Origin of the sequence: Agrobacterium sp. SOY23 (assembly GCF_027212525.1) — a bacterium.
Classification (GTDB): domain Bacteria; phylum Pseudomonadota; class Alphaproteobacteria; order Rhizobiales; family Rhizobiaceae; genus Agrobacterium; species Agrobacterium tumefaciens_I.
The window spans coordinates 57,672-113,839 of the sequence record NZ_JAPWDT010000011.1; the positions used below are offsets into that span (position 1 = coordinate 57,672).

The following is a 56,168-nucleotide window of genomic DNA, read 5'->3' on the forward strand; positions in this document are numbered from 1 at the left end:
ATCAAGATCATAAAGTCGCGACAGCAGGAAACGTTCGATGATCGCGCCGAACAGCGCGACGACGAGCGGCGTGACGATGAGCGCCACCCAGAAATTGATGCCGAAATATTGCAGGCCGAGGAAAGCGACAAAAGCGCCGAGCATATATTGCGCGCCATGGGCAAAATTGATGACGCGCAGCAGGCCGAAAATGACGGCGAGACCGAGCGACAGCAGCGCATAGAAGGAGCCGTTGATAAGGCCGACCAGCAATTGCCCGAGGAGCGCCTGAATGGGAACGCCGAAGATCATCGTCATGGTTAAACCCCCAGCACCTTGTTGAGTTCACCCATGCGGGCGGAAAGCTCGCCGACCGGAAAATCGCCAACCATCTGGCCGTGATCCATAAGGTAGAAACGGTCTGCAATGCGGCTTGCAAAACGGAAATTCTGCTCGACCAGAACCACGGTCATGCCACGGCTCTTCAGTTTCTGCAGCACCTCGCCGATGCGCTGCACGATGACGGGGGCAAGCCCCTCGGTCGGTTCGTCAAGCAACAGCACCTTCACGCCGGTACGCAGGATGCGCGCCATGGCCAACATCTGCTGCTCGCCGCCGGAAAGCTTGGTGCCGGGGCTGGTGCGGCGTTCGTAAAGATTGGGAAACAGCTCGTATATCTCATCGAGCGTCATGCCGCCGGAAGCGACCACGGGCGGCAATTTCAGATTTTCCTCAACACTCAGCGTCGCGAAGATGCCGCGCTCTTCCGGCACGAAACCGAGACCGTATTTCGCCGTGCGGTGTAGCGGCACCGGCATCAGATCCTTGCCGCCGAGCTTGATGACACCCTTGCGGTTGCGGATGATGCCCATGATGGTGCGCAGCGTCGTGGTCTTGCCCACGCCGTTACGGCCGAGAATGGTGATGGTTTCGCCTTCGCCGACGGTGAGATCGACGCCGTGCAGGGCCTGGCTTTCGCCATACCAGGATTTCAGGTTGGAGACTTCGAGCATTGCCGCCATATCAAGCCTCCTCCGTGCCCATATAGGCCGTGCGCACGCGTGGATCGGCGGAAACCTCAGCATAATCGCCTTCCGCCAGAATTTCACCACGTTGCAGAACCGTGACGTGGTGGCAGATATCCGCCACAACTTTCAGATTATGTTCGACCATCAGCACCGCGCGGGTTTTGGCCACCTCGCGGATGAGTTCGGCGACATGGGAGACATCTTCCCCGCCCATGCCGGCCATCGGCTCATCCAGCAGCAGCACCTTCGGATCGAGCGCCAGCGTGGTGGCGATTTCGAGAACCCGCTTGCGGCCGTAAGAAAGATCGGCCGCAAGTGCATGTTTTTCCCGCGTCAGGCCGACCATGGCGATCAGCTCCTCGGCACGGGCGTTCAGCCTGTCGAGCGAAGAGAGCGGCAGCCAGAACTGCGTTGCAAGGCCACTCTGCCGCTGCAACGCCACCCGCACGTTTTCCAGAACCGTCAGATGCGGAAACACCGCCGATATCTGGAAAGAGCGCACGAGGCCGAGACGCGCCACCTTGTCCGGCGGCGTCCTTGTTATATCCGTTCCCATGAAGGTGATCGCCCCGCCCGTCGGCTGGAGAAACTTGGTCAACAGATTAAAGACCGTAGTCTTGCCGGCGCCGTTCGGACCGATCAGCGCATGCACGCGGGCATGATGCACGTCGAGATCGACGTTTTTCACGGCCGCGAATGCGCCGAAAGTTTTGCTGAGACCACGCGCCGAAAGAACGACGCGATGTTCGGCCTGCCCGGCGGGGGCGGGAGCGATCGTCATGAAACTTTCCCCTTTATTACGTCAGTCTTTTATTGCGTCACCAGCGGGCAACCGCTTTTTGCGGGGTCCATGAAGGCTTCCTTGCCGGGGATGGTGGCAAGCACCTTGTAATAATCCCACGGCTGCTTGCTCTCATCCGGCTTCTTCACTTCCATGAGATACATGTCGTGGATCATGCGGCCGTTCGCTGCCACATGGCCGTCCTTGGAGAAGACATCGTTAACGGGCATTTCCTTCATGGCCTTGGCGACGGCATCGGCATCGTCGGTGCCTGCCTTTTCGATGGCTTTCAGGTAATGCAGCACGGCGGAATAGGTGCCGGCATGCACCATGTTCGGCATGGCGCCGGTGCGTTCCTTGAAACGCTCGCCGAATTTGCGCGATTCATCGTCGCGGTCCCAATAGAATCCTTCCGTCAGCGTCAACCCTTGAGCCGCCTCAAGACCAAGCCCGTGCACTTCGGCAAGCGTGAAGAGAAGGGCGGCAAGCCGCTGGCCGCCCGCCACGATGCCGAATTCGGACGCCTGCTTGATGGCGTTGGAGGTATCGAGGCCGGCATTGGCAAGACCGATGACCTTCGCGCCGGAGGACTGCGCCTGCAGCAGGAAGGAGGAATAATCCGTCGTCGCGAGCGGATGGCGCACCGAGCCCAGCACCTTGCCGCCGTTGGCCTTGACGAAATTGGAGGTGTTTTCTTCCAGCGAATAACCGAAGGCGTAGTCCGCGGTCAGGAAGAACCAGCTGTCGCCACCCTGCTTGACGAGTGCGCCGCCGGTGCCGACCGCCAGCGAATAGGTGTCATAGGCCCAGTGGAAACCATAGGGGCTGCACTGCTTGCCGGTCAGCTCGGTGGTTGCAGCACCTGTATTGACGGTGATCTTCTTCTTGTCCTTGGAAAGCGCCTGCACGGCAAGACCCACCGACGACGAGGTCAGTTCCATGATCGAATCGACCTGTTCGGTGTCGTACCATTGCCGGGCAATGTTGGATGCCACATCCGCCTTGTTCTGGTGGTCGGCGGTCACCACCTCAACCGGAGCATTGAGCACCTTGCCGCCGAAATCCTCGACCGCCATCTTTGCGGCTTCGTAAGAGTATTTGCCGCCGAAGTTGGCGTAGACGCCCGACTGGTCGTTCAGGATGCCGATCTTGACCTTACCGTCCGAAATCTCGGCGGCATAAGCGGCGGTGCCGGCGGCCAGTGCCATGGCCGTGGATAAAACGATACTCTTGCGCATGACTTCTCCTCCCAGAGATGATTGCGAGCCTCAGATTGTCTGTGCAGCGGTGAACGAAACCGTTGCACCCGAATGGCCGCACCGCCCTCCTCAAAGCGATGCATCCTGAGCCTAGACTTCTCGAATTCGGCCGTTGACACAAGAGCGGGGCATCATCAAATTGCGAACAGGAACTGTTCATTTTTGAACAGAACTTTTGACGGGAGACAAATATGGCTACCCCTTTCACCTGGGACGACCTGCAATATTTCCTGGCCGTGGCCCGCACCGGACAGCTCTCATCGGCCGCCCGCAGCCTGCGCACCAGCCACGCCACGGTCTCCCGCCACATCGACAGGCTGGAATTCTCGCTTAAAACCAAGCTGTTCGAGCGAAACCCGCGCGGTTATGAGCTGACGACGGTCGGGCGGCGGCTGGTGGATACCGTCGAGCGCATCGAGGCGGAGGCTGAACGGCTGCAATCGGATATATCCGAAAGCGGCAGCCTGCTGCGCGGCGTGGTGCGCTTGAGCGCCCCTGAAGGTTTTTCCAATTTTTTCTTCGTGGAAAGGCTGAAGGACTTCGCCGTGACCCACCCCCACATCATGGTGGAAATGGTGACGATCCAGCAGATCATGGCGCTTTCCCGAAAGGAAGCGGATGTGGCGGTGACGCTCGATCCGCCAAAGGCCGGTCCCTATATCAACGAACAGATCATCGATTACACGCTGCATATCTATGCCTCGCGTTCCTATCTCGCCGGGCGGCCGAAAATCCTGAAGCGTGAAGACCTGCTCGATCACTTCTTCATCGGTTACGTGCAGGATCTTATCTTCTCGCCGGGCCTTGATTATATGCGCGACGTGCTGCCGGGCCTCAGACCCAACTTCCAGTCATCGAGCATTTTCGCGCAGCTGACAGCGACGCTCAGCGGCCGTGGCCTCTGCATCTTGCCGAATTTCATCGCCGCGCGCTTTCCGGATTTGCAGATGGTGCTTGCCGGCGATGTCGAGCTGCGGCGCGGTTACTGGCTGACCAGCCATCAGGATTTTGCCAACGTGCCGCGTGTGCGCTCGCTGATGGATTTCATTCTTACCACCGCGCGCGCGCATGAAAATCTCTTCATCCTCGATCGCAAGACGATCGCCTGAAACGGCCATCGTTCACATTTCGGCGACACCGTGTCTATGGATGACCGGTTGGAGGAAACGCGCCCCTGCCTATATGACTGACAACAACGAAGCCGGTTTGTGAAAACCGGCATCCTCCGACATCTGGAAGGTCATCATGAAAAAGATCGGATTCCTATCCTTCGGCCACTGGACGCCCTCGCCGCAGTCGCAGACACGCTCCGCGGCCGACACGCTGCTGCAATCGATCGACCTCGCCGTGGCTGCGGAAGAGCTGGGTGCCGATGGCGCCTATTTCCGCGTGCACCATTTCGCCCGTCAACTCGCCTCGCCCTTTCCGCTTCTGGCCGCCGTCGGCGCCCGCACGAAAAATATCGAGATCGGCACCGGCGTCATCGACATGCGCTATGAAAACCCATTTTACATGGTGGAAGATGCCGGCTCGGCAGACCTCATCGCCGGTGGGCGCCTGCAGCTCGGCATCAGCCGCGGCTCGCCCGAGCAGGTGATCGATGGCTGGCGTTATTTCGGTTATCGCCCGGCCGAAGGCCAGAGCGAAGAGGACATGGCGCGGCAGCATACCGAGGTTTTCCTCGAGCTTCTGAAGGGCGAAGGTTTCGCCGAGCCGAACCCGCGGCCGATGTTCCCGAACCCGCCCGGCCTTTTGCGTCTGGAACCGCATTCCGAAGGACTGCGGGAGCGCATCTGGTGGGGCTCGAGCTCCAATGCAACGGCGGTATGGGCGGCAAAGCTCGGCATGAACCTGCAAAGCTCCACCCTGAAAACGGATGAAACGGGTGAGCCTTTCCATGTTCAGCAGGCGCAGCAGATCCGCACCTTCCGGGAAGCCTGGAAGGAGGCCGGTCATACGCGTGAGCCTCGTGTCTCAGTCAGCCGCAGCATCTTCGCGCTCGTTAATGATCGCGACCGGTCCTATTTCGGTTACGGCAACGAAGGCGACGACAAGATCGGTTATATTGATGACAAGACCCGCGCGATCTTCGGACGCAGCTATGCCGCCGAGCCTGAAAAGCTGATCGAACAGCTGAAGGCCGACGAAGCCATCGCCGAAGCCGACACGCTGCTCCTGACCGTGCCGAACCAGCTGGGCGTCGATTACAACGCCCATGTGATCGAGACGATCCTGAAGCAGGTGGCGCCGGCTCTCGGCTGGCGATAACGGCTGTTCCCGAAAATGAGCAAGGCGGCGCATTCCCTGCGCCGCCTTTTTTATTTCACCGCCTTGCCATAACGGGAGAAGCTTTCAGCCAGCGGCGTGGTGCTCGCACCCGGCTGCTCGGGCCGTTTGTAAACACCATCACGCACATGGATCGGCTCCTCGAAATGGTCCTTGATCCACGGAATATATTCGAGAATGGTCGATGCCGGATGCCAGTAGCTCAGATGCACATGCACCTGGCTCATTTCACCGGCATGCGGCACCACCGGCAGGTGGTGCGCAAGCGCCAGATCGGCGACCTGGATATATTCGGTGATGCCGCCAAGCCGCGTCACATCCGGCTGGACATAGGCAACCGCGCCGGCATCGATGAAGGAATGGAACGCATCCACCGTATAAAGCTGTTCACCCAGCGCAATCGGAATGGAGGTGTTGCGCGCCAGCCGCGCATGGCTCGTCACATCGTCATACCAGAGTGGCTCCTCGAACCAGTAGATATCCAGATCTTTCGCCCCTGCACAGAAACGCTGGCATGTCGGCAGGTCCCACTTGCCGTTGCCGTCAATGGCAATGCGGATCGTGGAACCGACACGTTTGCGGACGGCGGCAAGGCGGGCAATATCAATATTCGGATCGTCATGCCCGACCTTGACCTTCAGGCGCGTGAAACCGTCTTCCTCCACCGCCCTGGCGCTGCCCGCCAGCAAGTCTTCCAGCGTGAAGGACAGCCAGCCGATATCGGTATTATAAGCCTCCACCGCCGCCGTGCGAGCGCCACCGAGAAGATGCCAGAGCGGCACGCCTGCCTTTTTCGCCTTGATGTCCCAGAGCGCCACATCCACTGCGGCGAGCGCCAGATGGGTGATGCCCGCGCGGCCGACCCATTGCAGTGCCGGATAACGGGCAAGTTTCGTCCAGAGCCTTGAATGGTCGGATGCATCCTCACCCAGAAGCAAGGGGGCGTAACAATCGCTGATGCAGGATGTGATCAGCCTGTCGGAGGGCAGATGTGCGTGGGTGCCGGTGAAACCATAACCCTCGATCCCGTCGCTCGTCGTGATTTTCGCACCGACAACGCCCCAATGGGTGATGCTGTGAGTGGAATCGGAAATCGATTCCGAGGTCAGCGGCAGATGCAGGATGAAAGGTTCGACAGCGGTTATTTTCATGATCGGTCATTCCTCATTGCTTGAACGGCTTGCGAGGAGGAACGGACCAGCCTTCCGCGATCCATGGGCACGGTGACGGTTTTCTGGGGAGCGACCTCCCGCCCTCCTCCGGCGGTTGGTTTCCAATGGGGGATAGAGCTAACCGAAAAACAGCCTTTGTAAATAAAAAATTTTTTATTTTTAATATTCAGCCATTGCCTGCCCTGCGAAGCTGGGTGATGATGCCGGCATGAACACGCTGGTCAAAGTCACACTCGCCGATCAGGCGCATCGGGAACTTCGCGCCCGCATCGTCAGCGGCAAATTGCGCGGCGGCGAACGGCTGCTGCCCAATGAGCTTGCGGCCGATCTCGGCATCAGCCCCACGCCCGTCAAGGAAGCCTGCCTGAAGCTCGAGGCTGACGGGCTGGTGGTCAATTCCTCACGGCGCGGCATGGTGGTGCGCGATTTTACCGTCGAGGATGTGGAAGAACTCTACGCCGCCCGAATGCTGCTCGAAAAAGGCGCGGTGGAAGTGGCTTTTGATGCCGGGCAGTTGAATGAGGCGCTGCATGCGCGGCTGCTGCAAAACCTGGCGCAACACCGCGCATTCGCCAAAGGTTCAACGCTGGACGAATTGTCGAAGGCGCTTTTTCATGACCGCAGCTTCCACACGGCCCTGGTTGCGGCGGCACACATTCCCGTCATTTCCGGCTCACATGAACGTATTCTCGACCAGACGCACACGGTGTTCGTCTCGATCCTCGGCGATTACGCCCGCTCGGTCGAGGAGCACCAGAATATCGCCGACGCCATCGCCGCCGGCAGCAAGGCGCAGATCGTCGATGCCCTGTGGCGGCATCTCGAACGCAGCCGGCAAAATACACTGCGCCAGGTCCGGCTGCTCAAAGAGGCCCGGGGCTAATCTATCGAAATATGACCGGTTCAGGAACAGGGGGAGAAACTGACATGATGCGCGAAAACCAGAATACCGCGATGGACGCGGCACGAACTATGGATTTATCCTTCGAGACAGGGATTTCGTATCGATGACAGACCGGCTTTCCGCTGCCACCCTTACCCGCCTACCGCAATCCGTCGCACCGCCCGCCTATGATCGCCAGACCGTCACGCCGGGCATCGTGCATCTCGGCGTCGGGGCCTTTCACCGGGCGCATCAGGCGGTTTTCATCGATGATTGCCTCAATCGCGGCGAAACCCGATGGGGTATCGTTGCCGCGTCGCTGCGCAGCCCGGATACCCGCGACGCCATCGAACCGCAGGACAATCTCTACACATTCTGCCTGCGAGACGGCCAGAGCGAGCGGCTGCGGATCATCGGCTCCATTCTGGAAACCATCGTCGCACCAGAAGCCCCCGAACGGCTGGTGGAGCGGCTGTCCGATCCGGGTGTCCTCATCGTCACGCTGACGGTGACGGAAAAGGGCTACCTGACCAATCTCGCCTCTCGCAGCCTGTTGCGCGATCATCCCGATATCGTCCATGACCTTGAAAACCCCGACCGACCACGCTCCATCTTCGGTTTCATCCTTGCAGCCACGCGGCGCAGGCGCGATGAAGGCTCGCTGCCGCTGACGCTTCTTTCCTGCGACAACCTGCCTGCCAACGGCCATGTGCTGCGAAAGCTGCTGCTGGAATTTGCGGAACTGGCCGATCCGGAGCTGGCCTCGTTCATAGAAGCCAATATTGCCTGCCCCTGCTCGATGGTGGACCGCATCGTACCCGCCACCACCGATGCGGACCGGGATGTGATCTCGGCGGCGCTTGGCCTGCGCGATGTCTGGCCCGTGGTGGCCGAGCCCTACTTCCGTTTTGTCATCGAGGACCGCTTTCCGCATGGAAGGCCGGCGCTCGAAAGATCGGGCGTGGAATTTGTCGGCGATGTCGAGCCATACGAACATATGAAGCTCAGAATGCTGAACGGCGCCCACAGCGCCATCGCCGCCATCGGCCAGATCGCCGGCCTTGCGACGGTGGCCGACGCATGGGCCGAAAAAACCGTGCGCGATTTCATCGATGCCTATTGGCGCGAAGTCGACCGAACGCTGGACCCCGCCGTCGACGGTGCGGAATTCGTGGCAGGCCTGCGGCAGCGTTTCGCCAATCCATCGCTGCAGCACAGGACCATGCAGATCGCCTCCGACGCCTCGCAGAAGGTGCCCTTGCGCATTCTTGCTCCGCTGCGCGAATTGCTGGCGGAAAAGGCCGAAAGCAGGGCCATCATTTTTGCCATCGCCCTGTGGATCAGATCCTGTGCGGTCAGGAATGAAAAGGGGCAGCCGATCACCATTCTCGATCCCGCTTTCAAGGAGTGGGATGCGCCGGACCAGCTGGCAATGGCGCCGGATGATGTGGTCGACCGTTTTCTTACTTTCGAACGCACCTTTGGCAAGGACCTGCCGAAAAACGAGACCCTCGTCTCCAGCCTGAAAGCCGCCTATCGCGATATTCGGGAGCAAGGTGCACTGGCAGCCATCGAGCGTTTTTTGAAGTCCTGAAACGAGCTGGCGGGAAACGCGCCATCGTCATGCTCGGGCCTGTGAGAGAAGGTTATCGGCAGCCTGGCGAGGCTTAGGCTGCCGATACTAATCTCACCGCTCAAGCCGTCACGGCCAGCCGCGCCGCCTTGCGGCGTTCCACGCGGGCGCGGATGGCATCGACATCCGTGATCGGTGTCGCAGCAAAAAGCTGGCGCGTATAGGGGTGTTTCGGGTCGGCGAAGAGTTCCTCGCGCGTGCCCTGCTCGACTGCCTCACCCTTGGAAATGACCAGCACGTCATCGGCGATGTAGCGCACCACGGAAAGATCGTGGCTGACGAAAACATAGGTCAGCTCGAATTCTTCCTGCAGATCGCGCAGCAGGTTCAAGACCTGCGCCTGCACCGAAAGATCGAGTGCCGAGACCGGCTCGTCCAGCACCAGCAGCGCCGGGTTCAGCATCAATGCGCGCGCAATGGCGATACGCTGGCGCTGGCCACCGGAGAACATGTGCGGATAGCGGTTGAAGTGCTCGGGGCCGAGGCCGACCTTCACCAGCATGGCTTCGGCCCGCTCGCGACGCTCCGAAGCCGGTATTTTGGTGTTGATGACGAGCGGTTCCATCAGCACGTCCCCCACCTTCTGGCGCGGGTTGAGACTGCCATAGGGGTTCTGGAACACCATCTGCACCTTGGAGCGCATCTGTGTGTCCGGGCGACGCTTGGCGATATCGACCGGCTTGCCTTCGATCTTGAGCTCACCGCCAGATGCCGGGTCGATAAGCGCGATGATGCGGGCAAGCGTCGACTTGCCTGAACCGGATTCGCCCACGATGGCGAGTGTCTTGCCGCGCTCGACGGCAAAATCGATACCCTTCAGGGCCTGAACGGTCTTCGCGCCGCCGAACAGGCCGCCGGGAACGTGATAATGGCGGGTAATGCCCTTGCCTTCGACAACAATGCTCATTGAACGCCCTCCTTGCCGAAGAAATCGGAGACCGTGGGCAGACGGTCGCCGGTGGCATTTTCCGGCAGGGCCGAAAGCAATGCCTTGGTATAGGGATGTTGCGGAGCCTCGAACAGGCTCAGCACATCCGCCTCCTCCATCTTGCGGCCCTTATATTGCACAACGACGCGGTCGGCGGTTTCCGCCACCACGCCCATGTCATGGGTGATGAGGATCAGCGCCATGCCATACTCTTCCTGCAGCTTCATCAGCAGGTCGAGGATCTGCTTCTGGATCGTCACGTCGAGCGCGGTCGTCGGCTCATCGGCGATCAGGAGGCGCGGTTTGGAGGCAATCGCGATGGCGATCATCACACGCTGGCACTGGCCGCCCGACATCTGGTGCGGGTATGCCTTGAGCTTGGTTTCGGGATCGGGAATGCCGACAGCGTGGAACAGTTCCAGAGCGCGGGCACGGGCGGCAGCGCCGCTCATGCCGAGATTGAGGCGCAGGACCTCCTCGATCTGGAAACCGACCGTGAAGGACGGGTTGAGCGAGGCGACGGGTTCCTGGAAGATCATGGTGATCTCCCGGCCGATCACCCTGCGGCGCTCCTGCGACGACATGCTCAAAAGGTTCTTGCCGTCGAAGGTCATCTCATCGGCGGTGATCATCGCCGTATCGGGCAAAAGCCCCATGACGGCGAGCATCGATACCGACTTGCCGGAACCGGACTCACCAACGATCGCCAGCACCTCATGCTTGTCGACGGAGACATCGATGCCGTTGACGGCCGTGAAGGCGCCGGTGGCGGTGGCGAATTTGACCGTGAGGTTCTTGATTTTCAGCAGGCTCATCGCTCAGCTCCGCTTCAGTTTGGGATCGAGCGCATCGCGCAGGCCGTCGCCCATCAGGTTGATGGCGAGCACCGAGATCAGGATCGTCAGGCCGGGAAGGGTCACGACCCACCAGGCACGCAGGATGAACTCGCGCGCTTCCGCCAGCATCGTGCCCCATTCGGAGGCAGGCGGCTGCGCGCCCATACCGAGGAAGCCGAGAGCGGCGGCATCGAGAACCGCGGACGAGAAGGACAAGGTCGCCTGAACGATCAGCGGTGCAAGGCAGTTCGGCAGGATGGTCTTGAACATCAGCCGGAGATTGCCGGCCCCCGCCACACGGGCAGCGGTGACATATTCACGGCGCAACTCGCTCATCACGGCCGCACGTGTCAGACGCGCGAAGTGCGGCTGATAAACGATGGCGATAGCGATCATGGCATTGGTGAGGCCCGGCCCGAGCACGGCGACCAGCACCAGCGCCAGCAGCAAAGACGGAAACGCCAGAATGACGTCCATCACGCGCATGATGACGGTATCGACCCAGCCGCCGAAGAAGCCGGCAACGAGACCGATGACGATGCCGCCGACAAGCGCGATGGAAACGACGACGACACCGATGAACAGCGAATATTGCGCGCCATAGATCAGGCGGGACAGCATGTCGCGGCCCACCGCATCGGTGCCGAAGAAGAAGCCGGCACGGCCGCCTTCCTGCCAGACCGGCGGGACGAGCAGGGCGTCGCGATATTGCTGGGTCGGATCATGCGGTGCAAGGATGGGCGCGAAGATCGCCACCAGCACAAGCAGGATGAAGACGGCAAGGCCGATGACGGCGCCGCGGTTCTGGCGGAAATAGAACCAGAAATCGGCAAGCATCCGGCGGCGGATGGCGGCGTCCGAAAGGCGGACGCCGGGAGTGGTGGTCACATCGGTCATTTGTGACGGATCCTCGGATTGATGAGGCCATAGGTCAGATCGACGAGCAGGTTGACGATCATCACCAGACCCGCGATCAGAAGCAGGCCGCTCTGCACGACCGGATAGTCGCGGCGCGAGATGGAATCGATCATCCACTTGCCGATGCCCGGCCAGGAAAAGATGGTTTCGGTCAGGATGGCGCCAGCCATCAGCACGCCGATCTGCAGGCCGATGGTGGTGATGACCGGGATCATGGCATTGCGCAGCGCATGAATGCCGACGACGCGGGCGGACGACATGCCCTTGGCACGCGCGGTCCGCACATAGTCCTCACCCATGACTTCCAGCATGGCCGAACGCGTCTGGCGGGCAATCACGGCCAGCGGAATGGTGGCAAGCACGACCGACGGCAGGATGAGATGCGAAAAGGCCGACACGAAGGCACCCTTCTGCCCCGAAATCAGGCTGTCGATCAGCATGAAACCGGTGACGGAGGGGAAGAAATACATCAGCGAGATGCGCCCCGATACCGGTGTCCATTGCAGGATGCCGGAGAACATGATGATCAGCAGCAGGCCCCACCAGAAGATCGGCATGGAGAAACCGACAAGCGCGGTCGTCATGGAAATCTGGTCGAACCAGGAACCACGGCGAATGGCGGCGATGACGCCGACCGGCACGCCGATCAGGGTTGCGATGATGATGGCGACAAGGCCAAGCTCGACCGTCGCGGGGAAAAGCGACAGGAACTCGGTGAGAACGGGTTTCTTGGTGACCAGCGAATTGCCGAGATCGCCCTGAAGCAGCCGTCCGAGGAAATGCAGATATTGCTGCCAGATGGGCTGGGCGAAGCCGAGCTGTTCGGCAAGCAGCGCATGCCGCTCTGGCGAAATGCCACGCTCGCCCGCCATCAACAGCACGGGATCGCCCGGCAGGACGCGCACGAAGGCGAAGGCGACGAAGGTAATCCCGAGAAATGTCGGAACGAGGTAGAGAAGTTTGCCGAGAATGAACCGGATCATGGCTTTTTCCTGAAAAGACGCGCGGAAGAACAGGGTTCTTCCGCGCGTCCGTTGTTTGGGATTATTCCGCGATGTCGACGTTTTCGAAGGTGTAGTCGCCAAGCGGGCTCATGGTGAAGCCGGAAACCTTGGCGGACATCGGAACGAACTGCGTGGAGTGCGCAAGCGTCGCCCACGGAGCCTGTTCCTTGAAGATCACCTGCGCCTGCTCATAAAGCTTGGTGCGCTCGGCAACATCCGTGGACTGCTTCGCCTTGGAGATCAGCTCGGAGAACTCCTTGTTGCACCATTGCGCACGGTTCGTGCCGCCTTCGCCTGCGGAAGCGCAGGAGAGCAGAACGCCCATGAAGTTGTCCGGGTCACCATTGTCACCCGTCCAGCCGAGAATGACGGCGCCGTCGCGGTTCACTTCGGTCGACTTCTTGAGGTATTCGCCCCATTCGTAGGACACGATCTCGGCCTTGACGCCAACCTTGGCGAAGTCCGCCTGGATCAGCTCGGCCGTACGGCGTGCGTTCGGCATATAGGGACGCTGAACCGGCATTGCCCAGATCTTCATCGAAAGATCCTTGACGCCAGCGGCTTCGAGAGCCTTCTTGGCCGCTTCCGGATCGTAGGAATCGTCCTTGATGCTGTCGTTATAGGACCACATGGTCGGCGGGATCGGGTTCTTGGCAACCTGGCCTGCACCCTGGAACACGGCATCGATGATCGCCTGCTTGTTCATCGCCATGTTCAGCGCCTTGCGCACTTCCGGCTTGTCGAAAGGTGCAACGGTGGTGTTGTAGGCGAAATAGGCGACGTTCAGACCCGGCTGCTCGTCGAGCTTCAGGGTTTTGTCGGCGCGGATAGCGGCCAGATCGGCCGGTGCCGGGTAAGGCATCAGGTGGCATTCGCCGGCCTTCAGCTTCTGCAGGCGAACGGCGGCGTCCGGCGTGATCGCGAAGATCAGGTCGTCGATCTTCGGTGCTTCACCCCAGTAGTCGGCGTTCTTCTGGTAGCGGATGACCGCGTCCTTCTGATAGGCGACGAACTTGAACGGGCCCGTGCCGATCGGCAGGTTGTTGAAGTCTTCCTTGGTGCCGGCCTTGTCCAGGGCATCGGCATATTCCTTCGACACGATCGAGGCGAAAGGCATGGCGATGTTGGCGAGGAACGGGGCTTCCGGACGCGTCAGCACGAACTTGACGGTGTAATCGTCAACCTTGACGATGTCCTTGATCAGCGACGGCATTTCCATGGAGTTGAAATATTCGTAGGTGATACCTGCAATATACTGGTTCCACGGGTTCTTCGCATCACGCTGGCGGTCGTAGCTGAAGATCACGTCATCGGCGTTGAAATCGCGGCTCGGCGTGAACTTGTCGTTGGAGTGCCACTTTACACCCTTGCGCAGGTGGAAGGTGTATTCCAGACCATCGCTCGAAACGTCCCATTTTTCGGCAAGGCCGGGCTCAACTTCGGTCGTGCCCTTCTTGAACTCGGTCAGACGGTTGTAGACCGGATGCGCGGAAGCGTCGAAGGTGCCGCCTGCGGTGTAAGGCGACGGATCGAAGCCTTCCGGCGATGCCTCGGAGCAATAAACGAAGGTCTTTGCCATGGCTGGCATGGCGGAAGCCATCGCAAGCGCAGAGGCGATAAGCAAACTGCGGGTCAGCGTTTTCATCTGGTGGTCCTTTCCCTCTTTTTCTGAGTTCCTGCGGCCCCGTTTGGGGGCCTACCTCTTCTGGTCAGCGGCGACGCGGAAACCCGTGTCGCCATTCGGTCCTTTGCCTCCCGACCAATTACCCGGCGACCGGCTGAAACAGCCGGGCGAGGTTCTTCTCCGGTGGGCAGAACCAGCGCGGCCCCGCCTCCGTCATATAGGCTATATCCTCGAGACGGACGCCGCATTCGCCATAAACGCACAGCATCGGCTCGATGGAAAAACACATGCCCGGCTCAAGCGCCGTGGCATTTCCTGCAACGATATAGGGTTCTTCGTGAATATCCAGCCCAAGCCCGTGACCGGTGCGGTGCGGCAGGCCGGGAACCTGGTAACCAGGGCCGAAACCGGCCGCTTGCAGGCTGTCGCGCGCCGCCTTGTCGACATCCTGACAGGCAGCGCCGAGGCGGGCAGCCGCAAAGGCCGCAGCCTGCGCGTCGCGCTCGGCGTTCCAGAGAAAACGCTGGCGCTCTGTCGGCTTGCCGAAGACATAGGTGCGGGTGATATCGGAACGATAGCCGTGGAGAATGGCGCCGAGATCGACCAGCACCATATCGCCTTCGTTCAGCGTCTGCCCATAGGGCACGCCATGCGGATAGGCCGTCGCCTCGCCGAACTGCACAGCCACGAAAAGCGGTTTCAGGCCGAGCGCAATATGGGCGGCGTTGACGAAATCGGCGACTTCCGTGGTGGAGATACCCGGACGCAGCCCTTCGAAGACAGCCTTCTGCACGCCATAGCTTGCATCCATCGCCGTCTGGATGAGGGCGATTTCGGCCGCGGACTTGACCTGCCGCTGGGCGACGATCATCGTCTGGGCGGAAATGATCCGGCCTTCCAGACGCTGCATCAGGGCAGATGCGAAGACAAAGGGGGTTGCGGGATCGATGGCGACAAAATGACCGGGAGCGGAAAGTGCGCCGATCCGTCTTGCCATCAGGTCAAAGGGACTTTCATCCTCTTCCCAGACGGCGACTTCACCCGGAATGCGGATGAGTGTCTGCAGTTTCGGCTCTTCGAAGGTCGGGCTGATATAAAGCGGTGCGCCTTCGGCCGGAATGAGAGCACCGTGAATGCGCTCGGAAAGGCCAAGCGACAGGCCGGTATAATAGGTCAGCGACGATGATGCATCGAGCCAGACCGCCTTCACATTGTACTGGATCATCCGCGCCTGAAGGCCGCGTAGTCGCAATCCGAACTCGTCTTCAGCGATCGATGAAACCGCGATCGGCTGAAATCGCTTCAGCGCCTCTTGAAACTCTGCCATTCTCTCCCCGCCGCTTTCGGGCGCGCGGACACAGACGTGCCGGCACCTCCCAAGCGTTCTTTTCGACATGCTTAAACACAGGCAGGGGCCTAAGCAATGGGCCGACAGGGCGCAGCGCCACAAAACTGTGCATATTCATCTAGACATAACGAAATCGTGATCGATATACGCCCGATTCCCGCACAGCTTGCCTTGACGCAGAAATCTAAAATCCCCCGGAAATCCAAGGGGTATAGCGGCACTTTCCGCGAAAAGCCGGACCGACGCAAAAAACTTCCAAAGGAAAAGATGTCCTGAAAAGGAAAAAGCCTGCCGCGGGAGGAGGTGCGGCAGGCTTCAAACTTGATCGGTGATTGGGAGGAGGAGTACCACCGATCCACATCGAGCGACACTGGGAGGAGGAGTGCGTCGCGTCGATGATTGAAATATAGCGGTCCCCGCATTTTTTTCCAGAGCAAGTCTCGCAATGCAGCATTGCATTTCTGCATAGCTCCCGGAGGCCTGCCCGGTTTTTCAGCAATCCCAAAAAGGAAAGATAAATCAGCTTTCCCGATAGACCTGGAAACCGGCGAAGGACTGGTTGACCGGCATCAGTTCAAGGCTGTTGATGTTGATATGCTTCGGCTGAGAGGCGACCCAATAGATCGTATTGGCGATATCATCGGCCGTGATCGGATTGACGCCCTTGTAGAGATTATCCGAAGCTTCCTGGTTGCCGCCGGTGCGCACCAGCGTGAATTCCGTTTCGCACATGCCGGGTTCGATCGAGGTTACCCTGACGCCCTTGCCGTGCAGGTCGGAACGCAGGCCAAGCGAAAACTGCCGCAGGAAGGCTTTGGTACCGCCATACACATTGCCGCCCGTATAGGGGTAATGCGCGGCAACGGACGAGAGATTGACGACGATGCCCTTCTGCTTGATCAGCGTCGGCAGCAAATGGTGGGTAATGTTCAGGAGGCCGGTGATGTTGGTGTCCACCATGGTCTGCCAGTCCTTCAGCGCGATCTGTGGCGCGGGCGCAGTGCCGAGCGCCAGACCGGCATTGTTGACGAGAATGTCGATATCCCTGAAGCCATCAGGCAAAGCCGCCAGCGCCTTTTCGGTTGCGTCCTCGTCGGTGATGTCGAAGGCGACACCGTGAAAGGCAGGGCCGAGTTCAGCCGAAAGAGCCTCCAGCCGTTCCGCCCGCCGGCCCGTGCCGATGACCTTCCAGCCTTCCTTGACGAAACGCCGCGCCGTGGCCTGCCCGAAACCGGATGTCGCGCCGGTGATGAGAATGGTGCCGCTCATGATGATGCCTCCACTAAAGTCGTTTTTTCAGGGTCAGTCTGTGTCAGTAATTTTTCAGCCGCCGCCGCGAGACAACGCCGGTAGGCGGTCAGATCCGTATAAAGCGCGTCTTTCGGCGCATCACCCACGATGATGACACCGCCGCGCCGCAAAATGCCGCCATGCAGCATGAGATTGTCGACCATGTCGAAATTCTCGATCGAAAGCCCGTCCGGGCCGCGATACCGGCCCGTTTCATCCAGCGTGGCGACGCCGTCATAATGGGCCTTGATGCGGGTGAAATGATTGGCCGCGACATTGGTATAGGCGAAAACCGGTTTGCCCAGCGCGCACATGAAGCCCAGTTCGTAGCTCGTGCCGGTATCAGCGGCGACACCGCGGAACGGCGTGAGATTGGCAATCACCGCATCCGCCTCCAGCATCATCCGCTCGTCGATCTCATTGATGTTGCAGCCGTGGCCAATCCTGGTATCCGCCGGCGGAATCTGCAGGTCGCCCGGCGAAAGCGGGATAAAGCCGGCTTCCCGCGCCAGTGACGCCTTGAGGTCGAGCATTTCACGCGCATTCGGGAGAAAGACTTCCGGGCCGGCGAGATAGATTTTCTTTGTCATCGGGAATTCATGCGATCTGTCAGGAAAGGATGTTGCGAACCTAACCCGGGCTGTTTCGCAAAGGCAAGCCGCAGCGGCACGGAAACGACCCATAAAACGGTATCGTCCAGACGCTCTTTCCTTTATAGCCGGTGCCACAGACAGGAAATTTCCGGAGCAAGACATGGCAGCCACCATCCGTTATCACGAAGGCGATATTTCCGCCGAAGATGCCGCGCGCTACAAGGGCGCCATCGCCATCGACACGGAAACGCTGGGGCTGGTGCCGCGCCGCGACCGTCTCTGCGTCGTGCAGCTTTCCTCCGGCGATGGCACGGCTGACGTTATCCGCATCGCCGCCGGCCAGAGGCAAGCGCCGAACCTCGTCCAGATGCTGGCCGACCCCACCCGCCAGAAGATTTTTCACTATGGCCGTTTCGACATCGCCGTTCTCTTCCACACCTTCGGGGTCACGACCACGCCGGTTTTCTGCACCAAGATCGCCTCACGTCTCTGCCGCACCTATACCGACCGGCATGGGCTGAAGGACAATCTCAAGGAAATGCTGGAAGTCGATATTTCCAAGGCGCAGCAATCCTCCGACTGGGCGGCCGAAACGCTGTCGCCCGCACAGCTCGAATATGCCGCCTCCGACGTGCTCTATCTGCATGCGCTGCGCGACAAGCTGACGGCACGCCTCATCCGCGATGGCCGCATCGAACATGCAGATGCCTGTTTCGCCTTTCTGCCGACGCGTGCGAAGCTTGATCTTCTGGGTTGGGAAGAAACGGATATTTTCGCCCATAGCTGAGCATTTCGGCGCCTGGTTTAAGCACTGATTTACCAGAACTGCCTATTCTCGGCCGCAACTTTGGGCGGCCGGGGACTTTCCAGATGATTACTCCGCTACAGCAGACGGCGGGCATTGCAGTCAGCGATCTGATGCGGTCGATGGTGGAAGCCATCGAGGAACGCCAGCGCGAAGAGCAGGAAAAAGCAAGCGGCACCAAAAAGGACGATGCGGTCAAGACCCAGCCGCAGCCGGACGAAAGCCATCGCGTCGCTAATGAAAAGATAAGTTCCTACCTGTTCGGCATCATGAAGCCGGACGCCGATGCTTTCGCCTCCCTCGTCTCGCGCTTTTCCTCCGCCCTCGGCGTCACGCAGGAAGCAGACGAGTCGAGTTTCTCCTTCGCCCGGCGGCTTCAGGATGCCCTGACCCTCACCGACAATTTCGAAAAGACCGATGCGCAGGGAAAAGCCACCACGATTTCCCTGACCTCCTTCGGCGTTTCGGAAACGCAGGTCACGGACGTGCTGAACAATGGCGTCACCGCCAAGACCGATCCCATGGCCGCCCTCGCCGCCCGTATCGCAAAGGGTGCCGGCCTGACGGGCAAGGAAGAGGATTTTGGCGAGCAGATGTCAAAAGCCATCATGGCGATGCGCGCGACCTTGCCGAAAAATGTCAGCGAACTCGAAGAATCCACCGGCCTCAAACAACTCGGCATCTCCGCCCGGCAGATGATCGCCGCCATCGCCAACCCCTATGGAGATGAGGCGCGCGCCGTGAAGGATGCCCTGAACGATCAGGCGCAGGGTACCCGCTTCATGACGCGGGAAACCCTGAAGATCATCCAGCGCCTCGAAGATGTCGCGGACCCGAAAACCAAGGAAGAGTTGCAGGCCGAACGTGGTGAAGAACGCATCGGCGAAATCAACGATGCCGAAGTGAAGGCCGAGCGCGAAAAAGATATCAAGGCCCTCGATGTGCAGGGCAAGCTTGAAGACGTGCAGGAACTTCAGGACGTCGTGAAGGAGCACATCGATGCCTCCACCGGGGAAAAAACGGACGATGCCGAGGGACAGGGCCCGGTTGATATTTCATCGGAAATCGCCCTGATTTCCGTGCTCGCCTCCGCGCCGGCACAGGAAGCCGCCACGGCTGAAAACGATAGTGAACCCGCGACGACAGACGCGGCCACCAATCCGGCCGATGCGGAGGATGACGCCGAAAAGCTGCTCGATGCGCATGCAATTGTCGAAGGCGACCGCGCCGCCATTCTGCCGATCTCGATCGACGACAATGGCCTTTATGAACTGCTGAAGAAAAAGGCGGCATGATTGCCGCTTACGATCGACCCTTGAGCGAAACATGATGTGAGTTCAAACATGACAGATATTTCCGGCCTCTCCGGCAGCGCCGGCCACGACACCGAACCCAATGCTGCGCAGGCGCTGCTATCCATGCCCGCCCCGCCGCTCGTTCCGGATGATGCCGTCTTCACCGCGCCCGGCGAGGAGGACAATCTCTTCGAGCCGGTAGAGATGCAGCCGGAGCGAAGCCTTCCCAAGGCAAGCTGGCTCGATGCCATGCCGCCGGAGGCTTTTGAGGCGATAACCAGCGATCCCGACCATATTTCCTCGGTCAACTCCGACGATAACGGCCTTTACCGCATGTTTCTCGGCGTTTCTCCCTGATCGGCATCGGCCGGCCGCAATGCGTTGGTTAGCCAAATATTAATATCTGCAAGCCAAGATTGAGTTCGATGATTCTGTATGCGCAGAAAAGAGCTGGCATTCGGACCAGAGGCGCATACGGCGCTCCCGCATGAGCGGGCGAGATGACACCTGTACATCACCGGCGCGGCGATTTTTCAACATTCGAGCCAGATGCGGATCAAAGAGCCAATGGGGATTGGTCCTTTCGCAGCCAGCGGCGGTCACCGATAGGAACGGAGCGCAGCATGTTACCGCCTGTACCGAAAATTGCGGCAAGCGATGCCGCCTATGGAACCACGGTCCCGCTGACACCGCGCACGCAGGTCAAAGAGGCCGTGCCGCCGCAAACGAACAATCCTCTTCCTGAAAATGGCAGCAGCTTTTTCGCCCGCGCGACAATCGCCTCCCTCACCAGCGAATTCCAGCTTTCCCGCAGCACCGCGGTTCTCGCGGAAGCGCTCGGAAAGCTGATGAACCTGCCCCGTCGTGACGGTGAAGCCATAGAGGCCTATGTGTCACGGCTGACGCAGGCCCTGCGCACCCTGCCGGCATCACAGCGGCTGGCACTGGAACAGCAGGTCGGCAAAGCCCTGCAGGGCCTGAGCCTTTCTATGCTCGCCGAAATCCTGAAACAGCCGACCGGGCCGGATGCCGCCCGTCTGGCTTTGCTGATCGAGCTTTCCCGTTCCCGGGGAACGGATCTTGCGGCAAAGGCGGTGGTTTCCTCCTATCAGCAGAACAATTCCGCCAATCCCGCTCCCGCGCAACCGCCGAAACAACAGAACGCCCCGAGCCAGAATGCGGAAGGTCGTCCGTCTCCGGCCGCGACGGCGCAGGCGGCGAATTCCGCGACCGTCAGCCGGCTCCTGCCTCTGCTCACCAGCCCACTCGCCCTTGGCGGTGCAGCGGTGAAAGCCACGGTGGCGGCGCTAACAGCGCAGCTCGATCCCCGGTCCACACTTTCCACTCCGACTGCCGATACACATGATGTGCCGACCGATGCCGCAAAACCGGATGGAAAGACCGAAAACACCGCACGTCCGCTTCCGCCACAAACCGGCAGCGTGGCAAAGGAGGCATCGGCAGAAACCCGCACGGCAAATCCGCCTCGCGCCGAAACCGGCGAGATACGCCCTGCCCTTCCGCATCGGGACATGGTGAAGACGGAGCAGAAAGACGTCCGCACGGGCCTTACCCCGCCATCCGGCACGCTTGCAGACGACGCCGAAACCATGAACACCCTGCTGCTTGCCGCTACGGCCGGCAAACTTCCGGCCAAGGCGACCGGCACTCAGCAGCTCCCACCCGCGCCGCAGGATGTTGCGCAGCAAACGCCCGATGATCAGCCCACCGAAAAGTCGGCCCTTGCAACCGCTGCTGCCCGCCCCGCGGGTGAGGAAGCGGAGACGGCGGCCCCTCGCCCCGATGCCCAGCCGTTGCTCCGCGGCGCACTGGACCCGGAGACGAAAATGGCGATGCTGGAGCAATCGGCCTCGCAATCCTTGATCGCCGCAGCTCTGGCAAAAGACGGCACGCCGCTGCCGCTCGTCGCCTATCCGCCGGCGGATGAGGACCATGAATCGGAAACACCACCGCGCGGCGGCGGACCTTTTTCCGAGGAGGAAGCGGAAGGTGAGGCCGAGCCGGGCGCTGAAAATTCCGACGGTCAGGACGATACGGAAGAACGCATCGCCGCCAATGATGAGGGCGACGGGCAGCAAGGCACGCCCGCAGCGGCTTCCGACGACAGCGCGGAAAATTATTATCTCAAGATGAGCGGCATGCTCTGAATTCCGCGCCGTCAGATGGGAAGGCGAGCCGCGTCAATTGCGCCGACGTCATCTTCGGCTCATTCCTAGGACCTATAACATCTTGATTTTGTAGACGTGTTTAAATCCTGGGACAAACCCAAGGATGACGTCGAGAAAAGCCAGACCCTTGGCGCTGAAGTCAGCAAGGCCAGTCGAGCCAACAAAAAACCCGCCGGAAAATTCCGGCGGGTTCTTCATGTCGAAAGATCGGAGCGATTATTCGCCGCGGTTCTTCAGAGCCGCGCCGAGGATGTCGCCGAGCGAAGCGCCCGAGTCGGACGAACCGAACTGTGCGACGGCTTCCTTCTCTTCAGCGATTTCCAGAGCCTTGATCGAAAGCATGACCTTGCGGTCCTTCTTCGAGAAGTTGACGACGCGGGCGTCGACAACCTGGCCAACCGAGAAGCGCTCAGGGCGCTGCTCGTCGCGGTCACGGGAAAGGTCAGCGCGACGGATGAACGAGGTGAGGTCTTCGTGGTTGACGAGCTTCACTTCGATGCCGCCATCGTTGACGCCGATGACTTCAGCGGAAACAACTGCGTTCTTGCGCAGGTCGCCGGAAGAAGCGGCTTCGCCGACAGCGTCCTTGCCGAGCTGCTTGATGCCGAGCGAGATGCGTTCCTTCTCAACGTCAACGTCGAGAACGACAGCCTTAACGACGTCACCCTTGTTGTACTCTTCGATGACCTGCTCGCCCGGACGGTTCCAGTCGAGATCCGACAGGTGAACCATGCCGTCGACATCGCCTTCGAGGCCGATGAACAGACCGAATTCGGTCTTGTTCTTGACTTCGCCCTCAACTTCAGTGCCGGCCGGATGGCTGTAGGCAAATGCCTGCCACGGGTTTTCCAGCGTCTGCTTGAGGCCGAGCGAGATACGGCGCTTGGACGGATCGACTTCGAGAACGACAACGTCGACTTCCTGGCTCGTGGACAGGATCTTGCCGGGATGTACGTTCTTCTTGGTCCAGGACATTTCGGAAATGTGGATCAGGCCTTCGATGCCCGGCTCCAGCTCCACGAATGCACCGTAGTCGGTGATGTTCGTGACCGTACCGGAGATCTTCTTGCCAACCGGGTACTTGGCGGAGATGCCATCCCACGGATCGGACTCGAGCTGCTTCATGCCGAGCGAGATACGGTGGGTTTCCTGGTTGATGCGGATGATCTGAACCTTGACCTGCTGGCCAATGTTGAGGATTTCCGAAGGATGGTTGACGCGGCGCCATGCCATGTCGGTGACGTGCAGCAGGCCGTCGATGCCGCCGAGGTCAACGAACGCACCGTAATCGGTGATGTTCTTGACGACGCCGTCAACAACCTGGCCTTCTTCGAGGTTCTGAACGATTTCAGAACGCTGCTCGGCACGCGACTCTTCAAGAACCGTGCGGCGCGAAACAACGATGTTGCCACGGCGCTTGTCCATCTTGAGGATTTCGAAGGGCTGCGGGTTGTGCATCAGCGGGGTAACGTCGCGGATCGGACGGATGTCGACCTGCGAACGCGGCAGGAACGCAACAGCGCCGTCCAGATCGACGGTGAAGCCACCCTTGACCTGGTTGAAGATGACGCCTTCGACGCGCTCGCCAGCTTCGAACTTGGCTTCGAGCTTGACCCAGCTTTCTTCGCGGCGAGCCTTCTCGCGCGACAGAACGGCTTCGCCGAGAGCGTTTTCGATGCGCTCGACGTAAACTTCGACTTCGTCGCCGACCTTCAGCGTGCCGTCCTTGGACTTCGCGCCGAATTCCTTGAGCGGAACGCGACCTTCGACCTTGAGGCCGACGTCAACGATGGCGACGTCCTTCTCGATTGCCGTTACGATACCCTTGGCAACATAGCCTTCGGCAAGATCGTTAGCGGCAAAGGATTCTTCGAGAAGCGCTGCGAAATCGTCGCGCGTGGGGGTAGATACTGACATGAAATCTCCTGAATGCATCCGCGCAGGGGCGAATACAAAGCGCCGGTGGGCTAGTGTTGTTGATACCCGAACCCATGCCCGCCTTTTCAAAAGGCTTTCCGGCGCAAGGACATGTCTTCAGGCAATTCCGGACTAAACGCGGACCGAATTCAAGCGGTTCCGCGAGAAACCTGTTTCTTCAGGGCGGCGTCGATGATCGTGCGCGCGGCCTGAAACGCCGCCTCTATACTCATTTCCGACGTATCTAGCAAGTGCGCGTCTTCCGCCGGCTTCAGCGGGCTGTCGGCGCGGCCCATGTCGCGCTCGTCACGTTTTTTCACTTCGGCGAAAATGGCATCATAATCACCATTGCCGCCATTGGCCAGAATTTCATCATAGCGGCGCCGCGCCCGCACGTCGGCAGAGGCCGTGACGTAGAGCTTCACCGGCGCCTGCGGGCAGACCACAGTGCCGATATCGCGGCCATCCAGCACCGTGCCCGGCTCCCTTGCGGCGAAACGCTGCTGCGCCTTCACAAGCGCCCGCCTGACCGGCGTCATCACCGCAATCTTCGACGCCGCCTCGCCAATGTCGTGCCGGGAAAGAACGGAGCGATCGAGCCCCGCAAGATCGACTTCCAGCGCCACCTTCTCAGCCACCGTCTCGTCATCGAGCGGCAGGCCGGCATCCAGAAGCGCCTTGGCGGTCGCCCTGTAGGTCAGGCCGGTATCGAGATGATGAAAACCATAGGTTTCCGCAATCCTGCGCGAAAGGGTTCCCTTGCCCGCCGCAGCCGGCCCGTCTATGGCGATCGTGAAGGTCATGAAACTATCCGCCTGTGCATCCGTCATTCATATAATAGAGTGTGCAAAGCCTCCCCTTTTATATCAGCATTCACAAATAGGGCTTGCGCCAGGGGAGGCGGCACCCGAAGTTTGTCTTTGACACGAAAGAGCGCAACGATTAAGGGGACCGGCTATAAATTTTACCGTCTATGCCGGTTTTACGGCGTACACACCGAAACTCATTCGACAATTTGAGGCTTAGACAGTGGCAAAAGCGGAACTTGGTACCAAGCGCACAGACCCCGATACCGGCAAGAAGTTCTACGATCTGAACCGCGATCCGGTCGTTTCTCCCTACACCGGCAAGTCCTGGCCGCTCTCCTTCTTCGAGGAAAGCACGGCTCAGGCCAAGATGGAGCAGGCTGAAGAAGAGGAAGTGGCGGAAGTCGATACCGAAAACACGGAAGTCGAACTCGTGTCGCTGGAAGATGCCGATGGCGACAACAGCGGCGACGACATCCCGGATCTGGGCGACGACGACGACGTTGAAATCGACGACGACGACGACACCTTCCTCGAAACCGACGACGAAGATGATGACGACGACATGTCCGGCATCATCGGCGTACCGGGCGACGACGAAGAAGCTTGATTTTACTTGATAATTCGGCCCGACGACAAAAAAATGACGCCGGGCCGTTTTTTATGCTTGCACTCGTCGGAAAGCCGCAGTAGTAAGCCGCCACCGAACGGAACAACAACCGCTTCGGTTCCCGGAACCGGAAGAAATGCCGGAACCCTTATGGGGCTATAGCTCAGCTGGGAGAGCGCTTGCATGGCATGCAAGAGGTCAGCGGTTCGATCCCGCTTAGCTCCACCAAACACCTTAAGACAATTTAGTACGTTACCAGGCAGCCCGTTTTGCCGAATTTTGACTTCGGGGCACCTTCGCACGGTCTAATGCGAGTTTTCGCGTAGCTGCGCCCGGAACCCGTGACTCTGTCACCTGCGTATCGACCACTTGCCAGCATGCCAGACACTCAAACCCGATAAACGGCCGCCCCGCCCGTCATGCCTGCGCCGGCAGCGGTCAACAGCAGGTTTTCGCCCTCCACGAAGGGTCTTTCGGCGTGGGCGACCGACAGCGAAAGCGGAATGGTTGCGGCAGAAGAATTGCCGAAGGTCTCCACCGTTCGCACCGTCTTTTGCCGGTCGATGCCGAGATTGCCGCAAACCGCGTCGAACATGCGGGCGTTGGCCTGATGCGGCACGAAACGGGCGATATCGGCCGCTGTCATTTCCGCTTCCTGCAGAACCCGTTGTGAAGTCTGCGTCATCAGCGCCACGGCGCGGGAGAAGACCTCGCGGCCGTCGCGCATCGTCATCAGGGCATTTTCGGCAGGCATATCGGCGGAAAAGGGCTGGCTGCTGCCGCCTGCGGCTATCTGGATGAGATCGTAACCGCTGCCATCCGCCACGAGATCGGCCGATAACAGGCCACGCGGCGCCTCCCGACAGGGGCTGAGCACGACGGCGCCGGCCGCATCGGCGAAGAGGACCGCACTTGCCCTTTCCGCCGGGTTGATGCGGCGGCTCAGAATATTGGCAGCGACGATGAGCACGGCATGGCCATGGGTGCGGACAAAACCATCCGCGAGGGTGAGCGCATAGAGAAAGCCGGAACAGGCCCCGGCAAGATCGATCGCGCCGGATCGCGCCAAACCGAGCCTGTGTGCCAGCAGCGGTGCGGAAGGCGGCAGAAGATGGTCCGGCGTGGAGGTCGCAAGCAGCGTCAATGCGATGTCATCGGCGTTGATTTTTGCATCTTCCAGCGCCATGCGGCCGGCTTTTGCGGCAAGGCCGCTCAGCGTGTCGCCCTCTTCCGCCCAATAACGCGTGCGAATGCCGGTTCGCCGCTCGATCCAGCCGGCTTCCAGCCCGAGGCTGGCCTCGATCTCGGCATTGTCGACACATCGTGACGGAACGGCATGGCCAAAACCGGCCATGCGGGAAGAACGTGTCCGCATCGTCAGAACTTTCGCAATAGTCTCAACATGGCTGCCCTCTATCTCCCGACGGTGCATGATTTCGCCGATGCAACGTCGGTGACGATCCCTGCAACCTCATCGATAACATCAAAGGCGCGGGCCAGATCTCCGCCTGTCGAGCAATAGGGCGGCATCAGGTAAAGCACGTTGCCGAGCGGGCGGATGAGGAAGCCACGCTCGCGGAACAATTGCCGCATGCGGGGCCCTGCCTCGGCAAGATAACCGCCGGTCGGCACCACGAGATCGAGCGCGGCAATGGTGCCTGCCTGCCGGATGCCGGTGAAACGGCCATCATCCGCAAATCGCTCGAGATTGTCGCGCAGCGCCTGTTGCACCTGCCCGACGCGCTGGAGAACCGGTTCATCCCGCCAGACCTGAAGATTGGCGACGGCGGCAGCGCAGGCGATCGGATTGGCCGTATAGGAACTCGAATGGAAAAAGGTCTTGCGGCGGTCGGTCGAAAAATGCGCATCGAAAATCTGTGCACTGCACAGCGTTGCCGCCAGCGGCAGGGAGCCGCCGGTCAGCCCCTTGGAGGTGCAGAGAATATCCGGTGAAACGCCCGCCTGTTCGCATGCGAACAGGGTTCCCGTCCTGCCCCACCCGGTCATCACCTCATCGGCGATGACGAGGCAGCCATGCCGTTCGGCGATCTGCTTCAACCCGGCCAGCACATCCGCGCCGTAAATCTTCATTCCGCCGGCCCCAAGCACCAGCGGTTCGATCAGCAGGGCGGCGACACGGCCGGAACGGCAAAAGGCCTCGAACATGTCCAATGTGCGCTGTTCGCTGCCCGCCTGCGGAAAGGCCAGTCGGTCGACGCCGAAGAGCAGCGGCTCATAGGCGGCATTGAACACGCCGCGCTCGCCGGTCGACATGGTGCCGATCGTATCGCCGTGATAGCCATGCTCCATCACCACGATGCGATCGCGCTTTTCACCGCAATTGTGGAAATAACCAAGCGCCATTTTCAGCGCCACTTCCACCGCCGTCGAGCCGCTATCGGAATAAAACACATGGCTTAGTCCGGCGGGGGCGAGTTCGATCAGCCCCTTTGCCAGCACCTCGGCGGGTTCATGGGAAAATTCGGCGAAGATGACCTGGTCCAGGGTCTCGGTGGCGGCGCGGATGGCCGCCATGATCGCCGGATGCCGGTGCCCATGAGTGATAACCCACCAGGATGAAATGGCATCGAACAGGCGATTGCCATCCTCATCGACCAGAAAAGCCCCTTCCGCCGAGACCACACGTTTCATCGGCGGCTCCAGCCCATGCTGGGTGAAGGGATGCCAGACGGGGAAACGGCTCATGCCGGCACCTCCAGAAAATCAGCGAGATTGAAGTGTTGCGCGAAGGCCTGATGCAGCACTTCGGTGGTGATTTCCGGCAGGCGCGGCAAACGGCCGAGCGGACGCACCGCGCCGATATCGGTTATGACGCGCTCGTTTTCCCGGTTTGCATCGCCGATGAAAACCACGCCCTGCACCGGAATGGCCCGGTGCCGCAGCGCCTCAAGCGACAGCAGCGTGTGGTTGATGGTGCCGAGTGCGGTTCTGGCGCACAGGATGAGCGGAATTTGCCAGCGGGCGAAAATATCGGCGAAGAGCACCGTGTCCGTCAGTGGCACCAGAAGCCCGCCCGCCCCCTCGATCACCAACGCTCCATCGATTTGCGGCGGCTGTAAAAGCGCGGGATCGATCGTGATGGCGTCGAGGCGGGCTGAAAGATGCGGTGAGGCGGGCGTTTTCAAACGATAGGCCTCCGGCAGGATGCGCGAACGCGGCACACCGCCCAGCCGCTCCACCGTCTCGCTGTCGGTCTCTTCCTCCAGTCCGGATTGCACCGGCTTCCAGTAATGCGCCTGTAGGGCATGGGTCAGCGCTGCGGCAAAAACCGTCTTGCCGATGCCGGTATCCGTACCGGAAATCACGAAACGCAGACTCATGCCGCTTCCTCCCGCATCGAAGCGGCGAGCAAGCCGACCATGGCGGCAATCTGGCTTTCATCCACATTGAGCGTGATGGCGATGCGCAGGCGCGCCGTTCCCTCCGGCACCGTCGGCGGTCGGATCGCCCGCACATCGAAACCGCCGTCTCGCAGACGCGCGGCGATCTTGAGCGCGCGGGCATTGTCGCCGATCATCACCGGCAGGATCTGCGAGCCGCCGGGCGTCACGCCGAGCCGCGAGCGCAGTTCTTCGCCGGCAAAATTTACCAGTTCCGCCAGCCGTAGGCGCCGCCAGGGTTCATCGGCAATGACGCGCAGGGCTTCCCGTACCGCCGCCGCCATCAGCGGTGAAGGCGCGGTCGAATAGATGAAACCACGGGCGCGGTTGACGAGGTAATCGGCAAGAACCGCAGGCAGGCTCAAAAGTGCACCGGAGAGGCCGAGCGCCTTGCCGCAGGTGTGAAGCGCCACCACATGGTGCCGGCCTTCCAGTTCTGCGGCGAGGCCACGGCCGCCGGGGCCGAAGACGCCGGTGGCATGTGCTTCATCGACAACCAGAAAACCGCCATGCCGTTCGGCAAGATCGGCGAAGGCCGCGAGCGGCGCGCAATCGCCATCCATGGAATAAAGGCTCTCGACCGCAATCCATGGCCGCCCGCTACCGCCCGCCTGCCGCCAGCGGATTATCTCCCGCTCGAATGCCTCGACCTGATTATGGGGCACGGCCGCCGCCCCGGCCTTGCCGGCCGCAATACCATCATGCACGCTGGCATGGATCAGGGCATCATAAAGGACGAGATCGTCCCGCAATGGCAGGGTGGAAAAAAGCGCGACATTGGCGGCAAAACCGCTGCCGAAATAGATCGCCTTTTCGGCCCCGAAAAACGCCGCCGCTTCCGCTTCCAGCGCCTCATGTTCGGGGTGGTTGCCGCGCAGCAGCCGTGAGCCGCCGGCACCAACCGGCACACCTCTTTCGATGGCGTGGGTGATTGCCGCCTTCAGGCGGGGCGTTTCGGCAAGCCCGAGATAGTCGTTGGAGGTGAAATCGACCCCCTCCCGCGACGCAAGCGCGCGCAGACGCGATTTGCGGCTGAGGCCCGCGAGCTTCGTCTGATAGGCAGAGAGCGCCGAGATCTTCACCGGCACCCTCCCGCCTCCACGGGCTGCAACTCCATCGGCTTCAGGCCCAGCCGCCGGAAGAGCGCCGTATCGTGGTCCTCCCCCGGATTATCCGCCGTCAGCAGCGTTTCGCCGATGAAGATGGAGTTCGCGCCAGCCAGGAAACAGAGCGCCTGCGTTTCATCGCTCATCTCCGTGCGCCCGGCCGAAAGCCGCACATGCGAACGCGGCATCAGGATACGCGCGAGCGCAATGGTACGCACAAAATCGATCGGATCGATGGGATCGGCATTGGCAAGCTTCGAACCGGGGATCGGGATCAGCATGTTGATCGGCACGCTTTCAGGCGGAACCGGCAGGTTGGCGAGTGTTACCAGCATCGAAATCCGGTCTTCGACCGTCTCTCCCATGCCGAGAATGCCACCGGCGCAGACCTTGATGCCGGCATCGCGGACATTGGCGAGCGTTTCCAGCCGGTCCTCGAAGGTGCGGGTGGTGATGATCTCGGAATAAAACCGCTCCGACGTATCGACGTTGTGATTGTAATAATCGAGCCCGGCATCGGCCAGCTGTTCGGATTGTTCCGGCGTCAGCATGCCGAGTGTCATGCAGGTCTCCATGCCGAGCGCCTTCACGCCTTCCACCATGGCGACCACCGCCTCCATGTCGCGTTCCTTGGGATTACGCCAGGCCGCACCCATGCAATAACGCGTCGCCCCGCCCTCCTTCGCCTTGCGCGCCTCAGCCAGCACCCGCTCCACCTCCATGAGCTTGGAAGCCTTCAGACCGGTCGGATTGCGGGCAGACTGGCTGCAATAGCTGCAATCTTCGGGGCAGCCACCGGTCTTGATGGACAAGAGCCGGCTCATCTGGATCGCATTCGCATCGAAATGACAGCGATGCACCTGCTGCGCACGGAACAGCAGATCGTTAAATGACAAATTATAGATAATTTTCGCTTCTTCGAACGAAGAATTGGCTTCAACCACCGGAATCGAGGCCGGGTTTTCTTCGATTTGCACCGCGACACGGTCCATGAGCTAGCCTCTTTCCCAAAATAAATAGATAGAAGTCCTTTTTATCTATTTTTTTCCAGCGGCATTTTGCAAGCACTTTTTTCAAGACGATTTTCCGGCACCGGCGACGGATGGCACCGGGTGGAAGCGGACAGGCCGGGTTTCGGCGCAGAAATTGATTGAATACGCACATGCTCATGGAAAAGATCGGACCCGCCCATGGTGCGAAAAGGCCGCAATTGCTAAGGGTGGGACATGATTACACTTCGTGCCTCCACCAGCCGCGACGCGACCCGCATCCTCGACATATGGAGCAGGGCCGTGGACGCCACCCATGATTTCCTTCTTCCGGCGGATCGCGCCGCGATCGGTGAGGAGGTCAAAGCTTTCCTGCCGCAGGCACCGCTGACGCTCGCTGTCGATGTTGAAGACCACGCGCTCGGCTTCATGTTTGTCCATGAAGGGCATATGGAGGCGCTTTTCATCGATCCGGACCATCACGGCAAAGGCATCGGCAAGGCTCTCGTGCAAAGCGCGCTTACGCTGCACCCCGCGCTGACCACCGATGTCAACGAACAAAACGGCGAAGCGCTGGGCTTTTATCGCCGGCTGGGCTTCGAGCCGACGGGACGCTCCGACCTCGACGGACAGGGACGACCCTATCCGCTCATCCATCTTCGATTTCGCGCAACGGAACAATAGACCGCCGGGATCATCGGGGAGGGTCCAGTCACGAACACCATCATTCGTTTCGCAACCGATGATTTTCTGCCCGAGCACCGCTTCGACCAATGGCGCGAGGTGCGTGGCAAAAGCCTGTTCGGCGTGACGATCGAGCTTGCGCGGGACCGCCGCCACGCCTTCAAGGGTTCGTTTCAGGCACGCACCGTTGCTGGCGCGGTGGTGAGCGAGATGCGCGCCTCCTCTTACCGGGTGAACCGCACGGAAGCCGATATTGCCCGCATTGCCGGCGACAGCCTCTGCATCGGCCTTCAGGTGAAGGGGTCCGGGTTGCTGGATGCCGGCCGGGACCGGCTTCACAACGTCCGCGGCGGCGATATCACCATCAACTATTCCGACCTGCCCTATGACGCGATACCGGGCGACGAGGCGGATTTTCACTACAAGATGCTGAAGATTCCCGTGGACTACGAGGTCATGCTCGGCCAGCCGGCCGATGACCTGTTTGCGACGCGATATGCGGAAAATACTGCCATTTCCCGGCCTTTCCGGGCACTTTTCGATGCACTCAATGCAGACCGTGGCAGGCTCATCGACCCCGCCCGCGACGTGGCCCATATCGCACGGCTCGCCATGGCGGTGCGGGGCCGGCTTTCACCTGCCATGCCGGAGGTACGCGCCGCGCTGAGGACCGGGCTCTGTTATGCGGCCCAGGAGATCATGATGCGGAAAAAATCCTGGCAGCACCTGACACCGGCTGCGGTGGCGAAGGAACTCGGCATTTCGCTGCGGCAATTGCACGTCGTCTTCGAAGGCGCGGAACTGTCGTTTTCCCGCACGCTCTCCGCCATGCGGATCGAGGAAGCGAGGCGCTTGCTGCTGGCATTGCCCGCTTTGCCCGTCACACAGACCGCCTATGGCTGCGGCTTCGACAGCCTGGCGACCTTCTACCGGGTGTTCGCCAGCACCTATGGCATGACGCCGGGCGAAGCCCGCGTCGCGGATATGCCGCCAGCTTAAAATTTCGTCTCTGCGCGCAATGAGAAGACGCGCCATTTCAGCTTCTGTTAGGCCGGAGGAATATTCCAGAGGAGCCCGGCCCATGACCAATTTTTTCGACTTTGCGATTTCCGGCCTGCCAGCCGCTACCGCCGATGCCCGCCGGCCATCGCCCTGCGAAATAGAGGCGCTGCTCCAAAACCACGCCTTCGCGGCCGCGCTGCGTCTTCTGGCGGGAGGTTTCATTACTCTCTACGGGGGCGCGCCCGACATGACTGCGCTTTTTGCGACGCGACAGAGCCGGCTTTTATGCCACGCACTTCTGGCGCTCTATTTTGAAAAATGCGACGCCTGTGAGACCGCAGGCGGCGAAGCCGCGCTGACGCGGAAAGATTTCGCCCATATGGCGCTTCGATACGGCCTTGCCAGCCATGATGTCGCTTATGCCTTCTTCAGGGAGGCACTGAAATGCGGGCTGACGAGACCGGCAGACCAATCCGACGACGGGCGGATCAACGCGGCGATACCTTCGCAGCCGGCCATGGCGATGCTCACCCAATGGTACGACGTTCATTTTCAGGCGCTGGACCTGCTCGACGAGGGGTTCAGGGCCTCGCGGTTCATCAAGCGGTCAGACGTCATGCTTCCACGCATCCATCCCCGCGTGTCGCAGGCGTTCCTGTCCCATCCGGAGATGCGCTGCCCCGGTCCGCTTTCCATCATCTTCAACTGGTTCGATGCGGGCGGGCTGCTGATGGACCGCCTGATCGCCGGGATCGACTGGGAAAGGCCGCCTGAACAGGGCAGACGCCTGACCGACGTACAGACGGTCACACAATTGGCGACCTCACTTTCTGTGTCGCGTATCCATATCGGCCGCAAGCTCGCGGCAGCCGAGCTGATCGGCGGCATCGGCTGGAGCGGACGACACGGCCGCTCCGCGCTCTGGATCTCGCAGGGTTTTTACGAGGAATATGCCCGCACGCAGGCACGCAAGCTTCTCATTCTCGATGACACCTTGATTGGGTTTTTATGAGGGGATTGGTATGAGGCGGAAGCGATATTCAGCCTCATAACAAGGTTTTCATCAATGGTTATGAAGTATATCCATTGACAAATCACGGGACTCCGGCTTTTCTAAAGCACATGCGTGAAACGTTGCGAGCATCGAAATTGCTGGCCCTTCTGTTCAGACTGGTGATGATCCTATCACTGGCGGGCTACAGCGTTTCCACCGTCAATGCCGCAATGCATGGTCCCGAAACCGGGGGAATGCGGCACGATCAATCCGTCATGATGGATCACAGCAAGATGATGGATCATGGCGGTTCGGCCATGACGTCCGACATTCATGACAACCACGATATGGCCGACAATGACAGCGGCGCCAAAAAGCCCGCGAAGCCGCAATGTTGCGGCGATTTCTGTCTCGGCATGGCGATTCTGATCGGCCACGACACCATTGGCACGCCCGTGGTTAGCAGCATCCGTACCTTCCCCGATGACAGCAAGGCGCTGGGCCAGAGCCCGCTGCTGCACCGTCCGCCTAATATCTGAACAGGCAGAGCCCACCTTTGGGCAATGACCGTGCGTGAGCGGCTTTAGCGCCGCTGCGCCGTTGTATCTCCTGTTCGGAAAACACCCATGAACCCAATCCATATTGTGGTTGCGGCGCCCCTGCTTCTGGGCGGCTGCACAGCCACATCCATGATGAATGACGCCGCCTCCTATGACGATGCGGCAAACCCGGCGCTTGGCGCCGCACCCATTCGTTACCAGACCCCGGTCTCGGGCTACACCGCCCGCATGCCGGTCGATCCGAAACCCTGGCGTGACCAGAACAATGCGCAGGCTCCGAAAGGAGACGCATCATGACACGCCGGGCATTCAAACTCGGAGCGAAACTTGCAGCGGTCCTATCCCTGCCGGTTTTTCTCAGCGGCTGTGTCACGGCCGCGCAATATGCCTCCCGCGACGCCGGTTTCAGCAATGTCTCGGCGAAGACGTCCGAGGCGACCGGAAAGCAGACAGTCTGGGTGCAGAACCGGGCCGAAGCGCAGGCAACACAGGCCCGCGTCAAGTCGCTGATGGCGGCCAGCAAGACCCTTGATGTCGAGACGGCGGTGCAGGTGGCGCTTTTGAACAACAAGGGCCTGCAGGCGGCCTATGCCGATCTTGGTGAATCCGCCGCAACCGCATGGCAATCGACCATGCTGGTCAACCCCACGGTCGGCATCGGGCTGACGGGGATCGGCACGCCGGGTCTCAGGGCCTACAAGGCGATAGAAGGTGTCATCGCCACCAATATTCTGGCGCTCGCCACCCTCAAAAAGAACGTCGAAATTGCCGATACCGGTTTCCGCAAGGCGCAGCTTGGTGCTGCGCTGAACACGCTGCAGCTGGCGGCGGATACCCGCCGCGCATGGATCAATGCTGTTGCCGCCGTCGAGAATGTCGGCCAGCTGGCACAGGCGCAGACCGCGGCGGATGCCGCCTCGGAACTCGCCAAAAAGCTTGGCGAGTTGGGCTCACTCAACAAGGAAGGCCAGGCGCGCGAGCAGGTCTTTTATGCCGAGCTGACCGGCCAGATCGCCAAGGCGCGGCTGGAGGCCCGCCTTGCCAAGGAGGAACTGACGCGGCTGATGGGACTGTGGGGAGCGGATATAGAATACAGCATCCCCAATCGCCTGCCGCCGCTTCCCAAGGCGCTGGCCAAACGAGACATGATCGAGGCCGAAGCCCTGCAACGCCGCGTCGACCTGCAGATGGCCAAGCTCGATCTGGAGGCGACCGCACGGTCATTCAAGCTCACCGAAGCCACCCGATACGTCACCGATCTCGGCCTCCGCTCCGGTTTCGAGACCGAGCGCGAAAGGGATGAGGACGGCATCGAGAAACAGACGACCGGCCGCGCGGAACTGGAATTCGTCATCCCGATCTTCGATTCCGGTCAGGCGCGCATGCGGGAATCCGAACTCGCATACATGCGCGCGGCAAACCTCCTGGCAGAAAAGGCCGTCAATGTCCGCTCGGAGGCCCGCTCGGCCTATCAGGCCTATCGCTCGAACTACGACATCGCCCGGCATTACCGCAACAGCGTGGTGCCGCTGCGCACGAAGATCGAGGAGGAGTCGCTGCTCACCTATAACGGCATGCTCACCAACACTTTCGAGCTGCTGGCCGACAGCCGGGAAAAGGTCAATTCGAACCTGCTCGCCATCGATGCCAAACGCGACTTCTGGCTCGCAGAAGCCGGTCTCGCCCCCGCCATTTATGGCGGCGGGGCGGGCGCGGCTGGCGGAGAGACCGAGGTTGCCGCCGCTTCCGGCGGCGGTGGCGGACATTGAGAAAGGAAAAGACCATGTTCAATAGAAGACAACTTCTGGGCGTCAGCGCCGCGATGGTCTCCTCGGCGGCCTGGGCGGAAACCTCCAACAGCAGCCTGCCCGAAGCGGCATTGATGGAAACGGCGGCAACACAGGCGCCGGTGAAACCCACCACCGGGCCCGATTACAATCCCGTTGTCACCCTCAACGGCTGGACCCTGCCCTTCCGGATGAACAATGGCGTCAAGGAATTCCACCTTGTCGCCGAGCCGGTGGAGCGCGAAATGGCGGAAGGCATGACCGCCCGCCTGTGGGGTTACAATGGCCAGTCACCCGGCCCGACCATCGAGGCCGTCGAAGGCGACCGGGTGCGCATTTTCGTGACCAACAAGCTGCCGGAACATACGACGATCCACTGGCACGGCATGATCCTGCCATCCGGCATGGATGGCGTCGGTGGCCTGTCGCAGCCGCATATCCCGGTCGGCAAGACCTTCGTCTACGAGTTCGACCTCGTGAAGTCGGGCACCTTCATGTACCACCCGCATTCCGACGAGATGGTGCAGATGGCAATGGGCATGATGGGCTTTTTTGTCATCCATCCGAAGGATCCGGCGTTCATGCCGGTGGACCGCGATTTCGTGTTCCTGCTCAACGCCTTCGACATCAATCCCGGCGCCTCCGTTCCCAAAATCATGACGATGACGGATTTTAATCTGTGGGCGTGGAACAGCCGGGTGTTTCCGGGCATCGACCCGCTGGTCGTCTCCAAGGACGACCGGGTGCGTGTCCGGGTCGGCAACCTGACCATGACCAACCACCCGATCCATATGCACGGTTACGATTTCGAGGTGACCTGCACGGACGGCGGCTGGGTGCGACCCGAGGCACGCTGGCCGGAGGTCAGTATCGATATCCCCGTCGGCGCCATGCGGGCCTATGAGTTCGACGCCAAATATGTCGGCGACTGGGCGATCCATTGCCACAAGTCGCACCATACGATGAACGCCATGGGACATGACGTCCCCACCTTCATCGGCGTCGACAAGAAGACAGTCACCGAAAAGATCCGCAAGGTCCGGCCGGACTATATGCCGATGGGCACCGCCGGCATGGCCGACATGGGCGCGATGGAAATGGAAATCCCTGAGAACACCGTTCCCATGATGACGGGATGGGGTCCGCACGGCCCCATTGAAATGGGCGGCATGTTCTCCGTGGTGAAGGTTCGCGAAGGCATCTCCGCGGGCGATTACTCAGATCCCGGCTGGTACGAAAACCCGCCCGGCACCCAGGCCTGGGAATGGACCGGCGAACTGCCGGATACGCAGAAAAACACCGACCCCAAAACGCAGATCAGGCCGCAACTGATGAAACACGGCTGAATACGACCCAACGCCACCAGAACCCCAACTCCATTAAAACCAAGGAACATGACATGACCAGACTGAAACTTGCACTGCTCGCTGCCGCCCTCGCCACGCCAGCTTTTGCATCGGGCACCCACGGCGGCGGCCATGAGGCCATGGCGATCGGCGAACCCGGCGACAAGGCCAAGGTGACCCAGACCATTCAGGTGACGATGAAGGAAACCCCGGACGGCAAGATGCTGTTCACCCCCGCCAAATTCGAATTCAAGAAGGGCAAGACCGTGCGTTTTGCCGTGAAGAATGCCGGCGAACTGGACCATGAGTTCATTCTCGACGAACAGAAAGCCAATCTGGAGCACAAGGCCGCGATGGAGAAGGCTCCGGAGATGGAGCACGACAATCCGAACGCCATCAGCCTCGCGCCCGGCGAAAGCGGGGAAATCATCTGGAAGTTCACCAATGACGGCATGTTCGAATTCGCCTGCCTGAAACCCGGGCACTACGAAGCCGGCATGCGCGGCGATCTCAAAGTTTCGGCAAAGTAATCCAGCAACAAAGGACTCTGATCATGAAAACCATCGTTAACATCACACTCGCAGCCGCACTTCTGCTCACCGCGCCCTTCGGCGCCTTCGCCCAGGAATTCACCAAGGGCACGGTCAAGAAGGTGGATGCTGCCGCCAAGAAGGTCACCATTACCCATGAAGAGCTGAAAAACCTCGACATGCCGGGCATGACCATGGTGTTCCGCATCAAGGACGATGCCCTCCTCGCCAAGCTCAAGGAAGGCGCGAATATCGAATTCGTCGCCGAACGCGCCGATGGCAAGCTGATAGTCGCGCAGGTGAAATAAGGCGCCGACAGTAGCGCCCGTTCACGACGGGCGGGCGTGGCGCGTTCGAAAGAAGCTGCAAGGGCAGCGGTCTTCCGCTGCCCTTGTCGTCTTACGGTCTTCCTTCTGCGGCCTGCCGCGTCCGGCTGATCCTGCGGGAGAAGGCGGCATCGATCGCTTGCCGATACCTCGTAAAGGGCGAGTGGAGCAGCAGAAACACCACAAACATCAAGGGCCATGCAATCAGGACATCGGAAAGGAAATGGGCCCCCATTGCGACCCTGTTCAGCGAGACAATCACCACGAACGGCACCAATATCGCGGTGCCGATCAGGCGAAGCTTCTCCGGCAGGAAGATGATCACGGCCAGAACAGCGACTGCGGAAGCGCTTTCACCGGAAGGAAAGGAGCAATTGCGGAGGCAACCGCCATCGAGGGAAAGAACCGGCGTAAAAAACATATCTCCCCCGAACTCGCCGAGATGGCGCGGTCTTGCCCTGCCGAACAGCTTTTTCAAAACATGAACGGCGACACCCGGCCCCAGAGCAAAAAAGGCGATGACAAGCAGCAGCTTGTGAGGGGGGAAAACCCGCAGCAGGCCTCGCGAAAACAGCGTGGCGACAAGCAGACACACAAGCCCGGGCAATAAAACAGCCGGAAGCATGCGGTTCAGATCGCGGACGGAAAGCAGGAACTCATCCTCGCTGAGGCGGAAGCCGTTCGTGAAGAACTGCCGGCTAACAGCCAGGTCGATATCGGACCTGACCGTGAAGAACACCATCAGCGCCAGCACGACCAAAAGAGCCAGCAGCAAGTAGCTGCCCAGGGCACGCGCAAAAGCCTGGTGGGCGACACGGATGGCGCTTGCGCGAAATTTTGAATTTCGCTTTTTCTCGTGGGTTCTGCTGGCGAGAGACTGGTGCATGGCCAGTTTTCTTCCGCAGAAATGTCAAGGCTTTGCGGAGAAAGATACAAGACTGCACGGAAAGCGGTGTCGGCAGTCTTCATTCCCGGCCACGGGCTCTTGCCCGATGTTTCGCATACGCTTAGCGTCCGGCTCGTAACACGGCTTGTACAGGTAGTTTGCGGGTTCAGCATGGACAAAGGGCTTATTCTGATCGTCGAAGACGACCCCGATATTATTCAGATTCTGGACGCCTATCTCATTCGCGAGGGATACAGAACCGTCAGAGCCAGCGACGGAGAAACGGCGCTGACCCATTTCTCCATGTTGAGGCCGGATCTGGTTCTCCTCGACATTCGTTTGCCGAAGTTCGATGGCATCGAGGTGTTGAACCGCATCCGGCGGGAACGGGATACGCCTGTCATCATGGTCACCTCCCTCGCGGAGGATATGGACAAGCTGACCGGCCTGCGCCTCGGTGCTGACGACTACATCGTCAAACCTTTCAACCCCCACGAATTGATCGCGCGGGTGAATGCCGTGCTGAAACGCACACGCCAGCCGGCCGGTGGAGGGGTCCTGCGCTTCGGCGCCATCGAAGTGGACACCGAAGCTTATGTCGCGGCTGTTTGCAGCGATGCAGGGCGAACCGTTCTGCCCCTCACGCTGAGCGAGTTCAGGATACTCGCCCATATGGCGCGCCGCCCCACCCATGCCTTTCAGCGCGCCGATATTCTGGACGCCTGCCTGCCGGAAAGCGATGCGCTGGCGCGCACCATCGACACGCACATCGCCAACCTGCGCAAGAAACTGGCGGATCACGGCGCCTGCGGCTATCTGGTCTCCGTGCGCAGCGTCGGTTACCGACTGGCCGGGGAGCAAAAATCATGAAACCCTGGCGGCTCAGCCTGAGCACCATGACGGCGATCACAATCACGACGATGCTGATCTTTGCGGTCGCGATGGTCTATCATGGCGTCTCCTGGTATTCGGATAACATGGAGGAGCGTATCGTTGCGACGTTGTCGCCCGATGCCGCCAAGGCTTTTTCGGATATCGACCGGGGCGTGATGCCAGACCAGCAGCAGCTGCGGGCTCTTGTCGAGGTTTTGCCCAGGATAGAGGACGAGGCTGACGACGAGCTTCTCGCCTCGGTCTTCGGATTCGGCCTGCTCGGTGTCCTGCTGTGCAGCCTGCTCGGCTATTTCATCTCCCGGCGCATTGCCGCGCCGCTTGAGAAGCTTACCGTCGCCACGCGGCGCATGGCATCCGGCGATTTCAGCAGCGGCGAGACCGTCAGGGCGAACCACATCGTCGAAATCGCTTTTCTGGTCGACAGTTTCGACACGCTGACGCGGGAACTCCAGATGATGGAGCGCCGGTTGAAGTTCAACACCATGGCCGTGGCGCATGAACTGCGCACCCCGCTTACCATCCTGCAGGGCCGTCTGCACGGTATCGTGGATGATCTCTTTCCTCTCGACAAGGAAGCCATTCGTCACCTCATCGTCCATGTGGAAGGGCTGACGCGCCTTGTCGACGATCTGCGGACGCTCTCCCTTGCGGAAACCAACAGCCTCGTCCAGGAAACGCAGCCGCTCGATCTTGCCACCGAATGCGCGGCGGCGGTGGAAGCGGCACGGCCACTGATGGAAGAAGCTGGCCTCACTCTCGATATGTCGCTCGCAACCGCTTCCGTTTACGGTGACCGCCAGCGTCTTCGACAGCTGCTACTGATCCTGATGGACAATGTGCGCCGTTATGCGGCCAGCGGTAAGAGCCTGCGCTGCTCAACCGGACTTCGCGACGGGCGCCCCTTCGTGGCGATCGAGGATAATGGCCCGGGTTTCCCCCCCGGCGTCGAGGCGCACGGCATCGAACTCTTCTGGCGGACAGAACCGTCACGCGCACGCAAGACCGGCGGCACCGGCCTTGGCCTGTCGATTGCAAGAGCGATCGCGCAGGCGCATGACAGCGATCTGCAGATAAAGGCAGGAGAGACCGGTGGAACCGTCGTGACGGTTCTGTTCAAGGCAGCCACCTGAAAACTCCGAGGGGACAATCGTCTCCTCCCTTCCAGTTCGCTTGCCCGCGCCGCCACATCTTCACATGAAACCGGCTGTTTCTCGACAAAGTCTTCACAAACCCGGCGCATGCCTCGGCCGAATGCCGATCTTCGCCGGAAGCCCACCCCATGTCACGCACTCAAGATGCTGCCGCTCTGGCAGAGAAGTTCCCGGTCCCCGATGATGTGGCCGAGACCGCTTCAGATACAGCCCGCTTTTTATTGTTCTGGAGAATCATAACCTTCGTACAGCGCGCCCGTTGGAAGCGGGCGGTGCTTTTCTGGATGCGTTTTGCGGCCAACCCTTTCGTTACCTTTCGATGGTGGTGGTTTCTGGCAGCGTTTTCGGCAAGGCAAAAATTGCCGCCGCCGCATGATGAGCTTCTGCAAAAACCCCTGTCGAAATTCCTTCTCAACAAAGTCTCGCAGAAAAGGCGGCTGGCTTTTCTCATCGACAATTTCGCAATTGCGGACCGGCATTTTTCCCGGAACGTCATGGCCGGTCTCTGGGCGGGAAAAACCGTGGAATTGGGCGCCATTCGCGGCCGAAACGATGAATATCGATGCATTTTGACCCTGGCCGACCGTTGCGGCGGCCGGCACGAGGGTGCTTTCGCCGTCAGACTTCTGCGCGACCATGATGATGCCGTTCTGTGGACGGCGACGTTTACTTTTCTGCAACAGTGCGAAAGCGCGCGCCACACGATCGTTGTTGGAGGCATGCAGGGGCCGAGGGCCGCAAAGGAGCAGATGGTGTCGGTCACGCGCGACCTTGCGGGACTTCGCCCCAAGGAAGCGACATTGATGGTTCTGCAGGGCCTCATCTCGGTGAATGCGTGTCATTATCTCGCCATTGGCCATTCCAGGCACCCCATCCGCTATCGCCGCACGCGACGGCAGAAAATGATGGTTTCAGACATCGATGCCTTCTGGCGGGAACGCTCTGCCGAACCGGAGGAAACATTCGGTTTTAAGGTTCCCGTCTCCAGCCTTGAGGGCACGGACAAACGAAGCCGGATGAAACTTTGCTTTTACAAGCTCGGCCGTGGGCTTGCCGGGAGCAAACCAGACAAAAGCGAATAGGTTGGGGCGAGACAACTCGCCCCTTCCTTTTCGGGTCCTGCTTTAGTCCCGGGCCGGTTGCCGCGCCGGTCCGAAGATCACGAAGCTGAGCCCGGCAAGCAGCCAGACACCGATGCCCGCATAAAGCATGACCAGACCAAAACCATCCGCAAGCGCCTGATGGACGAGCGTTTCCGAAACGCCCAGCGCCGATGTGCCGGCGGTTCCCGCCGCAATCTTTTCCGCAAGCGATTGCAGGGCAGTCATATCCGTGCCGGCGGGCAGGTTCGCCCGCAACGAAGCCCGGACGCCCTCCACCAGAATGAAGCCCATGATGGGAATGTTGATGGCAAGCGAGATCATGCGGGCGCTCATGTCGATGCCGGATGCCATGCCGGAACGGGCGGGGGAAACCGCGCCGGTGGTGGTGTTGGTGACCGGCGTATTGGTCAAGCCGAGCCCGATGCCGGCAAGGATGCAGCCGGGCAGCATGGTGAGCCAGCTCACATTTTCGATGCCGCTTCCGATTTTCATCAGCATGAAACCCAGACCGATGGTGAACAGTCCGGCCGGAATGACGAGGCACGGCTGATAACGCAACGACAGGCGCTCTGCGAGCGGCGGCACCACCAGCGCCGGCAGAGTATAGGCAAGCAGGCCGAGGCCGGCGGTGACGCTGTCATAACCGAGACCGGCCTGAAACCAGATCGGCAGATAGATCATGAACGGCCAGAAGCTGATATTCATTGCCGCCGAACCGACGATCGCCCCGGAAAAAGGCCGGATGCGGAATACGGAGAAATCGAACATCGGCCTCCGCGTGCGCTTTTCAGCGACCACGAAAGCAATGAAGCTCGCAACCGAGACCCCGAGGATAAGAAGCGACGTGGGGCTCGCAAAACCGAGCTCGGGCCCCTGCGTGATGAAAAAAGCGAGGCAAAAAACGGCAGCCGAAAGCGTGGCCATGCCGGCAAGATCAAGACGCGCCACCTCCGGATCGCGCGATTCCCTTACACCGCCGGCGGCGAGCAGCCAGGTCACGATGCCGAGCACGACATGAACGAGGAACACCCATTCCCAGCTCCACAGCGCGACGATGGCGCCGCCGATGATCGGGCCGAAACCCAGCCCCACGCCGGAGACGATGCCCCACCAGCCGAACGCCATGCCACGCTCCCGGGCCGTGCGGAACTGGTGCGACAGGATGGCGATCTGGCACACCAGCATCGCCCCGCCGCTCAAGCCCTGAAAGAAGCGGGCCCCGATCAGCACGGAAACATTCTGCGTCATCCCGCAGGCGAGGGAAGAAAGTGCAAAAGCAGCGATGCTGGCAATAAAGACACGTTTGCGGCCGAAGCGGTCGGCCAGCGCCCCCGTCGCCATCAGCACCATGGTCACACCGATCGTATAGGCATTCATGATCCACTGAAGCTGGCGGAAATCCGCCTGCAGCACCTCCTCGAGTGTGGGCAGGATTGCCGGAACACTGGAAATTTCCAGTCCGAACATCAGGGCGGAGAGACAAACGGCAGCGAGCGCCATGGCGCTTCTGCTGGCCGCTTGTTCGGTAACAGCAAGGGTCATTCTTCAGCCTTTCGTGGGTGGAGGCGCACAGGCGCCATCCGCTCAATAAACCGAAGGCAAACTAGCCAAGGCTTGACCATAACGGAATTGGATGATTGATTATTTCAGAGACAACAAATTGGGATGGCCGAGATGAGCACGCTGGATGTGGAAGCCGTCGAGGCCTTCGTCACCATCGCCGATCTGCAGAGCTTCACCCGCGCCGCCGAAACGCTGGGCACCACCCAGGGCGCCATCAGCGTCAAGCTCAAACGGCTGGAAGACAGGCTTGGCCAGCGGCTGCTCGAAAGAACACCGCGTTCGGTGCGTCTGTCCGCCCAGGGGGCGGTATTTCTCGCACCCGCCCGCGAATTTCTCGCGGCACATGATCGGGCACTGGCAGGCCTTTCCTCGCCGCGCCGCCGTTTCGGCCTCGGCATTGCCGCGCATGTGGCGGGGCCAGAGGTGCCGACGCTTCTGGCGCGGCTCAACGATCACGACCCCGGCCTTACGATTGAAGTGCGGATGGACCATTCCCGCGCACTGCTTGATGCCTTTGACCGTGGTGAAATCGATGCGGCCATCATCCGGCGCGAGGATGACCGGCGTGACGGCGAGGTGCTTGGATCGGAGCATTTCGGTTGGTACGCAACCCCGCAATTCGAACATCGTCAGGGCGAACCGCTCAGGCTGGCGGCACTTTCACCCGCCTGTGGCGTGCGCAACATCGCCACCCATGCCCTGGACGCGGCGGCGATTGCCTGGACGGAAGTGTTTCTCGGCGGCACATCGTCGATGGTGACCGCAGCCGTCTCGGCCGGGCTTGCGATTTCCGTCTTTTCCTGCCGCCTTGCACCACCCGGGACAGTCGAGGTCAGCCAGCGTTTCGGCCTGCCGCCTCTGCCCTCCAGCGAAATCATCATGTTTTCGACGCTGACCGACAGCAGGTCCCGCGAAGCGTTGCGCACACTTGCCGCCGCCTTTCGCGAGCACAGGCCGGGAACAATTCCGCCTGATATAGGCTAAGCGGCGAGCGCGAATTCTTCCGGCTTGAGCTTTCCGCTCCTCAGAAGATGTTGCAGGGTATAAGAAACTGAAAGCGCATCATCGAGCGCATCGTGGCCCTGCAAAGGCGGATGCTCAACGCCGTAATAGTCGGCGAGACGGTTGCTGGACGTCTTGGCCAGATCCTCGACCGGCATTCCCGCCGTAAGCAGGAGCCTGACCGCATTGTCGAAGCGATGAGCAGGCATGGGCGGCTGGATACCCGCGACATAAGTGCTGATCGCCATCATGTTCAACTCGTCCTTGCCCCATGACCAGCATTGGGCACCCTCAGAGAAGCTGTCGAAGCTTGAGAGGGCATCCTGCAAGGGAACGCCTTGCGCCTCAATGATCTCCTCGGTGATACCCGTCAATCTGGTGAAGAACGGATCGATCGCATATCGCCTGCCATAACGGTCGACCGGGGAGATAAACACCCTATAGGTCTCCAGAAGTGGAAAATCGCCTTCCAGCCCGAGCTTGACGGCACCGATCTGCGCGATGACAGGATCAGGATCATGGGCCGCACACCAGAATCTGCGTTGCGAACCCTCCAGGCAGAGAAACTCACAGTCGAATATGATTGCCTTTTTCATCGATGTCCCTCCTGCCCACAAGGTAACAACAGGTCAGCCGGAACAGGAAGTGGCGACCCCGCGTCAAATTCTATGGCAGTCTTATACCATCGAGTGCGGCGGGCTCCGTTTCAATTGCAAATTAACGCGCTCTGCTTGTCGACAATTCCCGGCGGAAAACTTAGCATCGGATGAAAATGGCACGGCCGATGCCTCTGTCGGTCCATTCGCCGTGGTGGAGTATTCATGTCCCTTCCCCAGAAAATCGGTTTTATCGGAACGGGCGCCATCACCGACGCGATGGTGCGCGGCCTGCTTGCCAAGCCCGCCGCCGTACCACATGTCATGGTGTCCCAGCGCAGTGCCGATATCTCGGCCAGACTTGCCGCCGATTTTCCGCAGGTGATCATCTCCGGTGACAATCAGATGATCGTTGATGGCTGCGATCCCGTCGTGCTGGCAATCCGTCCGCAGATCGCCGAAGAGGTCATCCGGCCTTTACGGTTCCGGGACGGGCAGAAGGTCATCAGCGTCGTGGCTGCAACCAGCCGCGACACACTTCTGGACTGGATCGGCGCGGATGTGCGTCTCAGCCAGGCGATCCCGTTGCCCTTCGTTGCCCGGCGCAAGGGCGTCACCGCCATTTACCCCGCCGATACGGATACCGCGGCGATCTTCAACGTGCTCGGCAATGCTGTGGAATGCGAAACAAAAGCGGAATACGACCTTCTGGCCGCCGCCAGCGCGCTGATGGCCACCTATTTCGGCATCATGCAAACGACGACGGAGTGGCTGGCGGAGAACGGCCTGCCGGAAGAAAAGGCGCGTTCCTATGTCACGCCCCTCTTTGCTGGTCTCTCCGAGGTGGCCCTGCTCTCCGGCGGAAAGGCTGACTTCACCGAGATGAGCCGCGAATTCGCCACCAAGGGCGGCCTCAACGAGCAGGTCATGCACGATTTCGGCAGAAAGGGCGGCTCCAGTGCGCTGAAAGAGGCATTGAGCCGGGTGCTGGGGCGGATCGCGCAATAACCGGCGGGCTTTAAAAAACGAGAACGAAAAAGGGGCCTTTCGGCCCCTTCCTGTTTATGCTTTTCCCGGACGGTTGATCGTGAGGAAGTGGCGCACGACAGGCTTTTCCAGCCCGGAATGGTAAGCAAGCACCTTGCCCTGCAAATCCGCATCCGCATTGGAAACCCGCTTGTGCTGGCGAAGATGCTCGGCCCAGGATTCCACCATGAACCATTCGACGATCTTCTGCGGATCGGCGGAGTCTTCGGTGACACCCCAGCCATAGGCCCCGTCACGGCGGCGCTCCTGGGAGAGCTCATCCAAGGCATGCAGGAAAGCGGAGCGATGATGCTTCTCGACATTATATTCGATCAGGATCAGAACCGGGCCGCGATCATGGGCCACGGGCTCGGCAACGAGCGGTTCGGGCCAATGGTTGGACGGCACCATATCCGCATCGCCAGCCGGCAATTTCAGGCGGTGCATGACGAGACCCGCCACGAACAGGCCGGCTGCACCGATCAGCAACGTACCCGGCACGCCTGCGGCCTCGCCAACGGCGCCCCAGCCGATGCTGCCCGCCGTCATGGCACCGTTGAAGACGGTGAGATAGACGGCAAGGCCACGGCCACGCACCCAGTTGGGCAGGATGGACTGCGCCGCGCCATTGAGAGTGGTCAGCGCCGTGATCCAGGCGCCGCCGAGGAACAGCAGGATGACGATGGCAAGCCATTTTGGCGGTGCGAGCGACAGGCCGGCCATGACGAGGGCGGTCGTGATGGCGGCGCCCAGAAGCAGGGCATCGGCATCAAAACGTTCACGCAGCTTAGGCATGACCAGTGCGCCGCCAATAGCACCTGCCCCGACCGCGCCGAGCAAAATACCGTAGAAGCTTGCGTCACCGCCGAGCAATTGCCGGGCAACCAAAGGCAGCAACGCCCAGACGGCACTGGCAAAGGCGAAGAAGATCGCGGCGCGCAGCAGGACGACATGCAGCGGCCGGCTGGCACGCGTGTATCGCAGACCCGCACGGAAGGCGCCAAAAAAGTTCTCCTGCAGCGCATCATTGGCGTTCTTCGCCCGGGGCCACCACAAAAGCGCGGCGATGACCACGAAATAACTCGCAACATCGGCGCCATAGGTGAAGGCCGCGCCGAAGGCTGCCAGCAGAATGCCGCCTGCGGCCGGGCCGATGGAACGGGCGATGTTGATACCCAGGGAGTTCAGCGCCACCGCGCTTTTGACATCCTCTCGTTTCACCAACTCCGGCACGATCGCCTGCCAGGTCGGCCCCATCAGGGCTGCCCCGATACCGCCGAGGAAGGTAAGCCCTATCAGGGCGCTGACGGACAACAGGCCGGTATGGGCAAGAACCATGAGGGTGATGCTGACGGAGGCCAACAGAAGCTGGACCGCAATCAGGAACTTGCGACGGTCGAGAATATCCGTCAGCACACCGGCCGGGATTGCCAGAAGAAAGATCGGCAGGGTTCCGGCCGCCTGCACCATGGCGACCGCCGCCGGCGAAGCCGAAAGATCGGTCATCAACCAGGAACTGGCAACATCACGCATGAAGCTGCCGGTATTACCGAGCACCGTCGCGGCCCAGAGGACGGCGAAGACCGGTTGCGCAAGAGGAGCAAAGCTGCTTGCGGAGGATTTTGCGGCACTCATTTGCCCGTTCCTTTCGTAAGATCGATTGCAGCGACGATAACAAAGGCGCCGGCCAGACCGAGATGTTCGAAGAAAGCGTTGGTGGCCATCATGCGGTCCATACCGGGCGCCATTTCCCAGAACCGCAGCGCGATGAAGGTGGCAAGGAGCGTGAAGGTAGCAAGTGCAAGGGCACCGGCCCAGCGCAGGAAGCCCGACACCACCAGAGCGGAGGCGGCAAGTTCAAACAGGATGACGACGACGGCGAATGCGGCCGCCGGCTGCAGGCCAAAATGGTTCATCTCCGCAATCGCGCCGGGGAAATCGAAGATCTTCGTGAGCGGCCCCTGAATATAAGCGGAGCACAGCGCCAGAAGCGCCAGGGTTTTGGTGGCGGGCGCGGCAACGATATCCGCAAGAAGCCCGCGAAGGCGAAGGGTCGAAGATGGATCGGTCATTCTAGTGCTCCTGGGATTGGCCGTCGGGTCGAGCGGCGCTGGGTTCATGTGATGGAGCGATATTGACCGAAACAATTATCGCCAACAATTGCATCAATAGTTTCGAGATAATTGCGTTATTTGCAATACTGGATGGAAACCGGGTTTCCGGTGTTCGCGCAGGAGAATGGGCAGCAGCACTCCGCTGCCCATTTGATTTCATTCGTCTGACGAGCCTCAGACGGCCCAGCAGGAGCAGCCCAGCGCGCCGAAGAAGCCCTTCAGATCGGCGATCGGCAGCTTTGATGTCCAAGCGCCGGCGTGGTCATGGCCATGGACACCGCAATCATGGGCGCAGCCGCAGGAAGAGATGGCCGCGCGTCTCAGCGAGTTCTTTCCGGCGCCCTGCGGTTCGCCCCAGGCGGCATAACCGCCGAAGGTGCGGACCGGCGACCAGTCGGGCATGGCTGGCGGAATGTTGCTTTCGTCGAGCGCCCTGAAATCGCCGGCACCATAGACGATCTTGCCGCCCACCATGGTCAGTTCCGAGGTGAGGAAGGATATTTCGTCTTCGGCGCAGGAGAAATAATCCTTGTCCGGCACCACCAGATCGGCGAACTGGCCTTTTTCGATGCGGCCCTTCTTGCCTTCTTCGTTGGAGAACCAGGTGACTTTTTCGGTCCACATGCGCAGCGCCGTTTCGCGATCGAGGCAGTTGGCGCGCGGATAAAGCTGCATGCCGCCCACCGTCTTGCCGGTCACCATCCAGAACAGCGACACCCACGGGTTATAGGAGGCGACGCGGGTGGCGTCGGTGCCTGCCGAAACGTTGACGCCCTTTTCCAGCATCCGCTTGATCGGCGGCGTGGCTTCGGCGACACCATGGCCATAACGCTCGACGAAATATTCACCCTGATAGGCCATGCGGTGCTGGGTGGCGATGCCGCCGCCAAGGGCTGCAATGCGGTCGATCGAGCGATCGGAGATCGTCTCGGCATGGTCGAAGAACCAGTTCAGCCCTTCGAGCGGGATATCCCGGTTGACCTTTTCGAAGACATCCAGCGCCCTTGAGATCGTCTCGTCATAAGTGGCATGCAGACGCCAGGGCCAGCGATTTTCCGCCAGAACCCGGACGACCTCTTCGAGTTCGCCTTCCATTTCCGCTGGCATATCCGGCCGCGGCTGACGGAAATCCTCGAAATCGGCCGCGGAAAAGACCAGCATTTCGCCCGCGCCATTGTGCCGGAAATAATCGTTACCCTGCTTGTATTTGACCGAGGACGTCCAGTTGAGGAAGTCCTCCTTTTCCTGCTTCGGCTTCTGGGTGAAGAGATTGTAGGCCAACCGAACCGTCATCTGGTTCTCATCCGACAGCTTCTGGATCACCTCGTAATCGTCCGGATAGTTCTGGAAGCCGCCACCCGCATCGATCACGCCGGTCACACCCAGCCGGTTCAGCTCACGCATGAAGTGGCGGGTGGAATTGACCTGATAATCGAGCGGCAGTTTCGGTCCCTTGGCGAGGGTCGAATAGAGGATGCCGGCATTCGGCTTGGCGAGCAGCAGGCCGGTGGGATTACCGTTGGCATCGCGGGTGATCTCGCCGCCGGGAGGGTTCGGCGTGTCCTTGGTATAGCCAACGGCGCGAAGTGCCGCACCGTTCAGCAGCGCCCGGTCATAGAGATGCAGAAGGAAGACCGGCGTATCCGGCGCCACCGCATTGATTTCCTCGATGGTCGGCAGGCGCTTTTCGACAAATTGATGTTCGGTGAAACCACCGACGACGCGCACCCATTGCGGGGCCGGCGTGATCGCCACCTGGCGCTTCAGCATGTCCATGGCATCGGCAAGCGAGCGCACGCCATCCCAGCGCAGTTCCATGTTGAAGTTCAGGCCGCCGCGCACGACGTGGGTGTGGTTGTCGATCAGGCCGGGCAGCACGCGCTTGCCCTTGAGGTCGATGACCTTCGTTTCCGGTCCGGCAAGGGCCATGACCTCGGCATCGCTTCCCACCTCCAGAAACAGACCGTCCTTGATGGCGACTGCCGTTGCGTTCGGATTGCCGCGATCAAGCGTCGTGACGCGGCCATTGTAAAGGATGGTCTCTGGATACATGGAAGAAGCTCCGCTCTTGATGAGATCGGCAGCCTTGGCCGATGAAAACAGATTCGGAAAGGCGAGACTGGATGCCGCGCCGAGGAAAGTGCGTCGTGTCGGCATCAGCTTCTCTCCCGGTTGGTCGGCTGCCGCGTCTGCGCGAGAGCCGTTGTTTCATCGCCACCCTTCGGCATATGGCCGAACATATGCGGCTTGATCTGGTTGAACCACGAAACGGCGGCCGGCTCCCTGTCGATGATCGCCTTTGCGAAGGGAATGACCTGTTCTCCGACCAATATGCCCAGCAGGCCGACAAGTGCAATGACGGGCGGAGCGGGCGAGCGCACATTAAGCAGGCTGTAGACGATGCCGACCAGCAGCCCGGCGCCGAGGGACAGAAGATAGACTTTCATGGAAACCTCCTTGGATGGATGAAGCCGCGCCAGCGTGGATTAATCCCGCCGGCACGGCATGGTTGAAAGCTTATTTCGCGGGGTTCGGGCCGATGCGCTTGCCGTGCTTGACGCGCTCTGCACCGCCATGGACATGGGTGACCGCATAATCGATGCCCATGCCATAGGCGCCGGAATGTTCCTTCACCAGCGAGGTGACGGCATCATAGGTTTCCTTGCGGGCCCAGTCGCGCTGCCATTCCAGCAGAACCTGCTGCCAGGTCACCGGGATCACGCCGGCCTGCACCATGCGGTCCATGGCATATTTATGCGCATCGAGAGACGTGCCTCCGGAGGCGTCCGCCACCATGTAGATCTCGTAATCCGCGACATCATGCAGCGCCGAGAGCGCGAAGGTGGTGTTGCAGACTTCCGTCCACAGGCCGGACACGACAATCTTCCTGCGGCCACCGGCGGCATTCTTTGCGAGCGCATCGCGGACATTCTGGTCGTCCCAGGAATTCATCGAGGTACGCTCGAGAATATCGTTTTCCGGGAAGACGGCGAGCAGTTCCGGGAAGGTGTTGCCGGAAAAGCTTTCGGTTTCGACCGTGGTAATGGTCGTCGGGATGTTGAAGATCTTGGCCGCCTTGGCAAGGCCGACGACATTGTTCTTCAGGGTCTGGCGGTCGATCGACTGCACACCGAAAGCCATCTGCGGCTGCTGGTCGATGAAGATCAACTGGCTGTTGGCGGGGGTAAGGACTTCGAGCTTCGACATGGTGGTTCTCCGTTCTGCTGGTGATTGCCGATTGACGGCGGTGGAAACTGACAAGGCTTCGCCGGCCGGCTGCCCACGCAGGGGCAACCGTCTTGGAAGAGTACTGATGTTATTATCGGTTAGTGGATGCGGGTGAGACGCCCGCCTTATGCCGCAAGCGGAACCAGGTTCGCCTCGATCTGATTGCGGAAAGGCTCATACCGGTTCGGAAGCTTGAGCGCCTGGCCGAGATGCGCGGTATCCTCATCCCGGTCGAAGCCGGGCTCGTTGGTTGCGATCTCGAACAGGATCCCGCCCGGCGTCCGGAAATAAATCGCCCAGAAATAATCACGGTCGATGACGGGAGTAACCTGATAACCCGTGTCCATCAGGGCCTTGCGCACTTCCAGCTGCTTTTCGCGGTTTTCGACCGCAAAGGCGATGTGGTGGACCGAACCTGCACCCGGACGGGCAAAGGGCGTCTTCGGCAGGGCCGCGAGATCGATCGTATCGGCTCCGTTACCGCCGGGAATGACGAAACGCGTGACATCACCGTCGACATCAGCCCGTTCATAGCCCATGAAGCGAAGAAGCTCCTCGGTCGCTGCCGTGTCGTTGAGATTGAAACGCGCGCCGGTGAAACCGCGTATGGCGTTGTCTTCGGAAATGCCTTCGGCAAGCCAGGCGGCACGGGCATCATTATCCGTTTCGATCAGCGAGAGACCATCGCCATCGGGACCGGTGAAGCGCAGGCGATTGGCGCCGAAGACCGTATCGGCCTGAATACCGGCGACACCCCTGGCAATCAGCCGTTCTTTCCAGAAGCCCAGCGCGCCTTTCGGGATGGAGAACTGGGTCTCACCCACCTCGCCGACGCCGGGGCGGCCCGCCATCATATTGGCAAAGGGAAAATAGGTCATGACCGTGCCGGGCGTTCCCTTTTCGTCACCGTAATAAAGGTGGTAAACGCTGGGTTCGTCGAAGTTGACGGTCTTCTTCACGCGGCGCAGGCCGAGCGTATCGGTGAAAAAGCTGTTGTTCTGCCGCGCATCCGAGGCCATGGAAGTGACGTGGTGCAGGCCCTTGATATCCTTGATCATCATTGGCGCCTTTCTTCGTTGGTGCCCGTTTCGATGGACAAAGATGTAACCCGCTTGATTGCATCGGTGAATTGCAATATTTCTCTCGAATGAATTGCGATTTTTGAAATAATCGAGATGAACGATCACAAAGCTCTCAAAACCTTTCTGATGGCGGCCGAAAAGCGCAACTTCGCGCAGGTCGCCCGTGAACTGGGCATGACGGCTGCTGCCGTCACCCGCGCCATTGCGGCGCTGGAAGACGATCTCGGCGTGCAATTATTTGTCCGCACCACCCGTCAGGTATCCCTGACGACGGATGGGGCCGTGTTCGCCGCACAGATTCAGCCGGCGGTCGAGGCGCTGGAAAATGCCCGGCGTGATGTCAGGAATGCCCACAAGGCCGACGAGGGACGGCTGAGGATCAGCGCGCCGACATGGCTCGGCAAGACGGTGCTACCGCCGATCCTGTCGGGTTTCCGCGACTTGTACCCGAAAATGTGTTTCGAGATTTCCCTGTTGGACAGCATGGTCAATATTGTCGATGACGACTATGACCTGGCGATCCGCATTTCGTCGGCCCCATCAGACAAATTCACCATCTGGCGCAAGATCAGGGCCGTGCCGAGAATCCTAGTGGCGGCACCGGGCAGCCGGTTCACGCAGATGAAACATCCAGGCGAGCTTACCCCTGACGATTGCCTTGCCTATAGCGGTGAAAGCCGGCGGGAAAACTGGCTCCTCTCGGATGGCGGATCGAGCATCACCATCACGGCCGGTCGTGCCTTCAGCGCCAATAGTGGTGAGGTTCTGGCCGATATGGCAGCCGATGGCGCAGGCGTGGCCATGCTGCCGGGATTCAATATCGCCGAACATATCCGCAGTGGCCGGCTCGTCCATGTTCTGTCGGGCTGGGTCCCACCGGAACTCTGGCTGACGCTCTATTATCCGCCCTACCAGGCCCTGCCGCCCCGCATCGCAACTTTCTCGAAATTCTTCGAGGAGCAACTGCCGGCCTATATGGTGATGCTGGACTAGGACGGAGAGTCTTCGCGTACCGCATTGAAACCGTCAGGCAGGAAGAGGCGGAGGTAGCCACCGTGCCGCCGTCGCGCGGAACTGAACCAAACATGGCGCCACCTCAAGCAAACGCAGTCAGCACTTAACCGGTTTTGCACCTTCGGCACCTGGATTCGTGCCGAAAATTTAGTGCGGCTGATCACTATTGTGGTCCGACGAACTTGATTGCAATTTTCATTTATTGATGGATACTTTGTACAGAACTTTCTGGAGATCTGCACCAAAAAAGAAAATAATACAATTACTATTCATTGCAATATGTCTAATATTGTCGTTTAAACCAATGGTATTATTGTATATATTTACTTTATCAAATTATAAAATAAACATAAAACAAGAATAACTAAACATACATTGAGTATTAACTCGTATTTAAATGTTAGACTGATATGAAATCTACGCCGCCAAATTTTAAGCGGCGACAATTATTAAGCGGCATTCGCATAAGCTAGCGTGGAAAATCCGGGCCATTCTCCGGCTCGAATTGCATGATGCCTTTCCAGCGCAGGTTCACAGGAGCCATGTTCTCCCCAATTTCGCTATTTGCGGATCTCGGATCACTGTCATCAAGGGCAGTGTCTGGCGGCAGATAAGCATGACCAGTCGCCCTTCGGTACAAGGACACGTTCATGACCTCCATTCTTTCCTCATTGTCTGCTGTGCAGATTTCCAAGCTCTCCACATCCGCAATCGCCGGTCTGACATCGGCAGACGTGAATGCCCTGGACAGCACCAAGATAAAAGCCCTCACCTCGTCTCAGATTGCCTCTTTGAGCACCGATAACCTTGCTCTTTTCAGCACTGACGACCTTCGTGCTATTTCGGTAAGCGCCCTTAAGGGACTAACCCTGTCCCAGATCGCAAAATTGAGCTCCACCCAAGTCAGCGGACTGTCAGCGTCCCAGGTCACGGCGCTATATACCAGCCAGATTGATGCCCTGACGACCGATCAGATCAAGGCGCTCAATTCGGCTCAGATCGCCGGCCTCAGCTCCGCCCAGATCGCCACCATGAGCAGCAGCGAGCTGGCAGTTTTCTCCACCGACGAGATCAGCTCCCTCAGCGCAAATGTCATCGCCGGCCTCACCACCGATGCCCTCAAGGGTCTCACCACCGAAAACGCCGCCGCACTGACGAAGACGCAGATCGTGGCCCTGTCCTCGGCACAGCTGGGCGCCCTCTCCTCCGATGCCCTCGCCACGTTCTCCACGGACGAGATCAAGGCGATCAGCACCAAGCTTCTCGCCGGCCTCGACGCCAGCAAGCTCAGCACCGGAAACATCGCCGCTCTCAGCAAGACACAGATCGCGGCGCTCTCTTCCGCGCAGTTCTCAGCCCTGTCGACCGATCAGATCAAGGCGCTCACCTCCGATCAGATCGCCGGCCTCAGCTCCGCCCAGATCGCCACCATGAGCAGCAGCGAGCTGGCGCTCTTCTCTACCGATGAGATCAAGGCTCTCAGCGCAAATGCCATTGCCGGTCTCACCACCGATGCCCTTAAGGGTCTCACCACCGAAAATGCCGCCGCACTGACGAAGACCCAGATCGTGGCCCTGTCCTCGGCACAGCTGGGCGCCCTCTCCTCCGATGCTCTCGCCACATTCTCCACGGACGAGATCAAGGCGATCAGCACCAAGCTTCTCGCCGGCCTCGACGCCAGCAAGCTCAGCACCGGAAACATCGCCGCTCTCAACAAGACACAGATCGCGGCGCTTTCTTCCGCGCAGTTCTCAGCCCTGTCGACCGATCAGATCAAGGCGCTCACCTCCGATCAGATCACCGGCCTCAGCTCCGCCCAGATCGCCACCCTGAGCAGCAGCGAACTGGCGCTCTTCTCCACTGACGAGATCAAGGCTCTCAGCGCCAAGGCCATCAGCGGCCTCACCACCGATACCCTTGCCGGTCTCGGCGGTACCAACGCCGCGGCGTTCTCTTCCCAGCAGCTGGGGGCAATGAACGACGGGCAGATCGAGGCTATCATCAAGGCCTACAAGACAGCGTAAGGCTTAAAAGAACCAGAAAACGACGACGCGGCCAAAAGCCGCGTCGTAGTGCCGATGCATTTAGTTACAAAATTCTCCAGAAGAACATCGAATATCTGCCATCGCGAAGATGTAAAACTGGAAGAAGCTTCTATTTCGACAGTATGAGCCTGGCATGATCTTAGTCCGGACAGACAATACAATCTCAACACGTCCAGCCACAGGCAAGTTATACAAGATAGCTAAAAACAGCCCATTAATAGGTTGTTTCCGCAGGACGTCATGACCGCCAACCACGCCACTCCTTCGAACGATGCCACCGCTCCCAGCGCGCTGTATCTCGCACAGAACCAACTGTTAAGTCTCATGGATCTGCTGCGGCTCACCGAGGCCCTCAGCGCTGTCGGCCAGAAAGCCGCCGCCGTGGAGCTTTACAAGACCTGGGTCGCGTTCAACGACAACAATCCCACAGTTCACCTCGCCTACTTCAACTATGCTGTCGCCCTCAATCAACTCGGCGATCGCGCAGGCGCGATACAGGCGTTCCGCGCCTGTTTGAAAGCCAATCCGCAATTTGCTCCCGGCCACATCAATCTC

Annotated in this window: 55 protein-coding genes and 1 tRNA gene (2 of these 56 cut by a window edge); 27 read left to right on the forward strand and 29 right to left on the reverse strand. The window is 60.1% G+C overall.

Annotation, left to right across the window (positions count from 1 at the left end; translation table 11 throughout):
- The 4 genes in view from O3S81_RS24290 to O3S81_RS24305 are tightly spaced (at most 29 nt apart) and all read right to left on the reverse strand, a layout consistent with a single transcriptional unit that may run on beyond the window.
- Nucleotides 1–297 carry the beginning of a branched-chain amino acid ABC transporter permease gene (locus O3S81_RS24290; RefSeq protein WP_269347335.1) on the reverse strand. It extends 591 nt beyond the left edge of the window, so the window shows 297 of its 888 coding nt (coding positions 1–297); it begins with the start codon at nt 295–297; the stop codon falls past the left edge of the window.
- Nucleotides 298–299: 2 nt separating this feature from the next.
- On the reverse strand, nt 300–1,001 hold the full coding sequence (locus O3S81_RS24295) for an ABC transporter ATP-binding protein (RefSeq protein ID WP_004437876.1): 702 nt from the start codon (nt 999–1,001) through the stop codon (nt 300–302).
- Between the two features lies 1 nt (nt 1,002).
- Nucleotides 1,003–1,788: an ABC transporter ATP-binding protein gene (locus O3S81_RS24300; RefSeq protein ID WP_269347338.1), complete on the reverse strand. Its 786-nt coding sequence runs from the start codon at nt 1,786–1,788 to the stop codon at nt 1,003–1,005.
- A gap of 29 nt (nt 1,789–1,817) precedes the next feature.
- The gene (locus O3S81_RS24305; RefSeq protein WP_269347339.1) at nt 1,818–3,026 is read right to left on the reverse strand and encodes an ABC transporter substrate-binding protein; all 1,209 of its coding nucleotides are present in this window, start codon (nt 3,024–3,026) and stop codon (nt 1,818–1,820) included.
- 212 nt (nt 3,027–3,238) lie between these two features.
- On the opposite strand from O3S81_RS24305, the gene O3S81_RS24310 reads away from it, so the two are divergent.
- Both O3S81_RS24310 and O3S81_RS24315 read left to right on the forward strand, forming a co-directional pair.
- Nucleotides 3,239–4,156, forward strand: coding sequence for a LysR family transcriptional regulator (locus O3S81_RS24310; RefSeq protein WP_269347341.1), 918 nt, complete (start codon nt 3,239–3,241; stop codon nt 4,154–4,156).
- A gap of 136 nt (nt 4,157–4,292) precedes the next feature.
- Nucleotides 4,293–5,315, forward strand: a complete 1,023-nt coding sequence (locus tag O3S81_RS24315; protein WP_269347343.1) for an LLM class flavin-dependent oxidoreductase — start codon at nt 4,293–4,295, stop codon at nt 5,313–5,315.
- Between the two features lie 50 nt (nt 5,316–5,365).
- On the opposite strand, the gene O3S81_RS24320 is transcribed toward O3S81_RS24315, so the two are convergent.
- Nucleotides 5,366–6,484 (reverse strand): mandelate racemase/muconate lactonizing enzyme family protein, encoded by a 1,119-nt coding sequence (locus tag O3S81_RS24320; RefSeq protein ID WP_269347345.1) that lies wholly within the window; start codon nt 6,482–6,484, stop codon nt 5,366–5,368.
- A gap of 229 nt (nt 6,485–6,713) precedes the next feature.
- Between O3S81_RS24320 and O3S81_RS24325 the strand changes: the two genes are divergently transcribed.
- Nucleotides 6,714–7,388, forward strand: coding sequence for a GntR family transcriptional regulator (locus tag O3S81_RS24325; protein ID WP_269347347.1), 675 nt, complete (start codon nt 6,714–6,716; stop codon nt 7,386–7,388).
- 124 nt (nt 7,389–7,512) lie between these two features.
- Nucleotides 7,513–8,982 (forward strand): mannitol dehydrogenase family protein, encoded by a 1,470-nt coding sequence (locus O3S81_RS24330; RefSeq protein ID WP_269347348.1) that lies wholly within the window; start codon nt 7,513–7,515, stop codon nt 8,980–8,982.
- A 100-nt stretch (nt 8,983–9,082) separates the two neighbouring features.
- On the opposite strand, the gene O3S81_RS24335 is transcribed toward O3S81_RS24330, so the two are convergent.
- From O3S81_RS24335 to O3S81_RS24370, 8 genes are all read right to left on the reverse strand, one after another.
- Nucleotides 9,083–9,928, reverse strand: coding sequence for an ATP-binding cassette domain-containing protein (locus tag O3S81_RS24335; RefSeq protein ID WP_269347350.1), 846 nt, complete (start codon nt 9,926–9,928; stop codon nt 9,083–9,085).
- Nucleotides 9,925–10,764 carry an ABC transporter ATP-binding protein gene (locus O3S81_RS24340; protein WP_269347352.1) on the reverse strand — a complete coding sequence of 280 codons (840 nt, stop codon included), beginning with the start codon at nt 10,762–10,764 and terminating at the stop codon, nt 9,925–9,927. The genes O3S81_RS24335 and O3S81_RS24340 overlap by 4 nt, the downstream gene beginning before the upstream one ends.
- 3 nt (nt 10,765–10,767) lie before the next feature.
- Nucleotides 10,768–11,682 carry an ABC transporter permease subunit gene (locus tag O3S81_RS24345; protein WP_269347354.1) on the reverse strand — a complete coding sequence of 305 codons (915 nt, stop codon included), beginning with the start codon at nt 11,680–11,682 and terminating at the stop codon, nt 10,768–10,770.
- Nucleotides 11,679–12,686, reverse strand: a complete 1,008-nt coding sequence (locus tag O3S81_RS24350; RefSeq protein ID WP_269347356.1) for an ABC transporter permease subunit — start codon at nt 12,684–12,686, stop codon at nt 11,679–11,681. Before O3S81_RS24350 ends, O3S81_RS24345 begins: the two co-directional genes overlap by 4 nt.
- 61 nt (nt 12,687–12,747) lie before the next feature.
- On the reverse strand, nt 12,748–14,352 hold the full coding sequence (locus tag O3S81_RS24355; RefSeq protein ID WP_269347359.1) for an ABC transporter substrate-binding protein: 1,605 nt from the start codon (nt 14,350–14,352) through the stop codon (nt 12,748–12,750).
- 118 nt (nt 14,353–14,470) lie between these two features.
- A complete protein-coding gene (locus O3S81_RS24360; RefSeq protein ID WP_269347361.1) occupies nt 14,471–15,658 on the reverse strand; it encodes a M24 family metallopeptidase in 1,188 nt (395 codons plus the stop codon).
- Nucleotides 15,659–16,198: 540 nt separating this feature from the next.
- Nucleotides 16,199–16,948: an SDR family oxidoreductase gene (locus O3S81_RS24365; RefSeq protein ID WP_269347363.1), complete on the reverse strand. Its 750-nt coding sequence runs from the start codon at nt 16,946–16,948 to the stop codon at nt 16,199–16,201.
- On the reverse strand, nt 16,945–17,559 hold the full coding sequence (locus O3S81_RS24370; protein ID WP_269347365.1) for a nucleoside 2-deoxyribosyltransferase: 615 nt from the start codon (nt 17,557–17,559) through the stop codon (nt 16,945–16,947). The genes O3S81_RS24365 and O3S81_RS24370 overlap by 4 nt, the downstream gene beginning before the upstream one ends.
- Nucleotides 17,560–17,722: 163 nt before the next feature.
- Here O3S81_RS24370 and O3S81_RS24375 point away from each other — a divergent pair, with 163 nt between their 5' ends.
- From O3S81_RS24375 to O3S81_RS24390, 4 genes are all read left to right on the forward strand, one after another.
- Nucleotides 17,723–18,349, forward strand: coding sequence for a ribonuclease D (locus tag O3S81_RS24375; RefSeq protein WP_269347367.1), 627 nt, complete (start codon nt 17,723–17,725; stop codon nt 18,347–18,349).
- A gap of 83 nt (nt 18,350–18,432) precedes the next feature.
- On the forward strand, nt 18,433–19,662 hold the full coding sequence (locus tag O3S81_RS24380; protein WP_269347369.1) for a hypothetical protein: 1,230 nt from the start codon (nt 18,433–18,435) through the stop codon (nt 19,660–19,662).
- Between the two features lie 48 nt (nt 19,663–19,710).
- Nucleotides 19,711–20,019 carry a hypothetical protein gene (locus O3S81_RS24385; RefSeq protein ID WP_269347371.1) on the forward strand — a complete coding sequence of 103 codons (309 nt, stop codon included), beginning with the start codon at nt 19,711–19,713 and terminating at the stop codon, nt 20,017–20,019.
- Nucleotides 20,020–20,285: 266 nt separating this feature from the next.
- Nucleotides 20,286–21,830, forward strand: coding sequence for a hypothetical protein (locus O3S81_RS24390; protein WP_269347373.1), 1,545 nt, complete (start codon nt 20,286–20,288; stop codon nt 21,828–21,830).
- A 237-nt stretch (nt 21,831–22,067) separates the two neighbouring features.
- Here O3S81_RS24390 and rpsA read toward each other — a convergent pair whose 3' ends face one another.
- Nucleotides 22,068–23,768: a 30S ribosomal protein S1 gene (rpsA, locus tag O3S81_RS24395; protein ID WP_269347375.1), complete on the reverse strand. Its 1,701-nt coding sequence runs from the start codon at nt 23,766–23,768 to the stop codon at nt 22,068–22,070.
- Nucleotides 23,769–23,917: 149 nt separating this feature from the next.
- Nucleotides 23,918–24,598 carry a (d)CMP kinase gene (cmk, locus tag O3S81_RS24400; RefSeq protein WP_269347377.1) on the reverse strand — a complete coding sequence of 227 codons (681 nt, stop codon included), beginning with the start codon at nt 24,596–24,598 and terminating at the stop codon, nt 23,918–23,920.
- Between the two features lie 199 nt (nt 24,599–24,797).
- Between cmk and O3S81_RS24405 the strand changes: the two genes are divergently transcribed.
- Together O3S81_RS24405 and O3S81_RS24410 are read left to right on the forward strand one after the other, a co-directional pair.
- The gene (locus O3S81_RS24405) at nt 24,798–25,184 is read left to right on the forward strand and encodes a TIGR02300 family protein (protein WP_063947181.1); all 387 of its coding nucleotides are present in this window, start codon (nt 24,798–24,800) and stop codon (nt 25,182–25,184) included.
- Between the two features lie 152 nt (nt 25,185–25,336).
- A tRNA-Ala gene (locus O3S81_RS24410) sits at nt 25,337–25,412 on the forward strand.
- 160 nt (nt 25,413–25,572) lie between these two features.
- Here the strand turns inward: O3S81_RS24410 and O3S81_RS24415 are convergent.
- The 5 genes from O3S81_RS24415 to bioB are packed head-to-tail and all read right to left on the reverse strand — an operon-like array spanning nt 25,573 to nt 30,683.
- Complete coding sequence (locus O3S81_RS24415; RefSeq protein WP_269347379.1) at nt 25,573–26,559, reverse strand: beta-ketoacyl-ACP synthase III; 987 nt, start codon at nt 26,557–26,559, stop codon at nt 25,573–25,575.
- 38 nt (nt 26,560–26,597) lie between these two features.
- Nucleotides 26,598–27,890, reverse strand: coding sequence for an adenosylmethionine--8-amino-7-oxononanoate transaminase (locus tag O3S81_RS24420; protein ID WP_269347381.1), 1,293 nt, complete (start codon nt 27,888–27,890; stop codon nt 26,598–26,600).
- Entirely contained in the window at nt 27,887–28,525 is a 639-nt protein-coding gene (gene bioD, locus O3S81_RS24425) for a dethiobiotin synthase (protein ID WP_269347383.1), read from the reverse strand. The genes O3S81_RS24420 and bioD overlap by 4 nt, the downstream gene beginning before the upstream one ends.
- Nucleotides 28,522–29,667, reverse strand: coding sequence for an 8-amino-7-oxononanoate synthase (locus O3S81_RS24430; RefSeq protein ID WP_269347470.1), 1,146 nt, complete (start codon nt 29,665–29,667; stop codon nt 28,522–28,524). The genes bioD and O3S81_RS24430 overlap by 4 nt, the downstream gene beginning before the upstream one ends.
- Nucleotides 29,664–30,683, reverse strand: coding sequence for a biotin synthase BioB (gene bioB / locus O3S81_RS24435; protein ID WP_269347385.1), 1,020 nt, complete (start codon nt 30,681–30,683; stop codon nt 29,664–29,666). Before bioB ends, O3S81_RS24430 begins: the two co-directional genes overlap by 4 nt.
- A 234-nt stretch (nt 30,684–30,917) precedes the next feature.
- Here bioB and O3S81_RS24440 point away from each other — a divergent pair, with 234 nt between their 5' ends.
- The 9 genes from O3S81_RS24440 (at nt 30,918) to O3S81_RS24480 (ending at nt 37,891) form a co-directional block, all read left to right on the forward strand.
- The gene (locus O3S81_RS24440) at nt 30,918–31,364 is read left to right on the forward strand and encodes an acetyltransferase (protein ID WP_269347387.1); all 447 of its coding nucleotides are present in this window, start codon (nt 30,918–30,920) and stop codon (nt 31,362–31,364) included.
- 99 nt (nt 31,365–31,463) lie between these two features.
- On the forward strand, nt 31,464–32,363 hold the full coding sequence (locus O3S81_RS24445) for a helix-turn-helix domain-containing protein (RefSeq protein WP_269347389.1): 900 nt from the start codon (nt 31,464–31,466) through the stop codon (nt 32,361–32,363).
- Between the two features lie 82 nt (nt 32,364–32,445).
- On the forward strand, nt 32,446–33,378 hold the full coding sequence (locus O3S81_RS24450) for a hypothetical protein (protein ID WP_269347391.1): 933 nt from the start codon (nt 32,446–32,448) through the stop codon (nt 33,376–33,378).
- 110 nt (nt 33,379–33,488) lie between these two features.
- Nucleotides 33,489–33,899 carry a hypothetical protein gene (locus O3S81_RS24455; protein ID WP_269347393.1) on the forward strand — a complete coding sequence of 137 codons (411 nt, stop codon included), beginning with the start codon at nt 33,489–33,491 and terminating at the stop codon, nt 33,897–33,899.
- 87 nt (nt 33,900–33,986) lie between these two features.
- On the forward strand, nt 33,987–34,217 hold the full coding sequence (locus O3S81_RS24460; RefSeq protein WP_269347395.1) for a hypothetical protein: 231 nt from the start codon (nt 33,987–33,989) through the stop codon (nt 34,215–34,217).
- The gene (locus tag O3S81_RS24465; RefSeq protein ID WP_269347396.1) at nt 34,214–35,689 is read left to right on the forward strand and encodes a TolC family protein; all 1,476 of its coding nucleotides are present in this window, start codon (nt 34,214–34,216) and stop codon (nt 35,687–35,689) included. The genes O3S81_RS24460 and O3S81_RS24465 overlap by 4 nt, the downstream gene beginning before the upstream one ends.
- Nucleotides 35,690–35,703: 14 nt before the next feature.
- Nucleotides 35,704–37,053 carry a multicopper oxidase family protein gene (locus tag O3S81_RS24470; protein ID WP_269347398.1) on the forward strand — a complete coding sequence of 450 codons (1,350 nt, stop codon included), beginning with the start codon at nt 35,704–35,706 and terminating at the stop codon, nt 37,051–37,053.
- 53 nt (nt 37,054–37,106) lie between these two features.
- Nucleotides 37,107–37,583 carry a cupredoxin domain-containing protein gene (locus O3S81_RS24475; RefSeq protein WP_269347400.1) on the forward strand — a complete coding sequence of 159 codons (477 nt, stop codon included), beginning with the start codon at nt 37,107–37,109 and terminating at the stop codon, nt 37,581–37,583.
- Nucleotides 37,584–37,606: 23 nt separating this feature from the next.
- A complete protein-coding gene (locus O3S81_RS24480) occupies nt 37,607–37,891 on the forward strand; it encodes a copper-binding protein (RefSeq protein ID WP_269347402.1) in 285 nt (94 codons plus the stop codon).
- 91 nt (nt 37,892–37,982) lie between these two features.
- Here the strand turns inward: O3S81_RS24480 and O3S81_RS24485 are convergent, their stop codons facing one another.
- Nucleotides 37,983–38,795, reverse strand: coding sequence for a phosphatase PAP2 family protein (locus O3S81_RS24485; RefSeq protein ID WP_269347403.1), 813 nt, complete (start codon nt 38,793–38,795; stop codon nt 37,983–37,985).
- 171 nt (nt 38,796–38,966) lie between these two features.
- On the opposite strand from O3S81_RS24485, the gene O3S81_RS24490 reads away from it, so the two are divergent.
- From O3S81_RS24490 to O3S81_RS24500, 3 genes are all read left to right on the forward strand, one after another.
- Nucleotides 38,967–39,665, forward strand: a complete 699-nt coding sequence (locus tag O3S81_RS24490; RefSeq protein WP_269347405.1) for a response regulator — start codon at nt 38,967–38,969, stop codon at nt 39,663–39,665.
- Nucleotides 39,662–40,819 (forward strand): ATP-binding protein, encoded by a 1,158-nt coding sequence (locus O3S81_RS24495; protein WP_269347407.1) that lies wholly within the window; start codon nt 39,662–39,664, stop codon nt 40,817–40,819. The genes O3S81_RS24490 and O3S81_RS24495 overlap by 4 nt, the downstream gene beginning before the upstream one ends.
- Before the next feature lie 305 nt (nt 40,820–41,124).
- Nucleotides 41,125–41,922 carry a DUF535 family protein gene (locus O3S81_RS24500; protein ID WP_269347472.1) on the forward strand — a complete coding sequence of 266 codons (798 nt, stop codon included), beginning with the start codon at nt 41,125–41,127 and terminating at the stop codon, nt 41,920–41,922.
- A 42-nt stretch (nt 41,923–41,964) separates the two neighbouring features.
- On the opposite strand, the gene O3S81_RS24505 is transcribed toward O3S81_RS24500, so the two are convergent.
- A complete protein-coding gene (locus tag O3S81_RS24505; protein ID WP_269347409.1) occupies nt 41,965–43,485 on the reverse strand; it encodes an MFS transporter in 1,521 nt (506 codons plus the stop codon).
- 132 nt (nt 43,486–43,617) lie between these two features.
- On the opposite strand from O3S81_RS24505, the gene O3S81_RS24510 reads away from it, so the two are divergent.
- On the forward strand, nt 43,618–44,490 hold the full coding sequence (locus tag O3S81_RS24510; protein ID WP_269347411.1) for a LysR family transcriptional regulator: 873 nt from the start codon (nt 43,618–43,620) through the stop codon (nt 44,488–44,490).
- On the opposite strand, the gene O3S81_RS24515 is transcribed toward O3S81_RS24510, so the two are convergent.
- Nucleotides 44,487–45,104: a 3'-5' exonuclease gene (locus O3S81_RS24515; protein WP_269347413.1), complete on the reverse strand. Its 618-nt coding sequence runs from the start codon at nt 45,102–45,104 to the stop codon at nt 44,487–44,489. The genes O3S81_RS24510 and O3S81_RS24515 overlap by 4 nt on opposite strands.
- Nucleotides 45,105–45,329: 225 nt before the next feature.
- Between O3S81_RS24515 and O3S81_RS24520 the strand changes: the two genes are divergently transcribed.
- Complete coding sequence (locus O3S81_RS24520) at nt 45,330–46,112, forward strand: pyrroline-5-carboxylate reductase (RefSeq protein ID WP_269347414.1); 783 nt, start codon at nt 45,330–45,332, stop codon at nt 46,110–46,112.
- 54 nt (nt 46,113–46,166) lie between these two features.
- Here O3S81_RS24520 and O3S81_RS24525 read toward each other — a convergent pair whose 3' ends face one another.
- The 6 genes from O3S81_RS24525 to O3S81_RS24550 form a co-directional block, all read right to left on the reverse strand.
- On the reverse strand, nt 46,167–47,765 hold the full coding sequence (locus tag O3S81_RS24525; protein ID WP_269347415.1) for an MFS transporter: 1,599 nt from the start codon (nt 47,763–47,765) through the stop codon (nt 46,167–46,169).
- Nucleotides 47,762–48,202 carry a DoxX family protein gene (locus tag O3S81_RS24530; protein ID WP_269347416.1) on the reverse strand — a complete coding sequence of 147 codons (441 nt, stop codon included), beginning with the start codon at nt 48,200–48,202 and terminating at the stop codon, nt 47,762–47,764. Before O3S81_RS24530 ends, O3S81_RS24525 begins: the two co-directional genes overlap by 4 nt.
- Nucleotides 48,203–48,418: 216 nt before the next feature.
- Complete coding sequence (locus tag O3S81_RS24535; RefSeq protein WP_269347418.1) at nt 48,419–50,401, reverse strand: amidohydrolase; 1,983 nt, start codon at nt 50,399–50,401, stop codon at nt 48,419–48,421.
- A complete protein-coding gene (locus O3S81_RS24540) occupies nt 50,401–50,691 on the reverse strand; it encodes a XapX domain-containing protein (protein WP_269347420.1) in 291 nt (96 codons plus the stop codon). The genes O3S81_RS24535 and O3S81_RS24540 overlap by 1 nt, the downstream gene beginning before the upstream one ends.
- A gap of 70 nt (nt 50,692–50,761) precedes the next feature.
- Nucleotides 50,762–51,451, reverse strand: a complete 690-nt coding sequence (locus O3S81_RS24545; RefSeq protein WP_269347422.1) for a hydrolase — start codon at nt 51,449–51,451, stop codon at nt 50,762–50,764.
- Nucleotides 51,452–51,597: 146 nt separating this feature from the next.
- Entirely contained in the window at nt 51,598–52,530 is a 933-nt protein-coding gene (locus tag O3S81_RS24550) for a VOC family protein (protein WP_269347474.1), read from the reverse strand.
- A gap of 117 nt (nt 52,531–52,647) precedes the next feature.
- Between O3S81_RS24550 and O3S81_RS24555 the strand changes: the two genes are divergently transcribed.
- From O3S81_RS24555 to O3S81_RS24565, 3 genes are all read left to right on the forward strand, one after another.
- Nucleotides 52,648–53,547, forward strand: a complete 900-nt coding sequence (locus tag O3S81_RS24555) for a LysR family transcriptional regulator (RefSeq protein ID WP_269347424.1) — start codon at nt 52,648–52,650, stop codon at nt 53,545–53,547.
- Between the two features lie 671 nt (nt 53,548–54,218).
- Nucleotides 54,219–55,592: a hypothetical protein gene (locus O3S81_RS24560; RefSeq protein ID WP_269347426.1), complete on the forward strand. Its 1,374-nt coding sequence runs from the start codon at nt 54,219–54,221 to the stop codon at nt 55,590–55,592.
- A gap of 261 nt (nt 55,593–55,853) precedes the next feature.
- Nucleotides 55,854–56,168: the 5' end (the start) of an O-linked N-acetylglucosamine transferase, SPINDLY family protein gene (locus O3S81_RS24565; protein ID WP_269347428.1), read on the forward strand. Its footprint extends 1,731 nt past the window's final position; only the first 315 of its 2,046 coding nucleotides appear in the window; it begins with the start codon at nt 55,854–55,856; its stop codon lies off the right edge, out of view.

What these genes read in the sequence shown, in the direction of transcription:
- O3S81_RS24355 (WP_269347359.1), bottom strand. Translation starts at nt 14,352, where the DNA reads ATGAAAACGCTGACCCGCAGTTTGCTTATCGCCTCTGCGCTTGCGATG.
- O3S81_RS24525 (WP_269347415.1), bottom strand. Translation starts at nt 47,765, where the DNA reads ATGAGTGCCGCAAAATCCTCCGCAAGCAGCTTTGCTCCTCTTGCGCAA.
- O3S81_RS24475 (WP_269347400.1), top strand. Translation starts at nt 37,107, where the DNA reads ATGACCAGACTGAAACTTGCACTGCTCGCTGCCGCCCTCGCCACGCCA.
- O3S81_RS24450 (WP_269347391.1), top strand. Translation starts at nt 32,446, where the DNA reads ATGACCAATTTTTTCGACTTTGCGATTTCCGGCCTGCCAGCCGCTACC.
- O3S81_RS24365 (WP_269347363.1), bottom strand. Translation starts at nt 16,948, where the DNA reads ATGAGCGGCACCATTCTCATCACCGGCGCGACATCCGGTTTCGGGCAG.
- O3S81_RS24530 (WP_269347416.1), bottom strand. Translation starts at nt 48,202, where the DNA reads ATGACCGATCCATCTTCGACCCTTCGCCTTCGCGGGCTTCTTGCGGAT.
- O3S81_RS24360 (WP_269347361.1), bottom strand. Translation starts at nt 15,658, where the DNA reads ATGGCAGAGTTTCAAGAGGCGCTGAAGCGATTTCAGCCGATCGCGGTT.
- O3S81_RS24385 (WP_269347371.1), top strand. Translation starts at nt 19,711, where the DNA reads ATGACAGATATTTCCGGCCTCTCCGGCAGCGCCGGCCACGACACCGAA.
- O3S81_RS24540 (WP_269347420.1), bottom strand. Translation starts at nt 50,691, where the DNA reads ATGAAAGTCTATCTTCTGTCCCTCGGCGCCGGGCTGCTGGTCGGCATC.
- O3S81_RS24330 (WP_269347348.1), top strand. Translation starts at nt 7,513, where the DNA reads ATGACAGACCGGCTTTCCGCTGCCACCCTTACCCGCCTACCGCAATCC.
- bioD (WP_269347383.1), bottom strand. Translation starts at nt 28,525, where the DNA reads ATGAGTCTGCGTTTCGTGATTTCCGGTACGGATACCGGCATCGGCAAG.
- O3S81_RS24510 (WP_269347411.1), top strand. Translation starts at nt 43,618, where the DNA reads ATGAGCACGCTGGATGTGGAAGCCGTCGAGGCCTTCGTCACCATCGCC.
- O3S81_RS24440 (WP_269347387.1), top strand. Translation starts at nt 30,918, where the DNA reads ATGATTACACTTCGTGCCTCCACCAGCCGCGACGCGACCCGCATCCTC.
- O3S81_RS24490 (WP_269347405.1), top strand. Translation starts at nt 38,967, where the DNA reads ATGGACAAAGGGCTTATTCTGATCGTCGAAGACGACCCCGATATTATT.
- O3S81_RS24310 (WP_269347341.1), top strand. Translation starts at nt 3,239, where the DNA reads ATGGCTACCCCTTTCACCTGGGACGACCTGCAATATTTCCTGGCCGTG.
- O3S81_RS24415 (WP_269347379.1), bottom strand. Translation starts at nt 26,559, where the DNA reads ATGCGGACACGTTCTTCCCGCATGGCCGGTTTTGGCCATGCCGTTCCG.
- O3S81_RS24495 (WP_269347407.1), top strand. Translation starts at nt 39,662, where the DNA reads ATGAAACCCTGGCGGCTCAGCCTGAGCACCATGACGGCGATCACAATC.
- O3S81_RS24520 (WP_269347414.1), top strand. Translation starts at nt 45,330, where the DNA reads ATGTCCCTTCCCCAGAAAATCGGTTTTATCGGAACGGGCGCCATCACC.
- O3S81_RS24305 (WP_269347339.1), bottom strand. Translation starts at nt 3,026, where the DNA reads ATGCGCAAGAGTATCGTTTTATCCACGGCCATGGCACTGGCCGCCGGC.
- O3S81_RS24485 (WP_269347403.1), bottom strand. Translation starts at nt 38,795, where the DNA reads ATGCACCAGTCTCTCGCCAGCAGAACCCACGAGAAAAAGCGAAATTCA.
- O3S81_RS24375 (WP_269347367.1), top strand. Translation starts at nt 17,723, where the DNA reads ATGGCAGCCACCATCCGTTATCACGAAGGCGATATTTCCGCCGAAGAT.
- O3S81_RS24335 (WP_269347350.1), bottom strand. Translation starts at nt 9,928, where the DNA reads ATGAGCATTGTTGTCGAAGGCAAGGGCATTACCCGCCATTATCACGTT.
- O3S81_RS24295 (WP_004437876.1), bottom strand. Translation starts at nt 1,001, where the DNA reads ATGGCGGCAATGCTCGAAGTCTCCAACCTGAAATCCTGGTATGGCGAA.
- O3S81_RS24545 (WP_269347422.1), bottom strand. Translation starts at nt 51,451, where the DNA reads ATGTCGAAGCTCGAAGTCCTTACCCCCGCCAACAGCCAGTTGATCTTC.
- O3S81_RS24420 (WP_269347381.1), bottom strand. Translation starts at nt 27,890, where the DNA reads ATGAGCCGTTTCCCCGTCTGGCATCCCTTCACCCAGCATGGGCTGGAG.
- O3S81_RS24555 (WP_269347424.1), top strand. Translation starts at nt 52,648, where the DNA reads ATGAACGATCACAAAGCTCTCAAAACCTTTCTGATGGCGGCCGAAAAG.
- O3S81_RS24320 (WP_269347345.1), bottom strand. Translation starts at nt 6,484, where the DNA reads ATGAAAATAACCGCTGTCGAACCTTTCATCCTGCATCTGCCGCTGACC.
- O3S81_RS24470 (WP_269347398.1), top strand. Translation starts at nt 35,704, where the DNA reads ATGTTCAATAGAAGACAACTTCTGGGCGTCAGCGCCGCGATGGTCTCC.
- O3S81_RS24455 (WP_269347393.1), top strand. Translation starts at nt 33,489, where the DNA reads ATGCGTGAAACGTTGCGAGCATCGAAATTGCTGGCCCTTCTGTTCAGA.
- O3S81_RS24350 (WP_269347356.1), bottom strand. Translation starts at nt 12,686, where the DNA reads ATGATCCGGTTCATTCTCGGCAAACTTCTCTACCTCGTTCCGACATTT.
- O3S81_RS24550 (WP_269347474.1), bottom strand. Translation starts at nt 52,530, where the DNA reads ATGATCAAGGATATCAAGGGCCTGCACCACGTCACTTCCATGGCCTCG.
- O3S81_RS24315 (WP_269347343.1), top strand. Translation starts at nt 4,293, where the DNA reads ATGAAAAAGATCGGATTCCTATCCTTCGGCCACTGGACGCCCTCGCCG.
- O3S81_RS24345 (WP_269347354.1), bottom strand. Translation starts at nt 11,682, where the DNA reads ATGACCGATGTGACCACCACTCCCGGCGTCCGCCTTTCGGACGCCGCC.
- O3S81_RS24535 (WP_269347418.1), bottom strand. Translation starts at nt 50,401, where the DNA reads ATGCCGACACGACGCACTTTCCTCGGCGCGGCATCCAGTCTCGCCTTT.
- rpsA (WP_269347375.1), bottom strand. Translation starts at nt 23,768, where the DNA reads ATGTCAGTATCTACCCCCACGCGCGACGATTTCGCAGCGCTTCTCGAA.
- O3S81_RS24300 (WP_269347338.1), bottom strand. Translation starts at nt 1,788, where the DNA reads ATGACGATCGCTCCCGCCCCCGCCGGGCAGGCCGAACATCGCGTCGTT.
- O3S81_RS24460 (WP_269347395.1), top strand. Translation starts at nt 33,987, where the DNA reads ATGAACCCAATCCATATTGTGGTTGCGGCGCCCCTGCTTCTGGGCGGC.
- O3S81_RS24465 (WP_269347396.1), top strand. Translation starts at nt 34,214, where the DNA reads ATGACACGCCGGGCATTCAAACTCGGAGCGAAACTTGCAGCGGTCCTA.
- O3S81_RS24340 (WP_269347352.1), bottom strand. Translation starts at nt 10,764, where the DNA reads ATGAGCCTGCTGAAAATCAAGAACCTCACGGTCAAATTCGCCACCGCC.
- O3S81_RS24500 (WP_269347472.1), top strand. Translation starts at nt 41,125, where the DNA reads ATGCGTTTTGCGGCCAACCCTTTCGTTACCTTTCGATGGTGGTGGTTT.
- O3S81_RS24380 (WP_269347369.1), top strand. Translation starts at nt 18,433, where the DNA reads ATGATTACTCCGCTACAGCAGACGGCGGGCATTGCAGTCAGCGATCTG.
- bioB (WP_269347385.1), bottom strand. Translation starts at nt 30,683, where the DNA reads ATGGACCGTGTCGCGGTGCAAATCGAAGAAAACCCGGCCTCGATTCCG.
- O3S81_RS24505 (WP_269347409.1), bottom strand. Translation starts at nt 43,485, where the DNA reads ATGACCCTTGCTGTTACCGAACAAGCGGCCAGCAGAAGCGCCATGGCG.
- O3S81_RS24325 (WP_269347347.1), top strand. Translation starts at nt 6,714, where the DNA reads ATGAACACGCTGGTCAAAGTCACACTCGCCGATCAGGCGCATCGGGAA.
- cmk (WP_269347377.1), bottom strand. Translation starts at nt 24,598, where the DNA reads ATGACGGATGCACAGGCGGATAGTTTCATGACCTTCACGATCGCCATA.
- O3S81_RS24480 (WP_269347402.1), top strand. Translation starts at nt 37,607, where the DNA reads ATGAAAACCATCGTTAACATCACACTCGCAGCCGCACTTCTGCTCACC.
- O3S81_RS24515 (WP_269347413.1), bottom strand. Translation starts at nt 45,104, where the DNA reads ATGAAAAAGGCAATCATATTCGACTGTGAGTTTCTCTGCCTGGAGGGT.
- O3S81_RS24560 (WP_269347426.1), top strand. Translation starts at nt 54,219, where the DNA reads ATGACCTCCATTCTTTCCTCATTGTCTGCTGTGCAGATTTCCAAGCTC.
- O3S81_RS24370 (WP_269347365.1), bottom strand. Translation starts at nt 17,559, where the DNA reads ATGACAAAGAAAATCTATCTCGCCGGCCCGGAAGTCTTTCTCCCGAAT.
- O3S81_RS24390 (WP_269347373.1), top strand. Translation starts at nt 20,286, where the DNA reads ATGTTACCGCCTGTACCGAAAATTGCGGCAAGCGATGCCGCCTATGGA.